Origin of the sequence: Egicoccus sp. AB-alg6-2 (assembly GCF_041821025.1) — a bacterium.
In the GTDB taxonomy this organism is placed as follows: Bacteria; Actinomycetota; Nitriliruptoria; order Nitriliruptorales; family Nitriliruptoraceae; genus Egicoccus.
Genome location: NZ_JBGUAY010000005.1, coordinates 286,729 through 344,399 on the forward strand (window position 1 = coordinate 286,729; position 57,671 = coordinate 344,399).

The window sequence follows — 57,671 nt, forward strand, 5'->3', positions numbered from 1 at the left end:
CATCAACTCCCCCGGCGGCATCATCACCGGCATGTTCGCGCTGTACGACTCGATCAACCTGCTGCAGAGCAAGGTGAACACCCGCTGTGTCGGCCTTGCGGCCTCCGCGGCGGCCTTCCTGCTGTGCACGGGGACCGGGACGCGTTCGGCGACCGAGAACTCACGGATCATGATCCACCAGCCCCTCGGTGGTGCCCGTGGTACCGCCAAGGACATCGAGATCCAGGCCAAGAACATCGTCTGGATGCGCGAGCGCATCAACGAGATCATGGCCGGACGCACCGGGAAGTCGGTCGATCAGGTCCGCATCGACACCGACCGTGACTTCTGGATGACCGGCGCCGAAGCGGTCGAGTACGGCCTCATCGACGAGGTGCTGCAGCCCGGCCACGGCAGCTGAACCACCCCTCACCGTCACGCCCCGCCCTCGACGGCGGGGCGTGCTGGCGTCAGGACCTCCATGCGGATCGGACTGCTCGAGTGTGACCACGTCGACGCGTCCCTGCGACACGTCGCGGGTGACTACGCCGACATGTTCGCGCGCCTGTTCCGTACGCATGCGCCCGAGCTGACCCTGCAGCGACACGACGTCGCCGCCGGTGACCCGCTCCCCTCGCCCGATACCGCGGATGGCTGGGTGATCACGGGCAGCCGGCACGGGGTGCACGACACCGGCGTGCCCTGGATCGGTCGCCTGGTGGACTTCGTCAGGACCGCCGACGAGGAGGCGGTGCCGGTCGTCGGCATCTGCTTCGGACACCAGCTGCTCGCCCACGCCCACGGCGGGGAGGTACGGCGTGCGGCCCACGGCTGGGGTGTCGGCGTCCACGAGGCCGAGGTGGACGCGCCGGCTCCCTGGATGGCCCCCGATCGCCCGCACTTCCGCCTGCTCGTCAGCCACCAGGACCAGGTCGAACGCCTGCCCGACGGCGCCGTGCGGCTCGCAACGAGCCGCCATGCCCCGGTCGCGGCCTTCTGCCACCGGCGCTCGCTCGGTTTCCAGGGCCACCCCGAGTTCGTACCGGCGTACGCCGAGGCGCTCATGGGTGCCCGGGTCGAACGCATCGGTGCCCCGGTCGTCGAGGCCGCCCGTGCGACGTTGGACACCCCGACCGATTCTGGCATCGTGGCGCGGTGGATCGCGAACTTCCTCCGCGACGGGGCACGCGCACCCGCGTGACGCCGTCGGCTGACCCTCGTCAGCGCGCCGCCGCAGTCCCGACGTCCATGCCGGTCGCACCCGGTCGCACCGACGGACGCGCGTGCCCCCGGCCCTGGCCGGGACCGTCCACGCCGACGCCACGTGCGAACGACAGGTGCCCGCCGAGGTAGCCGCCGACGCTCGCCGCGATGCCACCGGCGAGTCCGTACAGCACGCCGCGACGCCGGCGGCCCCGTGCCTTCGCGAGGAACGAGGTGGCGTAACACACCGTGGCCGTCGTGTTCAACGCCGCATGCACGACCCCGACGCGCTGCTGCCGTGGCGCGGCGCGGCGCCACTCGACGAGGCCGGACGCGATCGTCGGCAGCGCCAGCAGCACGCCGAGCCCGGTCAGCGTCGTGGACGCCGCCCGCCATCGGCGCGGTGCGAGCACGTCCAGGACCGAGGCGCTCATCCACATGCCGAGCGGGAGATCGGTGAGCATCGGATGCAACGCGTGGCCGAGCCAGTCGCCCTCGAGCCAGTCGCGCAACGGCGGTTGCGTCAGGCCGGCGGGTATCGCGGCACCGAAGGCCCGCACGAGCGGATCGAGCCGCTCCTCCTCCTCGACGGCGAGGGCGGCGTCGATCGGGTGTGGACGAAACACGGGCGGCAACCTGTTCGGCGACGCTCGATCCTGCCTCCACGGCGACGCGCCGCCGCGCGCCCGCTCCGTCCGAAGGGGCACCGCACGTGGGTCAGGGGCTCCAGGCGATCATCGCCGCGCTGAGCTCGCCGTTGCGTTCGACCAGCGTCGCCTGCTGTTCCGCGGTGTCCCCGCGCCCCTGCAGCGAGGCCACGTTGGCGTCGAGTTCCCGGCGCGCGGCGACGAGACAATCGCGTGAGCACAGCGAATGCTCGGCGGGCGCCGGGTCGCCACACATCACGCACGAGCCGATGCGTGTCTGCGTGCGTCGAAGAGCGCCGAGTTCCATGGAGCGTGCCTTTTGCGTGAGGTCACGCCAGGCACCCGCTGCTTGACCACCTGACCTCCCGCAGTGTACTGGCCGCGCCGGGTCGGCGGTCGCGGGCGCCTCGGCCGGTTCACATCGCGAAGTCGGTCGCGAACACCAGCCTCCGGCCCGCTGGTTTGCGTGCGGACTCGCCGACGCCGCCGACGGGGCGGTAGACGTACGTCTCGGCCTGGGAGGGATCGGTCTCGAACAGCTCGTGCTCGGTGAGGAGCACACGCGTGTCGACCCCTTCGCGGGCGACCATGGCGGGCAACGTGCCGTGCCAGGACAGGTCCGCCAGGCTGCCTGAACCCGCCCGCAGCCGCACCTCGGGGCCTGCCCGTTTCCAGTCGAGGTCGCCTGCACCCGCCGGACGGGTCTGCACCTGCGCCATCACCTCGCGGGCGGCGTCGGCGATGACCGCGTCGGGCTGACCGAAGAGGTAGCCCTCGGCGAGCGCGTTGTACCCCGCGGGCCCGCGCACCGACACCGCGAACGAGCCGTCGGCCAGCGGCGTCAGCGCGGCCGTACGGTCCGGGAGCAGTTGCACGTGTCCGGGCCGCACCACCGCCGAGGCATGGGCACCGTCGATGGCGTACGGCTGGTAGCGCACGAGCGCCAGGTCGACGAAGGGTTGGTACGCGGCACCGGCGTGCAGTTGCAGGTCGCAGTACCAGAGCTTCCGGGACGGCTCGTAGACGGGCTGGTGACCCACGACGACCGCCCGTCCCGGCACGCCGGGAACCGCGATCCCGGTGCCGACCGCCGTCCGCAACGGCAGATGGTGGATGAACGGACCGGGCGCGACCGGCCGCGAGCGCCAGACCGGATCGGTGCCCCACCTCGTCAGGTGCTCGTCGGATCCCTGCTGGCCGAGCAGCGAGCCGAGCAGACCGCTCAGCGACTCCGTCACGGCGGCCGCCTCCGCCACCTCCCGCCCCAGACCGGCGCCCGCGAGAACCGCCAGGTGCGAGTTCCACTGCGCCTCCTCCGGCGTCGCACGACCGGGTGGGCGCACCGTCTCGACCGAAGCGTGCCGACGCAGCGTCGCCAGCAGGTCATCGGTCGGGTGCCGCGGCGCCGAGCGCTGCCCGACGCGGGCGAGGTCGCCGACCAGTCCGGCCCGTACCAGTTCGCCCACCGCCAGGTCGGCGGCTGCCAGCGCCGTCGGAGGGACCTGGAAGCCGGCGTCACGGTCGATCGGCAGCGTCAGCCAGGGCTGATCACGTACCACGACGCCGAGCAGTTCGTCGTCTCCGGACGAATACCACGGCCGGTTGAGGTAGACCCGTAACCCACCACCGATCCGGCGGCGGACGCGGGTGCGGCGCAGCCCGCCGGGCAGGCGTTCCGACGTCGACGTGGTCTGCACCCCGGCCGTTTCGTGCTCCTCCCACGACCAGGTCGGCACCACAGAGGCCACGTCCGGTGGGTCCGGCCGGTGGGAGGACGGCACGTGCAGCAGCAACTCGGGGCCCCGGTGCTCGATCAGATCGCCACCGAGCACCCGGTCGGTGATCTCGGGCGGGAAGTACTCCCGGAACCGGGTGGACGCCGTCGCCCGGTAGGCAATGCGACGATGCCGGGTGTCGCCGAACTCGTGCCGAAGCAGGTGGGTCGCGCCGACGCCCGGCCGGGATGCGTAGGCGGTCCGGCCGACTCGGGCCTGGTCCTCGCCCGGATCGACGAGGAAATCGCCGACGTGGGCCTGACCGGGGACCTGCCGCGGCCCCGCCTCGTGCAGATCGTCGTGCCACTCGGTCCAGGTCGCGTCGACGTCCAGGCGACCGGTGCTGGCGGCGTGACAGGCGATGGTGCCGTTCAGCGCCGCGAACGTCTCGCCCTGGAACCGGTGGACCCCGGAGTTGTACACGGCCGGCTCGGCGACCTGGACGACCGGCGGCTGCAGCGGCTTCTCGACCGCGTGGACCAGATCGAGCACCGTCCAGGGCGTCAGCATCCAGTGCCTGCCGAGCACGGCGTCCTCCTCCTGCGCGGCGCGGACGGCCTCGCGCTCGAGCATCCACACCCCCAACAGGGGCAGGTCGCCGCGCGGGATCACCGAGCTGACGCGTACCCGCACGTGTGCGGCCTGCGGCAGGAGCACCGTGAGGCACCGCGCGTCGGCGTCCCAGACGGGCGCGCCCGTTCCCTCCTCGACCCTCAGCAGCACCGGTCGACGGTCGTACCAGTCCGGTCCTCCCGGCCAGTCCAGCACCCGGGTGTCGCCGTCCCCGGGCAGTGTGGTGAACGACAGGCCCACCGCGAGCGGGTCGGGCAGGTACGGCAGCGACAGCCGGGCGACGTCGTGCACCACGTACTCACCCGCTCCGAGCACGTTGTGGTGCACCGGGAGCGGATTGCCGGCCGCGTCCAGCGTCGGAAACGGGCGTGGCGGGTCGACGCCGTCGGTGATGGCCCCGGCGTCGGCCGGGGAAGCGAAGGTGCCCTCGGACCGCCGCGCCACCTCGAAGGCGGCGTCGCGCTGTGCGGGCGTCGAGCCCCGCCGGACCGCCTCGTCGAAACACCCGTGGAGTTCGGCGAGTTGCTGCGCACCGATCGGGGCGGCCAGGTGCCGTTCGGCGGCCGCCCGGTAGGCGAGGTCGTCCCGACGGTGGCCGGCAAGGTCCACGACGCGTGGGAGCCGGACGTAGTCCGACGCGCTGACGCCGAGGGTGGAGCGGATCACCAACCGCAGCAGCGACTCACCCTCGGTGAACGGTCGGCGCGGGACCACCGCCGGGGACGGGACCGGGTCCCAGCGCCGGAAGGTCGTGGCGTCGGTGACGTGGCTCGGCTCCAGCAGGGCGGGCTCGACCGAGTTTCCCGCCATGTCGACCAGGCGGGCACGCAATCGGTACGACCCGCCGAACCGCAGCCTCGGCAGCGTGCCGGGCGCCACCCGCGTCTCGACCTCGAGCGGCAGGTCCGTGCCCCGCTGCTCACGGGACACCGGCTCCACGGCCGTGGCGCCGATGCGGTGCCCAGGCCGCGGGGCCGCGAGGCTCCACCCTTCCCAGCCGGCCACGGCTTCGTGCAGGTAGGCCACCCCGACCTCGGCCGCGTTGTGGCTGGCGCTCGCCCGCTTGAGATAGCCCTCGTCGCGTCGCTCGGGTGGGACGATGGGCAGGGGCGCCCGCGCCCCCGAGGCGTCGTCGCGCAGCCAGTACGTGCCGATGCGCTCGTGGAGGCTGAACCACGCGTCCGGATCGGATTCCTCGGCGACGTCCAGGCGGTACCCGCGCGTGACCTCCTCGGCGAACAGCGTCACGTCGCCGTGCACGCGGTCCGCCTCGCGGCGGGCCGTGTCATCCCAGGCGTGCACGACGGCGCCGGCGCGCTGGTCGCGGTACAGCGTCAGTCCCGTACCACGCAGGGCGGGCAGGGTCACCGCGTCGGGCGTCATGGATGCGGCCACCGTGTCGTCGCCGGGCTTGGCGTTCACGGTCTGCGCGGTCGTGACCACCGTGCGGGCGGTGCCGGCCAGCTTGAGTGCCGCCCCGTCGAGGTCGATCTGTTCGACGTGGAACAGGCGGCCGTCCTCGACCCGCAGGGAACCGTCGACGAGTTCGTCCTCGCGGTTGCGTGGTTCGGCGACGAACCGGCCGGCCTGCAGCTCGAAGGCCGTCCACGGCCGTGCGGACTCGTGCTGCAGCCATTCGGGCTCGCCGACGTCGACGAAGCGCAACCGTCCGGTCCCCTCGGCCAGGTGTTCGCCCTCGACGATGGCCAGATCGAGGGCGAGTCCGAGCAGCCGGAGCAGGTCCGGGTAGTCGCCGAGCGTCGCGCACAGTGCGTGGAAATCGGGGTCCGGGCGCCCCGGCTGACCGGGGACGACGTCAGGCCCCTCGGGATCGGCGGCGCCGGGCCGGTCGTAGAACCGCAGGACCTCGTTGATCGTCTGCCGGACTCGTTCCGGTGTGCCCCGCGACGTGTGGACCCGATCGACGATCCGCCCCGGACCGTTCGGGTCGCGCGGTGACGGCGACGTGCCCCGCAGCGCACCGGTCGGGCGTTCCCAGCCCTCCCCCCGCTCACGGCCGTACAGGACCAGCTCGCCGATCGGGTGCAGGATCGAGAGCGGTCCGCCGGTTGCCGGCGGGTGGGTCGTCGGCGACTGCTCGGCGACGGCGGTGTAGGTGTCGCGCACGAGTTCCCTCACGCCAACGGAGGGGAACGAGGCGATGCGGTGGTCGCTCAGGTCCTGGAAGTCGCCCGGCCCGACGTGCACGCCGTCGAACAGGGTGCGCCACAGGTGGGGGTCGGGGCTCGGCGAGTCCGGGTCGGGTGCCAGGGTGAGCGCGCCGACGCCGTCGACCTCGAGCATCAGGGTGGTGTGCAGGATCTCGGCGACGCTGCCCCAGTCCTCGAACCCCGTGCGACCGTCCGGGTTGTCGCGGACCTGCGCGAACTCGCGGAGCGGGAGCCGGTCCCCGCCGGTGTCGAGCCGGGGCGTGACGAACGCCGTGACCCGCAGCCGGCCGTCCCGGCTCGTCCCCGGCAGCGCGGTGAGGATGCCGTCCTCGCGCATCGTTCCTCCCAACCGCTCGACCGTCAGCCGGCGAACGCGTCGCAGTACTCGTCCCACGGACGTGGCAGGTCCGGCTCGCCCGCCCAGGGCCCCATCACCTCGGCGAACGTCGGGTCGCCCGAGCTGCCGGCGAACTTCTTCTCGCAGGTGATGGACACGGAGAACGACAGCAGGGCCACCGACACCTCGACCGAGATGCTCGCCCGGCCGACCGCCTTGCCGCTCGCGGTCTCATAGGTCAGCTCGAGGTAGATCTCGATGCAGGCGCGGATCAGGCCGAGGACGTCCACCTCACCGCGTGCACGGAAGTACCCGGCGAGTTGGGCGCTGGTCTCGCCGCCCTGCGTGAGGACCCGGAAGTAGATCCCGGCCATGACCGACACCGAACCGCTCGCCACACCGAAGTTCAGCGCGACCGCGGCGCCGAACTCGAAGGCGGCCTCGAGTTCGCGAACCTCGGACGGCGTGATGACGACGGCGAAGAAGCCGCCTCCGGCGAACAGGGCGACCTGCAGCCGGAAGGGGTCCTCGCGGCTGGAGAAGGCGAAGCGGACGGCGATGGACTCGCCGATGAACGGGACGGCGAACGCCGCGGCGAAGGTGACGTTGGACAGCGCGAACACACCCATGGCGACCGTGGGGATCGCGACGTCGAAGCCGGCCTCGATGCCCGAAGGGCGCACGTCCAGGTAGGGCGGGTCACTGAAGCCGTCCAGCGGGATGATGCTGCGCAGCGTCTCGACGAAGGCCAACGGCTCGCCGAACACCACGCCGTCCGGTGCACGGAACACGACGTTGACGTCGGTCTTGCGGCCGGGCACAGCCGAGAACTCGAGCCGTTCGAACTGCAGGTGCAGGAACGCGTTCTTCTTCCCGATCAGGTGCAGGTCGAACGGCGCGACGGCGCAGCTGACCAGCGCGCTGGGCGGTGCGCCGGCCGCCGTCGGCGCCTGCACGTCGACGGCGAGTGTCAGGGAGCCATCGCCGACCGGCTCGAAGATGGGGTCGCCGGCCGACGGCCACGGCAACAGGGTCGCGTGCCAGTCGAGACGGGCCCGGACCAGCTCCGGCAACGGGGCACCCGAGGCCACCTTGGCGATCTGCCCGATCCAGTCCCCGGCGCCGGACAGGACGTCGGTGACCCGGTTCAGGACGCTCTCGAGCGCCTCGCGGTCGGCGCGGAGCAGTCCTTCGGCGGCGGCGAGTTGGGACCGGGCTGCCTGTGCGACCCCCAGCAGGTCGGTCGCCGCGGATCTGGCGGCCGTGGCGTCAGGGTCGGCCAGCAGGTCGACGATCCCGTCGAGCAGCGACGTCGCGGCATCGGCCAGCGACTGCAGCGCGGCCGCGGCGCCGTCGACACCCGGAGCGGCCGCCAGCCTGCCGGCCAGCACGCCCACGCGTTCGATGTTGCTGATCAGCATGGTCGCGGCATCGAGGCTCTCGGCGACGAACCTCGGCACCTGGTCGACGGTGCCCTCGGGCAGCAGTTGCCCCAGGCCGACGAGGCCGAACAGCTTGGCCGAGCTGTCGAAGTAGGTCCGGAGATCGAACCCACTGCCCGGGGCCAGTTCGGCGGCCGTCCGCGCCATCGGGCCGAGGCTGCGGGACAGCGACCGGACCGCGATCGACGGGGCGACGAAACCTCCGGATCGGTCGGACTGGGTCGAGAAGTCGAGTTTGGCGCCGCCGACCACGTCCAGGAAGACCTCGGCGGTGGTGCCGGCGAAGCCGTCAGCCAGGTAACGCGAGGGGTAGGCGACGGTGACCCAGGCGTCGGCGCCCGCCAGCGCGCTCATCGCCGGGACTACGACCGACGCGTCCCGCAGCACGGGCTCCAACCCGATCGCGTCACCACCGCGCTGGCGCAGCCCGGTCGAGGTGACGACGTCGAAACGCAGCTGGCGGGTCACCAGGGTCGTGTCGGCGGCAGCCACGCTGGCCGCGTAGGCGACCTTCTGCCCCCGGGCATGGATGGCGTGACCGAGGTTCGCGTACGCCTCGACCACGGCTCGCAGACGGGCATCCGTGTCGCCGTGGTCCTTCTCGACGAAGGCCAGCGGACCTTCGAGCTCGACGAGCCGGTCGTCGAGGTCCACGGCGAGCATGCGGAAGGGAAAGGGGACGCCGTCGACCGTCGGAACGAACATCCACCCCGAGATCGACGGCGTCAGGTCCGTGGGGGCGTTGATGAACGGTGTCGTCGTGGTCAGCAGCCGCACGCTGGAGAACGGGACGGCACGATCGAGCCGTGACCCACCGACGGTCCGCCCGCCAGCGCCCAGGTCGCGGACCGGCTGACGGACGACGACGTACATCCGTTGCACCAGGTAGGCGGTTCCCTGGTGCAGTTCGCGCTCGGTGACCTTCACCAGCGACGCCCGGTGCCCGAACGGCAGCAGGTACCCGGCGTACACGACCTCGACGAAGCTGTCGCGGCCGTACGTGGCGTGGTGGACCCACTTCTCGATGGTCGTGTTGCGCGGCGGGCGGGTCGTGAACCGGCTTCGCAGGGAGCCGCCCAACGCCGACAGCGCCAGGTGCTCGACGTCCACCGGGGGCGGCACGTAGGCGGCCGTGCCCGACGTCCGGGGCCGCTTGGGGTTGGCGGTCTCGTGGACCAGCATCATGCGGTCACGGCTGTTGAGCGGGGCGCGGAAACGGGGTCGGTCCTGCGACCCGTCGGCGTGTGGAAACTCCTCGCCCGAACCGGGCGGGGTGCTGCGGAAGGGGAAACCTGCGAGCTCGTCGAAGTCGCGGGCCCAGACCGCGCGCACGGTGCGGTCGTCGGTGGGGCGCTCGTCGACCCCGTCGTCGGTGCGGGTACCCAGCCGGGTGTGCCACAGCTCGACCCAGCCGGTCACCGAGGTGACCGGCTCCAGCGCGTGCGCGAAACCTGCCTCGGCATGGGGGCTCAGCAGCAGGCGCCACGGCAACTCGAGCGCGGTCTGGATGCCGGTGGGTGGTGCGGGCGTGGTCGGCAGCAGCGTCTCGATCGGCAACGGCTCCAACTCGATCCGCCGGAGCAGATCGGCGTCGAGCCGGAAGGCGCCGCCACCCTGGTGGGAGGCCAGCACGGCTTGGGCCGCCGCGGACGTGCCGAAGCGGGACCGGACGGCCGTCACCGAGCCGCGCATCGCTGCGACGGCGTGGAGCGCGCCCGAGACCGACGCCGCATGTCTCCCGGTCGTCGCGCGGTCGAGCAGCGTCGAGGCGCCGACCACGTCGAAGCGTTCGATGAGGTCGAGGAGCGGGTCTTGTGCTGGCGCCCGTGGCGTCGCCTGGCGCGGCACGCTCAGCCGCAGCCCGGTGAGCGCACGCAGGATGCCCTCGCACGTCCACGGGATCTGCTCGTCCAGCACGCGCAGCACCACCCGCGAGGCACCCGCCAGCCGTGCGCGTACGGGCGGGGTCCGAAACGCCGTCTCGGGTTCCGGCACCCGGTCGTCGGGATCAGGGGGTCGGGAGCCGTCTCCCCTGGCCTTCACGCCACCGCTGGAGGAGAAGAACGCCTCCTCGTGCAGGTGCTGCCCGGCGAGGATGACGCGCAGGAAGCCCACCCGCGCACCATCGGCACGGCGGAGCACCGGCCCGTCCGGCCCTTCCTCGCGCACCAGGTCGACGAAGGACAGGCGCAGGCTGAGCAGATCCGTGGTCCGCAACAGCGTCGCGCGGGGCAGGCTCTCACGGACGCCCTGACCATGACCGGTGATCGGACCGGGCTCGAGCGGTGCCAGCTCGGCGAGGGGGCCCCGCGCCACGAAGCGTTCTGTGGCCGACGCGGCGGTGGTCGGACCCCGGCCCGGTGGGCCGGCAACCCACGCGCGGCTCGCATGCGTAGCGGCGGCGTCGTCGTCGGACGCCTCAGCAGCCCCGTCCGCGGTACCCATCCCCGCAACCCCTGCAGCGCTCGACCGAAGCGTGCCCGTCACCCGATGCACCGGGACGAGGCGCCTGCGCGGCAGGAGCGTCGCGCGAGCCTGACTATCCCCTCGCCGTCAGGTGGTGTCGACGGCAGTGCGCGTTCGCGCGTGGGGACGTCAGTCGCTACGCACGAACGCTGCCATGCGCGGCTGGCGCCGGCGTCGCATCGGTGGAACAGCGCGGACCCGACACCGGCTCGCCCCGTATGGGCATCGGGTAACGCCCGCGGCCGCGTGACCAGAAGCGTCCCTGCACGCGTCCGCGCAGGTCAGGACGCCTTCGCGTCGTCCTCGACGTAGAGGTAGTACTCCTGGTCGGGCTCTTCCCAGTCCATCTCCACGACGTCCTTGGTGACCGCCGCCTTGCAGAACTGCAGGAACCCGGAGTAGCCGAGGTCCTTCTCGGAGAAGTCGGGCTGCCGCTTGCGCAGCTGGTCCTTGAGACCCGACAGGGGCGGATCGCCACCGAGTTCGACCATCAACTCCTTGACGGTCTCACGCAACAGCTGGAACGCCGCATCCTCGTCGCGGGGCGCCGACGGGAAATCGACCTCGGGGTCGCCCTTGGCGGTGCCCTCGGTCAGCACGATGACCTTCTGCTCCTCGAGGTGACGCAACAGTTCGCGGAAGCCGCGGAAGCCGTAGTCCTGCTCGTTGAAGGTGGGGTCCTTGCGCAGCAGCGCGCGCTTGAGATTGGACGCCTGCACCGCCCCCGCGGAGGAGGACTGGATGCCCGAGAGGGTCCGGGTCAGCACCCGCTCGAGCTTGCGGAGATCCTGCTTCTGGCTGGACGAGGCCGCCGGCTTGTCGGCGTCGCCGGCGTCCGCCGGTGTCAGGTCCTTCGCCTCCGTGGCGGCAGCCCTGGGCGCGGTGGCCTTCTTGGCCGCACCCTTCTTCTTGGAGCGGCCCGCTGGCGTGCCGCCGGGCGTACGGCGCGGCGCCCCCTCGAGTCGGTCGTAGAAGAGGAACTCGTCGCAGGCCGGCGGCAGCATCGCCGACGTCGAGCCCTTCAGACCCACGCCGATGACCCGCTTGTCCAGCTCGCGCAGCTTGCCGACGAGCGGGGTGAAGTCCGAGTCGCCCGAGACGATGACGAACGTGGACACGAAGTCGCGCGTGAAGGCCAGCTCCATCGCGTCGACCGCCATCTGGATGTCGGCGGCGTTCTTGCGGACCCCGTCGGAGCGTTGCGGGATCTCGATGAGCTCGACGTTGCTGTCGACCATCCCCCGCCGGTCCTCGGTGAACAGGTTCCAGTCGGCATACGCCTTGCGTACCAGCAGCTTGCCGCGTTCGGCCAGCGCCTCCATCAGGGGCGCGGGGTCGAAGCGGTAGCCGATGTCTCGCGCGCCGATCGCCACGTTCTCGTGGTCGATGAACAGCGCGAGTCGCTCTTCGGTGGGTTCGATGGTTGCCATGCCGCCACCCTAGCTGCCCGCGGGGGGCTCGCCGTTCCCCCGATGGGCGGGAACGACTCCTCGGGCCCCGCGATGGTGCCGGGCTCCCTACACTGCGCCCGCGCGACCGCGTGGCAGGGCTCGAGGGGCGACGACAGGGGCGCTGCATGCGCACGGGGCGACATCAAGGGCAGGCAGGCCGACACCGGGCCATCGTCGTCCTGCTGCTCGTTCACGTGCCCGTGCTGTGGGTGCTGGGCGCCCGGGCGGGCTGGACGCTCACCCATGCCGTGTCGGAAGTGGTCCTGCCGCTGCTCGGGTTCGCCGCGCTCGCGTGGTTCGCGCGACACCCACGACTGGCGGCCGGCGCCGGTGCGCTGGGGTTGATGTACGTCTCCGCGGTGGTCGTCCACGTCGCGGGAGGTGTGACCGAAGCGCACTTCTACTTCTTCGTCGCCTTCGGCCTGGTGGCGCTCTATCGCGACTGGCTGGTCTTCTTCGCGGCGGCGGCGTTCGCGGTCGGACACCATGTGCTGCTGGCGTTTGACGGGGGGCTGCTGTTCGCGCAGCCCTACCAGCTCGAGCGGCCGCTCTTCTGGGCGGCGGTCCACGTCTCGTTCGTCACGGTGGTGACGGCCGTGCAGGGCGTCGGCATGTACGACGTCGCGCGATCGGTCACCGCCCGGACGGCAGCCGAGACCGCCGTGCAGCGCTCCGAGGAGCGGCGGCGCACGGCGCTCGAACTCCATGACAACGTCGTGCAGGCGCTGGCCACCGCCAACTACGCACGGTCGCTCGGCGAGGACGAGATGAGCGGGGCCGCCGTGTCCCGGGCCCTCGCCGCATCCCAGGAGCTTGTCGCCGAACTTCTCGCCGACAGCGCGGTGGACGAGCACATGCTGCTGCGGCGTGAGCCGGCTCCCTCCGAGGTGTGAGCGTGCCCTGCGGCGTGGTGATCGTCGACGACGCGGCCGACCTGCGGCTGCTGCTCGTCTTCGCGCTCGGTCGCGATCCGCGGCTCACGGTGCTGGCCGACGTCGAAGACGGCGCGCAGGCGATCGAAGCCGTCCGCGAACACGAGCCCGACGTCGTGTTGATGGACGTCGCCATGCCGGTCATGGACGGCATCACCGCGACCCGGCTGTTGACCCGGGACCACCCGGACCTGCCGGTGGTCGTCTTCACCGGCTACGGCGACGGACGCGTCGAAGCGGAAGCGCGCGAAGCCGGTGCTGCGGCGTTCCTCGACAAGACGGTGCCGCTGACGACGGTCGCCGACACGCTCGTCGAGATCGCACGAGCCCGACCCGTCGGCGGCTGACCGCCGACGCTTACGGTCATCGACCGGCGCGGCCGGCGGCATCGGCCGCCCGCTCCCCGAGCGCCACCACCATGTCACCGAAGGCCTCGAAACTGCCGTCGGTCTCCCCGTACGCACCCGACGCGAATCGGCCGTAGACCCCCTCGAGGATGCAGGCCAACTTCCAGTAGCCGAAGGCGAGGTAGTAGTCGAGCTGCGCGACGTCACGGCCCGAGGCCTCGGCGTAGCGGGCGGCCACCTCCTCGCGGGTCCAGAACCCCTCGACGGTCGTCGGCGAGTCGAGCAGCGGCAGGACGTCGTCACCCGGTTCGGCCCAGTACACCAGCAGGAGCCCGAGGTCGGCGAGCGGGTCGCCCAGCGTGGTGAGCTCCCAGTCGAGCACGGCCCGGACCCGCCCGGTCGCGGGGTCGAGGACGAGGTTGTCCAGTCGGTAGTCGCCGTGGACGATGGTGGCCTGGCCCTGGGCCGGGATGTCGGCGACGAGCCGCGCATGGACGTCGTCGAGCACCGGGAGTCGGCGGGTCGCGCCCTGCTGCAACTGGCCGTGCCACCGCTTGAGCTGGCGGGCGAGGTAGTCCTCACGACGGGCGAGGTCCCCCAGGCCGACCGCATCGACGTCCACCTCGTGGAGCCGGACCAACACGTCGACCAGGTCGGCGCTGACGGCGCTCCGCGTCGCCACGTCGAGGTGTGTGCGCGCAGCCGCCGCGTCGCGCACGACCTCGCCCTCGGCGAACTGCATCACGTAGAACGGTGCACCCGTGACCTCGTCGTCGGCCTCGTAGCCGATCGTCACGGGCACCGGGACGTTCGTCGGCTCCAGGGCGGTGATGATGCGGTGTTCGCGTCCCATGTCGTGGGCCGACGGCAGCACCCCGTGCAGCGGAGGTCGCCGCAGGACCAGCCGGCGGCCACGGGCGTCGCTGACCGTGTAGGTCAGATTGGACCGGCCGCCCTGCACGACCTCGAACCGCAGCGGCGGCTCCACGGGCGTCCGCTCGGCGAGCCAAGCCGTGACCGCCTCCACCTCGATGCCGTCGACCTGGCCCACGCACGCCTCCCACGTTCCGATCGGGACGGCAGCCTCGCAGGTGCGTCGCGGCCCGGCCAACCCGACCAGATCAGGGGATACCGGCAGCCTGGCGTGGTGCCTCTGCGGCCGGCTCCGTCCGGCGGCGCTCCCGGACCTTCGTGTAGACGCTCAGCATGGCCGGCAGGACGACCACGCTGGCCACCAGGGCGAGTCCGATGGTCATCGCGAGCACGGCGCCGAACTGGCGGAAGGGTCGGATGTCGGAGAGCACCAGCGAGCCGAAGCCGGCGATGGTGGTCAGCGCCGAGCCGACCAGTGCCCCGCCGGTGTGCTGCAGGGTGGACCGCATCGCGTCGGCGAGGTTGTCGTAGCGGTCACGGTCCTCGAGGAACCGGTTCACGACGTGGATCCCGAACGGCACGCCGATCCCGATCGCGAGCGCCGACACCATGGCCGTCATCACGTTGAACGGGATGCCGAAGGCGGCCATCAGCCCGAACACCCAGGCGACGACGACCCCGACCGAAGCGATGGCGAGCACCCCGAGCACGGGTTCGCGCGACCGGAACCAGAACGCGATCGACAGGATCACGGCGGACGCCAGCAGGGTGAGCACCAGGCCGGTCACCTGCGAGGCGCGCAGCTCGTCCATCACGATGTCGATCAGGATCGGGTCGGAGGCAGCCACGGCGTCGAGGCCGAGATCGCGCAGCGGCACGACGCTCTCGTCGAGTTGTCGACGCATCTCGTCGACCCGGTTGCCCGCCGCCGAGGACAGCTCGATCAGCAGCGCGTCGTCAGAGACGAGGTTGGCCGCCGAGGGATCGAGCCCGGTCAACGCGTCGACCAGTGGCCGTAGCGTCACCTCGGCCGCCGGACCTTCGGGCGTGCCGACCCCGGCGTCCCGGGCGGCAGCGAGGAACGCCTCGACCGCCGCGGGGTCCGGCGGCGGCATGGCACCGGCGCCACCATCGGTCGGAACGGCTTCCTCGGCGGCCTGCTCGTCCGGGGCGGCCGCCGCCTCGTCGGGCGTCGGCGTGGACTGGATCCGCTCCAGGACCAGCTCCGAACGACGCAGGACGGAGTCGGCGGAGGCCCGCCCATCGGTGGCGCGGACGCCGACCACGCCCCCGGCCGCCTCCTCGACCTCGTGGATCGCGGCCAGCACGCCGGGTTGATCGATGTCGCCCTGGACCAGGATCCGGGTCGTCTCGGTGAGGTCGCCGCCGAAGGCCTCGTCGACGAGGTCGAGCAAGGCCAGCGCCTCGGAGTCCTCGGGGAAGAACTCGGTCTGGCTGAACTCCGTGGACAGGCCGGTGGCGCCGACGCCACCGATGACGGTCAGCACGGCCGCTGCGGTCAGCACGATGCCGGGTCGGTGCGTCGCCGTCGGCGCGAGTGCGGCCGAGATGCGTCCGAGGAGCGACGGCGGCTGTTCACCGTGGGCGTGGACCACCTGGTGGTCACGCCCACGACGGACCCGCCACCGGTCGGTCAGCAACCGGACGGCGGGGACGAACGTGACCATGATCAGGAACGCGGACGCGACCCCGACCGCCGCGAACACGCCGAAGTCGCGCAGCGGCGGCAGCGGGTTGGTGACGTTGGTCATGAAGCCGACCACGGTCGTGATCGTCGCCAGCGCCAGGGCGGCACCGACGGCGCCGATCGCGCCCGTCGCGGCGGTCGAGGGATCGGCGCCGACCGAACGCTCCTCGCGGTAGCGCATGGTGAGGTGGATGCCGTAGTCGACGCCGAGGCCCACCAGCAGGATCGGGATCGCGGTGGTCATCTCGTTCATGCCGCCGGTCCAGCCCAGCAGTTCGGGACCGAGCACGGTCGAGATGCCCTGCATCCAGACGATCGTGAACACCAGGCCGAGCAGGGAGGCGATGACGTCCATGGGGCGCCGGTAGATCGCGATCAGGATCACGACGATGAGACCGAAGGCGAGCGCGAGCAGGCGCGAGAGGTCCGCCTGGATCTCGGCGCCGATGTCGTCGCCGAGCAACTGGGAGTCGAGGGTGGACACCTGCACACCCGGCAGCTCACGGGTGGCCTCCGCGAGGGCGGTGACCGCCTGGGAGCGCTCCGCCATGTCGAGCTCGCCGTCGAGCAGCACCACCACGGCGCCGACCTCGGCGTCGGTCGAACCGCCCGCGAGCAGCCGCGTGACCTGCTCGGCCTGCTGGGCGGACAGCTGGGAGGCCGCCCCCTCGTGCAGTCCGGCCAGCGCCTCGTGCTCCAGTGTCGCCGGGTCGAGCTGTTGCGCGGCCGCCGCGCCCAGGACCAGGTCGGCGAAGCTCACGACCGCCCCGTCGGGGATCGGGGCCAACGCCTCGGACACCGTCGGGTCCCCGAGCAGGCGTTCCCGAAGGGTTCCGACGGCCTCGATGCCCTCGGCGCTGAGCACCGGACCGTCGTCGGACTCGACCACCAGCTGGATCGGGTCGAAGGCCGAGCCGAACTCCTCGGCAATCGTCTCGAGCGCCGCGGTGACCTCGTTCTCGGGCGCGAAGTTCTCGAAGCCCTGGTCCTGCACGCTGTAGCCGGCCGTCACCGCGCCGAACACGGCGGTGAGCACGACGACGCACACGATCAGCAGTGCGGGGGCCCGGCGGACGGCCGCGGCCAAGGTGTCGAGCAGACGGGTCACGGGAGCAGCCTTACGGGGACGAGGCGCCAGGGCGGGGCGAGGGGCCCGGGAGGAACCCGGCGGCGGTGATCGCCGGCGGATGCCGACCAGTATGCACCCTCGTCCACCGAATGCGGGACGCGCCCGCTGCGCGCCGGGGGCGCGTACGGGCGCCGCGCGGGCGCTACCCCACCACGTCCCAGACGTTGCCGCCCTCGAGCAGTGCCCGCAGGTCACCGTCGCCGCTGCGCTCGCGCGCCTCGCGCAGCTGGTCCCGCAGCAGGTCGTCGTAGACCGGCGCCTCGACGTCGCGGAACACGCCGATCGGCGTCGGGCCGGTCGGGTTGTGCGCCAGACGGGCCAGCGCGAACGCGGTCGTCGGCTCCTGCTTGTGCGGGTCGTGGATCACGATGCGGTCGCCGGCCTCCGCGGTCGGCTTGATCTTCATCGAGCCGTCGCCGCGCGCGACGACCGCGTGCTCGCCCTCGGGACCGAAGGTGATCGGCTCGCCGGCCCGCAGCCGGATCTGGTTGTGGACCTTGCTGTCCTTGTCCTTCAGCGCGGCGAAGGCCCCGTCGTTGAACACATTGCAGTTCTGGTAGATCTCGACGAACGACGCACCGCGGTGCGCATGCGCCGCCGCGAGCACCTCGGTCAGGTGCTGCCGGTCGGTGTCGATGCTGCGGGCCACGAAGGTCGCCTCGGCGCCGAGCGCCAGCGCCACGGGGTTCACCGGCCGGTCGATCGAGCCCATGGGCGTCGACTTCTTGACGATGCCGAGCGGCGAGGTGGGCGAGTACTGGCCCTTGGTGAGGCCATAGATCTCGTTGTTGAACAGCAGGATCGTGATGTTGACGTTGCGGCGCAGCGCGTGGATGAGGTGGTTGCCACCGATCGAGAGCGCGTCGCCGTCGCCCGTGACGACCCACACGTCGAGGTCGGGGCGACTGATCGCCAGGCCCGTCGCGATCGTGGGGGCGCGCCCGTGGATCGAGTGCATCCCGTAGGTGTCCATGTAGTACGGGAACCGCGAGGAGCAGCCGATGCCGGAGATGAACACCGTCGACTCGGGCCGGGCGCCGACTTCAGGCAGCAGACCCTGCACCGCGGCGAGGATCGCGTAGTCACCACAGCCCGGGCACCAGCGGACCTCGCGGTCGGAGGTGAAGTCCTTGCGGGTCAGACCGTTGTTCGTACCCGTCATCGTTCGACCTTTCCATTGCTGCCCTGCGGGGCCGTGGCCGCGACACCGACCCCGAACCCGAGGGAGGCGATGGCATCGACCAGTTCCGACGTGGAGAAGGGCTGGCCGCTGACGCGGTTGTAGGTCTGCACGTCGACGAGCGTCCGGGCCCGCAGCAGCATGGCGAGCTGACCGGTGTTGTTCTCGGCGCACACCACCCGCGGGTAACGCCGCAGGATGTCGTCGACGTCGTGGGGCAACGGTGCGATGTGACGCAGGTGCGCCCGTGCGACGGACCGCCCCTGGCGCCGCAGTTCGTGGCAGGCCGCCTGCAGCGGTCCGGCGGTCGATCCCCAGCCGACGACCAGCACCTCGGCGTCGCCGTCGGGGTCCTCGACCGCGGTCGGTGCCAGCGCGTCGGCGACCTTCTGCACCTTCGCGGCGCGCAGTTCGGTCATGCGCTGGTGGTTGGCCGCCTCGTAGTTGATGTGGCCGGTGACGTCCTCCTTCTCGAGGCCGCCGATGCGGTGCTGCAGCCCCGGGGTGCCCGGCACGGCCCAAGGACGGGCGAGCGTGACCGGGTCGCGCAGGTAGGGCAGGAACTCGCCGTCCTCGCCGTTGGGCTCGGTCGTGAACTCGACCCGCAGGTCGGGCAGGTCGTCGACCTCGGGCAGCCGCCACGGCTCGGCCGAGTTGGCCAGGTAGCCGTCGGAGAGCAGCACCACCGGGGTGCGGTGGGTGAGCGCGATCCGACACGCCTCGATGGTCGCGTCGAAGCAGTCGGCCGGCGAACTCGCGGCCACGACGGGCAGCGGCGCCTCGCCGTTGCGGCCGTAGAGCACCTGCAGCAGGTCGGACTGCTCGTACTTGGTGGGCAGGCCGGTCGAGGGCCCGCCACGCTGGACGTTGATGATCACCATCGGCAGCTCGGCGGTGAGGGCGAGCCCCATCGCCTCGGCCTTGAGCGCGATCCCCGGTCCGCTGGACGCGGTGACCGCGAGGGCGCCACCGAACGCTGCACCGATCACCGACCCGATCGCGGCGATCTCGTCCTCGGCCTGGAAGGTCGAGACCCCGAAGTGCTTCTGCCGGGACAGCTCGTGCAGGATGTCGGACGCGGGCGTGATCGGATAGGAGCCGTAGAACAGCGGCAGCCCGGCCCGGACGCTCGCGGCGACCAGGCCGTAGGCGACCGCCTGGTTGCCGGTGATGTTGCGGTAACGACCCGGCCGCAGCTTCGCGGCCTTGACCTCGTAGGTGTAGGTGAACGCCTCGGTGGTCTCGCCGTAGTTTCGCCCGGCCCGCAGCGCCGAGATGTTGGCTCGCGCGAGTTCGGGCGTCTTGGCGAACTTCGTCTCGAGCCAGGCCTCGGTGTCACCAAGGGGACGATGGAACATCCACGACACCAGTCCGAGCGCGAACATGTTCTTGCAGCGCTCGGCTTCCTTCTTGTTGAGCTCACCGGCCTCGATCTGGTCCTCGATGGCACGCAACGTCAGGTCCGTCAGACGCACCTCGTGGACCTGGTAGTCGGTCAGCGAGCCGTCCTCGAGTGGGTTGGTCGCATAGCCGGCCTTGGCCAGGTTCCGCTTCTCGAAGGCGTCGGCGTTGAGGATCAGCGTCCCACCCGGCTTGAGCGCCTCGAGGTGCTTGAGCAGCGCGGCCGGGTTCATCGCCACCAGGACGTCCGGACGGTCCCCCGGCGTGTGGATGTCCTGGTCGGAGAAGTGGAGCTGGAACGAGCTCACGCCGGCGACGGTCCCCGCGGGGGCGCGGATCTCGGCGGGGAAGTCCGGCAGCGTCGCCAGATCGTTGCCCGCCAGGGCCGATTGCGTCGTGAACCGGTCGCCGGTCAGCTGCATCCCGTCGCCCGAGTCGCCCGCGAACCGGACGACGGCGTTGGAGAGCTGGACCCGCTGACGCGTGGCGCTCTGACTCATGTGGAATTGTCCTCCCGGCTCGGCCTGGGCTCCCGGGGCGGCTCGAGCGTTCGGACAGCCTGCCATCCCCGGCGCAATCCTGCCGGGAGGACGTGCGCTGCGCTCAGAGGCATTGGTCCCGTGTCGGGTCGGGCGCCACGCCGGACGCTCGGTGTCGCTGGCCGGTGACCTCGTCCTCGTCGAGAGCAAGTCCGCCGGCGGCAACGGCCACGTCGACCACGTCCTGCGCCGCGAGCTCGGCGTACGACCGGTACGGATCAGCAAGCAGGCCGTGGCGGTCGCCGCCACACGCGACGACGTGCCTGGCCACCCTGGAAGCAGGTGTTGCGGCACGTCGCGAGGGGCGAAGCTAGCCGCACACCCGCTTGAGCGTCGGGTAGGGGTTGATCGCCGAACCGCCGCCGGGGTGCAGCTCGAAGTGGATGTGCGGGGTGCCGCGGGCGTTGCCCGTGTCCCCGTTGGTCGCGACCTGCTGGCCGGCCGAGACACGGGCGCCGTTGCCGACGGTGTGGCTCTGCAGGTGCATGTACCAGTACTGGTTGCCGTCGTCGCCGCGCAGGATCGCCCACAGGCCGGCGCTGGGCCCCGTCTTCTGGATCGACCAGGTGCCGCTGGTGATCGCGCGGACGGGGATGCCGTAGGGACCGAGGATGTCGGTTCCGCGGTGCGCACGGCCGCCCGAACGCGGCGCCCCCCAGGTGTCGGTGAAACGGCGGGGATGGTCGAGCGGGCAGGCCATGCCACCCGACGAGACGGCCGCACCGCCACCGGACGTGCCGGACGCGGGTGCCGAACTGCCGGACCTGGGCCGGGCGGCGGCCTCGCGCTCGCGTGCCGCGGCCGCCTCGCGCTCCCGCCTGGCGGCGGCCTCGCGTTCCTCCCGTTCCCGTCGCTCGCGTTCGAGGCGGGCCCGCTCGGCGCGCTCCTGCTCGGTGAGGTCGGCCTCGAGCTCCTTGGCGGCCTCGAGGTCCTCGATCAGTGCGGCGGTGACCTCGGCCTGGCGTTCCTGCGCCGCCTCGAGTTCGGCCGTGCGCGTGGCGAGTCGGTCACGGACGGCGTCGAGGCGTGCCTGCATCGCCCCCAGCACCTCGGTGCGTGAGCGGTCCCCCGCCACCAGGCGATGCACGGTCTGTGCCCGGGACAGGGCCGCCGTCGGTTCGGCGCTGGAGAGGAAGATCGCCAGCGGATCGAGGTTGGACCCGTGCATGAAGGTCTCGCGCACGCGCAGTGCGATCAGGTCACCGACCGCGGTGAGTTCGGCCTCGAGCTCGGCAGCTTCTGCCGCCAGTTGGTCGCGCTCGACCTCCAACTGGGCCTTGCGGACCTCGAGCTCGTCGAGTTCGACCGCGGCCGCCGTGAGCCGTTCCTCGACCGCCGCCCGCTTCTCGGCCGCCTCGCTGCGCTGTTGACGCAGTTCCTCGAGCGACTGGGCGCCCGCCTGGGTGGCGACGAGTGGCACGATCAGCAGGGCCACCACGGCCGCCATGGCATGGCGGCGAGCGAGCAGCCTGGACCTCAGAAGTGGCCGGCGACGCACAAAGACCCTTGTCGCACGACGACAGGTGGGCACGACGGTGCGCGAGGATAGTCGTGTCCGACGCCGGGCGGGCCATCGGATTGGTGGCGTCGGCGCACCGGGAACCGCCGGGCGGCCGCCCGAGCGCGGGTGACGCACGGAACCGGACGTCTTCGGCGAGGTGCTTGTCGCCACCCGCATCGCGGTTTAGTGTGGCTTCCACGTCCTTCGCGCCCAAGCGCGAGCGACCTGCGAGCCCAGCACACGACGACGCCGGAGGAGGTGCCCCGATGATGCAGCACGTAGCCACGTCGACGCTCGGCGGCAGCGCCGCCTGCCGTCCCGTCGTGCTCGCTCGCCTCGGAGTTCGTTAGCCACTCCGAATTCTCCTGAGCCAGAGCCGGCGGACTCCCGCCGGCTCTTTTCGTCGTCGCGACCGAAAGCCGGGCCCTGCCCGGTGACGGCACGGCGCCTCGAGCGGCTGCGCCGGCGGCTCGTCGTCTCGTCCGAGGCGACGGTTCGTTCCTTCCACGAGGTGAACCCCATGTTCCATCCCGACCTGATCCACCACGAAGCCAGCCTGCGCGTGCGCGAGGACCTCGACGCCGCCGCCACCCGCAGACGGCATCCTCGACGACCTCGGCCCCCATCTCGGGTGCGCGCCGCCGTGGCGTCACAGCTGGTGCGCCTGGCTGCGCGCGTGGCCGACGAACCCGTCACCACGGTGGCGCGTCGCGCCGCCTGATCACGTCCCGGCACCGTCGTCGCGCAAACACCGCGCCATCACGAAGGCCGGCCCGCTTCCCCGGGGCCGGCCTTCGTGCGGTGGTTCAGTCGACGCTGACGCCGCCCGCGCCGACCGACGCGACGCGTTCGAGTTCGGACTTCGGGGCGATGCGCCACAGCTTGCCGGCCACCTCGTCCCAGTCGTCCAGGACGCGGTGCGCCCGGCTCGAACCGGTCAGGGTCGCGTGCCGCTCGACGAGTTCGCGCACCTGCACGAGCTGCCCGCCGTTCGGGCGGTGCGCCTCGACCAGTTGCCGGTTGACGTGCGCCAGCAGGTCCCCGGTGGTGTCGACCACGTAGCACTCGCCCCCGCTCATGCCGGCTCCGACGTTCTGACCCGTCGGACCGAGGATCACGATCGTGCCGCCGGTCATGTACTCGCAGGCGTGGTCACCGGTGCCCTCGACGACCGCCGTCGCACCCGAGTTGCGGACCGCGAAGCGCTCGCCGGCGCGACCCGCGACGAACAACTCCCCCGCCGTGGCGCCGTACAGGACGGTGTTGCCGACCAGGACCGGATCGCCGGCGTCGTCCTGCGGGGGGCGGATCACGATGCGTCCACCGCCGAGGCCCTTGCCCACGTAGTCGTTCGCCTCGCCATCGAGGACGAGTTCGAGGCCGCGGCTGGCGAACGCGCCGAACGACTGCCCGGCCGCACCGGTGAACCGCAACCGCGCCAGCCCGTTGGGGGCGCCCTCCCCGAACTCCAGCCCGACCGCGCCGCCGATGCGCGCGCCGACGGTCCGGTCGGCGTTGGCGATCCGGTAGGTGTATTCGACGATGCCGCCGAGGAAGACGGTTTCGAGCGAGTCCTCGAAGACGCGGTCGCCGAGCTGGCTCCGCGGCTCCTGGATGGGCTCGCGTTCCACGAAACGGCGCTCACCACGGCCGGCGTCCTGCAGCAGTGCGGACACGTCGAGTGTGGCCGCCCGCCCCTCGAGGTCCTGCCGCGCCTCGAGCAGGTCGACCCGTCCGATCGCCTCGTCCAACGAGCGCAGTCCCATGCCGGCCAGGAGGTGGCGGACCTCCTCGGCGACCATCAGCAGGTAGCCGGCCACCATCTCGGGCGTACCCGCGAACTTGTCGCGCAACTCACGGCGCTGGGTCGCGATGCCGACCGGGCAGGTGTCGCGGTGACAGGCCCGGGCCATGATGCACCCCTCGGCGAACAGCGCGGCGGTGCCGAAGGCGTACTCGTCGGCGCCGAGCAGGGCGGCCAGGAGCACGTCGTGGCCGGTCTTGAAGCCGCCGTCGACACGCAGCTTGACGCGGCCCCGCAGCCCGTTGACACGAAGCGCCTGCTGAACCTCGGTCAGGCCGAGCTCCCACGGCATGCCGGCGTGCTGGATGGACGAGAGCGGCGACGCGCCCGTGCCCCCGTCGTTGCCCGAGATGTGGATCGAGTCGGCCAGGGCCTTCGCGACGCCCGCGGCGACGGTGCCGATGCCGGCGGCCGCCACGAGCTTGACGTCGACCTGCGCCAACGGGTTGACCTGTTTGAGGTCGAAGATCAGCTGGGCGAGATCCTCGATGGAGTAGATGTCGTGGTGCGGCGGCGGACTGATCAGCGTGACCCCGGGGGTCGTGTGGCGGAGCCGCGCGATCTCGTCGGTCACCTTGTGCCCGGGGATCTGCCCGCCTTCGCCAGGCTTGGAGCCCTGCGCCATCTTGATCTGCAGCAGCTCGGCGTTGGCGAGGTAGGCGGGCGTCACACCGAACCGTCCCGAGGCCACCTGCTTGATGCGGCAGTCGAGGTCACGGGCACTTCCGCGGGTGCGGAAGCGGGCCGGATCCTCACCACCCTCGCCGGAGTTGGCCTTACCGCCGATCATGTTCAGGGCCGCCGCCAGCGTCTCGTGCGCTTCGGCGGACAGGGCCCCGTGGGACATCGCCCCGGTCGAGAACCGTCGCGCGATGCTCCGCGCGGACTCCACCTCGTCGACCGCGATGGACGGGCCGGACCCGAGGGGACGCAGGAAGTCACGCGGATAGGCGACGGGGCGGTCGCGGACCGTCTCGGAGAAGCGCTGGTACAGGTCCCACCGCCCCTGTTCAGCCGCACTGCGCAGCAACGCGGCCGTCTGCCCGTCGACCAGGTCGCGGCTACCGTCCAGCGCCTCGGCCCCGGCACCAGCGCCCGCGAGCGTGAAGGGGTCGGTGCGTGGCTTGCGGCCGAGACCGAGCACGTCGTGCAGGGCGTCGATGACCGGCTTGTTCATGTCGTGGTACTCGCCGCCCTTGCGCCACTTGATGATGCCGGGACTGCTGAGGTCGGGCAGGTCGTCGACCGGGGCGCCGTACGCCTCGGCGTGCTGCGCGAGCACGTCCTCGGCGAGGTCGTCGAGGGTCAGGCCGCCCAACTTGGAGACCGTGCCGGTGAAACAGCGCTCGATCACCTCCGGACCGAGCCCGAGCGCCTCGAAGGTCTGGGCACTGCGGTAGCTGTCGAGCACCGAGATGCCCATCTTCGACATGATCTTGAGGACGCCGTCCTCGACGGCGTTGCGGTACCGCTCCTGCGCCACGTTCGCCGTCGGGTTGTCCCCGCCGATGCGCCCCTCGTCGGCCAGGTCGGCGATCGTCTGCAGCACCAGGCGGGGCACGATCGCGTCGGCGCCGTAGCCGAGCAGCGTGGCCGCGTCATGGGTCTCGCGGGCCTCGTCGGTCTCCGCGACGATCGAGGTCCGGGTGCGCAGCCCGACGTCGAGCAGGTGCTGGTGCACGGCGCCGACGGCGAGCAGGATCGGGATGCGGCAGCGGTCGTCGTCGGTGCCACCGTCGGAGACGACCACGATGCCCGCGCCGGCCCGCACGTGCGCCTCCGCCTCTTCGCCGAGACGGTCGAGCGCGGGGCGCAGGCCCCCAGTGCCTTGCGCGACGGGGAAGGTGGCGTCGACCGCCTGCACGCCGAACGGGATGTCGGGGTCGAGCACGATCCGTTGCAGTCCCTCGGGAAACAGGAAGAACGAGCCGAGTTCGAGCAACCGGGCCGCCTCGGGACGCTCGGTGAGGATCGGCTGTCGCGGTCCCAGGTAGGTGCGCAGGCTCATGACCTGCGACTCGCGGTAATGGTCGATGGGCGGGTTGGTGACCTGGGCGAACCGCTGCTTGAGGTAGTGGGAGACGGGCCGGCGCACGTGCGAGAGCGGCTCGATGGGGGTGTCGTCACCCATCGACGAGATGGTCTCCTTGCCCTGCGTCGCCATGGGCCGCAGGATGGAGATCACCTCCTCCTTGGTGAACCCGTACGCGAGCTGGCGTCGCCGCAGGTCGGCCGGTGCCGTCTCGACCGGCAGGCCCGCACGCACCTGACGGACGTGCTCGTGCAGCCAGACGCCGTAGGGCGCCCGACGCCCGAGCTGGAGCTTGACCTCGCGGTCCTCCTGCAGCCCGCCCTCGTCGGGGTCGACGCACAGCATCTGTCCGGGTCCGAGACGCTCGCGCCTGATCGCCCCCGCATCGCCGGTGGGTACGGCGCCGACCTCGGACGAGGCGACCACGACGCCGTCCTCGCACACGTGGTAGCGCAGGGGACGCAGGCCGTTGCGGTCGAGCGTCGCACCCACGCGCCGCCCGTCGGTGAAGATCAGCCCGGCCGGCCCGTCCCACGGCTCGACCAGGGTGGCGTGATACCGGTAGAAGTCGCGGATCTCGGGGTCGAGGTCACGGGCACCCTCCCAGACCTGCGGGACGAGCATGGCCTGCGCGTGCCGGACGTCGCGGCCGCCGTGGACCAGCAGCTCCAGCGCCTGGTCGAGCTTGGCCGAGTCGGACTGCTCGTCGTCCACGACCGGCACCAGCAGCTGAGGGTCGACCCAGTCGCTGCCGTCCACGGACAACGATCCCGCGACGAGCTGACCTTCCCGGGCACGCATCAGGTTGCCGTTGCCGGCGATCGTGTTGATCTCGCCGTTGTGACACAGCATCCGGAACGGCTGCGCCCGCTCCCAGCTCGGGGTGGTGTTGGTTGAGAACCGCGAGTGGAACACCGCCAGCGCCGAGGTGTAGCGCTCGTCACCGAGGTCGGGATAGAAGACGTCGAGTTGGTCGGCGTTTGCCATCGCCTTGTAGACGACCGTCACGAACGAGCACGAGGCGGCGTAGAAGCGTGCTCCGGCTGCTTCGCACGTCTTGCGGGCGCGTCGACGCAACCGATAGGCCAGGCGTTCGAGCTCCCGGTCGTCGCGGGCGCCACCCGGATCGGGACGCACGAACAGCGCCTGTTCCAGTGCCGGCTGGACGGCGGCCGCCAGCTCGCCGATGACCTCGGGGCGGTTGGGGACCGGCCGCCAGCCGACGAACCGCACGCCCTCGGTCGCGCAGGCCGCCTCGAACGCCGCTCGGGCCGTGGACCGGTCCGCCCGTGCCGCTTCGTCGTCCCCCGGACGCAGGAACAGAAATGCCAGTCCCAAGTCGTCGGCGGCGACGTCGTCGCTGCCCAGTTCGGCGGCCCACGTCGCGGCCAGCTGACGCGGAATCTGGGTCAGCACACCGGCACCGTCACCGGATCGACCGTCCGCGGCGACGGCACCACGATGCTCGACGCCCGTGAGTCCCTGCAACGCCATCGCGACGATGGAGCGGCGTGGCTGGCCGTCCACGTGCGCAACGAACCCGATGCCGCAGGCATCTCGCTCGGCGGTCGGGTCGAAGGCGACGGCCCTGGCGGCGCGCCGCCGGGCGACGTCGGCATCGACGGCGTTCGACAGCGCGGGGCGCGACGAGGTCTCGGACACGTGGCGGTACTCCTGCTCGACCGGCGCCGAAGGCACCGTTGGGACGTCGGGCCGACGCCGAGCAGGGCCACCGAGGTGGTCCGGGAAGTGGCGGACGCAACAGAAAACGGCGCCCCGCTGGAGGTCGGGAGCGCCGTTGCTCGGTCCGAAGCGTATCGGCGGCCCGGCCCCGCTGTCCATCAGGCGGGTCCTGAAACGGCGATCGCGCGCTGGCTGTCTAGCCTGCGCAGCAACGCGAGCACGACGAAGGGCACCGGCTGTGAGTGTGCGCACGCAACGTCGCGACGACGGCGTCGCGATCCTGACCCTGGACGAACCCGACCGTCGCAACGCCATGACCCAGGACATGGGCGACGCGCTGCGCGACGCCGCGGCAGCATTGCACGACGACGACGGACTCCGGGTGGTGGTATTGACCGGGGCCCCGCCCGCCTTCTCCGCCGGCGGCGACCTGGCGATGCTTGAGGACCTCGCCCGGCGGACCCGGGACGAGGGCCTGGACGCGACCGGGTTCATGCGTGACTTCTACGCCCGCTTCCTCAGCCTGCGCGACCTCCCGGTGCCCGTGATCGCGGCGATCAACGGGCACGCGATCGGTGCGGGCCTGTGCGTCGCCCTGGCCTGCGACCTGCGCATCGTCGCCGAGGACGCGAAGGTCGGGCTCAACTTCGCCCGGCTGGGACTGCACCCGGGCATGGGCGGATCGTGGCTGCTCGCGCGCGCGATCGGTCATCAGCGTGCCGCCGACTGGCTCTACACCGGCCGGCTGGTGACCGGACGCGAGGCGGCGGACGCCGGTCTGGCCATCGACGCGGTTGCGGCGGACGAGGTGCTGCCCCGCGCCATCGCGCTGGCCGAGGAGATCGCGGCCGCCGCGCCGGTCACCGTGCGCCAACTGAAGGAGACGCTGGCGACGACGGCCGACGCCGACCTCGACACCGCGCTGGCGCGCGAGGCGGCCTGCCAGGCCGTCAGCTACGGCACCGACGACCTGCTCGAGGGTCTCGCCGCCGGCCGCGACCGACGCACGCCCGTGTTCACCGGCCGGTGAGATCGTCAGCGGAGGGAGAGATCGGGTGGTGATCCGACTAGTCACCACGGCGCGTCCGCGCATGTAGGTCACCCGACCATGTGACGCCAGATCGAGGATGTGATCCCACATCGGGGCCAACCTCGGTCTGGCGTCACAACCGCGATCTCACGTCACATCGCCAGCCGTCATCCGTGCGGAGAAACCCCTGCGCGTCAGCGGCTCGACTATGCCCGGATCGCTACGCCGGCGACTGGTGGACACCTCGCGCGTCAGTCCTTGGCGCCCCGCCAGGCGGTGCGATACCCGACCTTGCCGCCGCTGCGCAGGATGGAGCCCTCGTAGAGGCGCGCCGCCAACAGGGTGAGCACGACCGCCGTGAGCACCACGATCGCGCTGGACAGCGCGGCCTGCCACAGCGGCAGGTCCACCAGCGCCAACCGGACGGGGACCACGAACGGGGCGGAGAACGGCACGAAGGTCGCCACCACGGCCAGCCGGCTCTCTGGCGCGTGCAACGTCGGGAACGCGAGCATGAAGGCGACGATGAGGATGGCCCACAGCGGCATGACGACGGCCTGCAGGTCCTCGAGGCGCGACGCCATGGCCGCGAGTCCGCCGGTCACGCCGGCGTAGAGCGCGAAGCCGAGGACGAAGAACACGATCACCGACGCGATGGCGGCGCCGATGCCGGGCGGGAGCAACTCCGGTTCGCGCACCAGCAGGAAGAGCAGTCCCGGAGCGATGATGACGAGCACCTGCACCGTCCCCACGATGCCGAGCCCGATCAGCTTGCCACCGAGGAGTTGGCGGGCGGGTACGGCCGGCAGCATCAGCTCGACGACGCGGGAGCCCTTCTCCTCGATGACCCCGGTGGCCACGATCTGCGCGAAGAAGATCAACGCCAGGTAGAGGAAGAACGAACCGGCGTAGGCGACGGCGAAGCGCGACTCGGCGGTCTCCGCGTCGACACCGGCACCCGTCTCGACCGTCTCGACGGGGACGGGCGGGGCAGTCAGCGCCGTCCGGACCTCCTCGGCGGCGACGCCGGCGGCGTCCAACTCGGCGGCAACGCCCAGGCCCTCGGCCAGCCCGAACGGAATCGGGGACGCAAACGGCCCGGAGGGGGGTGGCGCGAGCAGCCGCCTGCCGCCGTCGACCACGGCGAAGTCGGCACCCTCCGCCACGGCGGCGCGGGCCGCCGCCTCGTCGGCGACCTCGACGAAGCGGGGCTCGGCGCCGGCACTGGCCGCGATCGCGGCACGCGCGGCGTCCGAGAGCTCGCCGGCGACCACGATCTCGACGGGTTCGGTCGTGGCCGTCTCGTCGTCGTCCCCGGCGAAGATCTGGTCGCCCATGGCGAACACGACCGCGCCGGCCAGGGTCACCACCGCCAGCAGCAGCGTCGTACCGACGAACGCCTTGGATCGCAGGCGCTGGCGGATCTCGCGTCCGGCCACCAGCAGCATCTGTCGGGTCCGCATCAGACCGGCTCCCCGACCGCGCCCCGGAACAACTCGGACAGACGCGGCTGCTCGAGGCTCATCGCGGTCACCGTGCCGCTGCGACGGGCGTGCTGCAGTACCCCGACGGGATCGACGTCGGGGCCGAGCACCAGGGTGACCTCGCCGTCGTCGTGCCCCACGATCTCGGCCTGCGCAGGGATCGATGCGAGCCAGTCGTCGCCACCGTCGACGACCACCCGCAGGCGGGTCGGCCCCCGACGCTTGAGCTCCCGGACCTCGCCGTGGAGCACGGTGCGCCCACGATTGACGATCGCGACGGTCGTGCACAGGCCCTCGACGAGGTCGAGCTGGTGCGACGAGAACACCACGGCCGCGCCGTGTGCCGCCTGTTCGCGGAGCAGCTGCGACATCGTGTCGACGGCCAACGGGTCGAGCCCGCTGAATGGCTCGTCCAGAACCAGCAGATCCGGCTCATGGACCAGCGCGGCCGCGAACTGCACCCGCTGCTGATTGCCGAGACTCAGGGTCTCGGTGGCGTCACCCGCGCGATCGCCGAGACCGAGGCGAACGAGCAGCTCGTCCACACGGATCGCGGCTTCGGCCTTCGACCGACCGTGCAGCCGGGCGAAGTACACCAACTGCTCCCCGATGGGCATCTTGGCGTACAGGCCCCGTTCCTCGGGGAGATAGCCGGTGGCCGCCCGCATCTGGTCGGTGATGGGGGCGCCCTGCCAGCGAACCTCGCCGCCGTCGAGCCTGGTGACCCCGAGGACGGCACGCATCGCGGTCGTCTTGCCGGCCCCGTTCGGGCCGAGGAAGCCGCACAGCTGCCCCGGCTGCACCGCGAAGGACAGGCCGTCGAGGGCGACGACGGGGCCGAACGCACGCCGAAGTCCGTCGAGTTCGAGCACGGGTCCCCGCCCCTGGTGTCCGCCGGATGTTGGGCGCGCCGGACCCTACACCGGTGTCCGCGGCTGCCGCGCCTCAGGCACGCAAGGCGTCGGTGAGCAGCGTCCTGGCGATCACCCGGAGTGCCAGCACCTCGTCGGCGCCCTCGAAGATCGACAGGACGCGTGCGTCGACGAACAGCCGCGAGACGGTGTACTCCTCGGCATAGCCGTAGCCGCCGTGGATCTGTTGTGCCTCGCGCGTGACCCATTCTGCCATCCGGCACGACAGCTGCTTGAGCTGGCTCGCGCCCAGCGCGGCGTCGGCGTCACCGCGGGCGAGTCGCCGGGCCACGTCGGTCGCGAACACCCGGCACGCGGCGATGACCGCGGCCATGCGCGCGATCTTCGTGCGGTTGAGGCCGTAGTCCGCCAGCGGCGTGTCGAAGACGTGGCGCTCCTTCGCGTACCCGGTGGCGAATTCGAGCGCCGACTGCATCACCCCGAGTGCCCGGGCCGCGGTCTGCAGCCGGGCATTGGCGAACGCCTGCATCTGCAGGTAGAAGCCGCGCCCCAGACCGTCGTCCTCGCCGATCAGGTTGCGGTGCGGGACCCGCCAGCGGTCGAAGCTGATCTCGAACGAGTGCATCCCGCGGTACCCGATCGTGGGGATCGCGCGCGCGTCCATGGAGCCGCCGTCTTCCTGCTCGGCCCGCCACTCGTGTCCCTCGAACGAGGGCTTCTCCACCACGAACAGGCTCAGGCCCCGGTGCCCGAGCGAACGGTCCGGATCGGTCCGCGCCAGCACCAGCAGGTACTCGGCCCGTCCTCCGAAGGTGCACCAGGTCTTGACGCCGCTGATGATCCAGTCGTCGCCGTCGCGCGTGGCGGTGACCTTGACACCGGCGACGTCGGAGCCGTGGTCCGGCTCGGTCACGGCGACCCCGCACATCTTCTCGCCCGAGGCGATGGCCGGCAGCCACGTCTGCTTCTGCTGATCGGTGCCGCCCTTGAGGATGGCGGTGCCGATGATCTCGGGCCGGGTGATCAGCGACCCCGCGACCCCCAACGAACCCCGTGAGAGCTCCTCGGTGACCAGCACCATGTTGAGCAACTCGTCCTCGCCGCCCGCGGAGAACCCGCCGTACTCCTCGGGGATCGACAGGGCGAAGCAGCCGAGTTCCGCCAGGCCCGCGATGACGGATTCGGGGATGTCCCGATCGTGGCGGTGCACCTCCTCCGCGACAGGAACGACCTTGTCCTCGGCGAAGCGCCGGAAGGTCTGGCGCACCATCTCCAGTTCCTCGCCGAGGTGGCGCGGGCCGGCCTCGCCGTTGACCAGGACCGTCTCGGCGATGCTCGACGCCAACTGCGGGTCGCGGCCGGCGGCAAGGGCATCCGCCACCCCGGTCAACGGGTCGGCGTCGAGTCCCCACAGGGCAGTGCGTCCGGCGACGCGCGACTGCAGGTCCACCGCAACGTCTGCGGCATAGGCCAGCGCCAGCGCCGCCTCGTGGTCACCGCGCTCGCCGTAACCGAGCAGATGCCGTGCCGCGGCAACGGCGGACGCCAGCGAGGCCAGGTCATAGGCGACCGTCTGGTGCTCGTCGAGACGGGTGGTGCTGATGCGGCCGTCCTCCGCCGTCGTTCGGGCGAGCGCACCAACGGCGGCGTCGATGGCCGCCTGCATGGCCTCCACGAGTGAACGGGCGTGCTGCAGATCGGACACGGACGGCTCCTCGGGGATGACGGCCACGACGAGCGGAGCCTGCCACCGCGGCGACCTCCACTCCAACCCCGGCGAGGTGCCGAACGGTCGCGCGCCCCGGATCAGCCCTCGGTGGCCAGCAGAGCGGCCCCGATGGCGCCGCCCTCGTCACCGAGCTCGGCGGAAACGACCCGTACCCGCGGCGGCTGCAGGAACAGGTGCGGCCGCATCGCGGCGTCGACCCGCATGCGGAACCATTCCCCGAAGCGGTCCGCCAGGCCACCGCCGAGTACCACGACGTCCACGTCGAGCAGGTTGACGGCGCTGGCGATCCCGGCTCCCAGCGCGTCGATGGCCTCGTCGAGGAGGTCGGCGACGAGCGGATCCCCGCGGTCGTACGCCTCCTGGAAGATGCCCGACGTCGCCCGGGGCTTGCCCTTCTCGCGCATCACGTCGAACAGGATCGTCTGGCCGCCGCTCGCCAGTGTCCGCTCGGCGGCCAACTCCATCGCGCGGCGCCCGGCGTAGGCCTCGACGCAGCCGCGACGCCCGCACGGACAGACCGCACCACCCTGGCGGACGACGATGTGGCCGAACTCGCCGGCACCGCCGGCGCCACCCTCGAACGGCTTGCCGCCCAGGATGATCCCGCCACCGACACCGGTCCCCACGTGCACGCCGAGCAGATCGTCGGTGCCGCGTCCGGCTCCGAGCCGGTGCTCGGCGACGGCGGCGGCGGTGACGTCGTTGGCGACCCGGACGTCGCGGCCGACCTTCTGCTTGAGCAGGTCGGCCAACGAGAACCGTTCGAGGAACCCGGGCACGTTCGAGGCACCACCGACGGTGCCGGCCATGACGATGCCGGGCGAGCCGACGCCCACCCCGGTCACGTCGTCCATCCGACGCCCGGCGTCGTCGAGCGCGTCGCGGACCGCGGCGTCGATGACGTCGATGACCTCGGAGCGTTCTCCGGACGGCGGCGTCCGCAACTTGGCACGTCCGACCGCCGCATCGCCCTCGAGCACGACCGCATAGATGTTCGCGCCACCGAGATCGATCCCGATCGTGACCACTCGTCCTCCATTGCACCAGGGGCGGGCCAGCCTAGCGTTCGCCCGCGATGCGCCCACGGGCCCCGGCGGGCTCGGCGGGGCCCTGGCGGCGGCGTCCGGCGAGTCCCAGGCCGGCGGTCACGAGGGCTGCGCCGGCGACCGCGGCCGGGGTCAGCCGCTCCCCCACCGCGACCACGGCCAGCACCGTCGCGGTCAGGGGTTCGGCGAGGGTCAGCGTCGTCGCCGTCGGTGCGTCGACGGTGCGCAGACCGGCGGCGAACAAGGTGTAGGCCGCGGCGATCGTGGCGAGGGCCAGCCAGGTCAGCATGAGCATTCCCGGACCCGACCAGGCCCAACCGAGGTCGCGGGCCAGCAACGCCGGAGCCAACAGGATGCCGCTGATGGCGAAGGTCATGGCCATGGCACACGTGCCGTCGGCCCCGCGGTCGATCAGGCGCTTCGACACCACCGTGTACAGCGCGTACGCCGCGCCCGCGGCCAGGGCGGCGGCGATTCCGACGCCGTCGACGTCCACCTCCGCGCGGCCGCCGTCGACGCCACCGAGGACCAGCAGCGCCGTACCGGTCACCGTGATCGCCGTGGCGGCCACCCAGCGACGCCCTGGCCCGCGACCGGCGACCGCCTCGAGCACCCCGGCCCAGATCGGCGCGCTGCCGATCGCCAGCAGCGTGCCGACGGCGACACCGGTGAGCCGGATGCCGGTGAAGTAGGCCCATTGGAAGCCGGAGATCGCGGCTGCGGCCGCGAGCAGCAGCCCCGGGGCGACCCGGACGACCTGCGCGAGGGCACCACGACCGCGCCAGGCCAGCACGACCACGACCAGGACGGCGCCCCCGGCCAGGCTGCGGAGTCCCGCGACGGCGGGCGGCCAGGCATCGGCCGGGCCCAGTTCCTGCGCTGTTCCCGCCGTGCCCCACAGGGTGGCGGCGGCGAGTACCAGCAGCCGGCCCGGCGCCGCGGACCGGGTCACCCGGCCAGGTCCTGCGCCAGCCGGCGGACGTCGTCCGCGGACGGCACGAATGGCGTGTAGAGGCTGATGCGGTCCACGAGCGTGCCGTAGCGCGCGCGGATCACCGTCCCGAGCTGCCCGGGCGGCGCCGCCACCGCGAAGGTGTCGAGCACGTCGTCGTCGATCAGCGCCGGCATCGCCTCCCACTCGCCCCGGATCGAGCGGGCGTGCAACCGTTCGTGGAGGCCGGCCCAGCCGTGGAGGTCGAGCACGGGGCGGTAGGCCGGCGTCGAGCCGTAGAAGGCGATCTGCTGTCGGACGAACGCCTCCGCGCGGCGGGCCTGGTGGGCGTCGTGGCCGGTGACGGCGAAGACCGGCAGACACACCTCGAGGTCGCTGCGGGTCCGACCGGCTCCGATCGCCCCCTCCTCGAGCGCGGGCAGCGTCACCTCACGCAGGTAGCGGTCCGTCGTGAAGCCGTGGCACAACAGCCCGTCGGCGACCTCCCCGGCAACCGTGGTCATCTTCTGCCCCACCGCCGCCAACCACACGGGCGGTGCACCGTGGCCGTGCGGCGGCGGGGTGAAGAACGGGGTCATCAACGTGTGGCGGTAGAACTCGCCGCGGTGGGCCAGCCGCTCCCCGGTCTCCCAGGCGTCCCAGATGGCCCGGAGCGCGAGGACGTAGTCGCGCATCCGCGCTGCCGGTGCCGACCAGGTGGCACTGAACCGCTTCTCGACGTGTGCCTTCACCTGCGAGCCCAGCCCGAGCACGAACCGTCCGCCGGTCAGCGCCTGCAGGTCGTGCGCCGCCTGGGCCACGTGCATGGGCGAGCGCGGAAAGGCGACGGCGATCGCCGTGCCGACCTGGATCCGCTGCGTCGCGGCGCCGGCCGCCCCGCAGGCGAGCAGCGGCTCGTGCGCGGTCTCGCCGGTGAACCAGCCGTCGTAGCCTGCGGTCTCCGCCGCGGTGGCGGCGGCGCCCGCGTCGACGAGCGGCGTACCGAGCACCATCGCGTCGAACTTCACGCGCCGCCCATCCGGTCGGCCGGCAACGACTGCACGCGCAGCTGGCCCCGCGCCACCGGCTTGCCGTCCTCGCGGGTGACGACCACCTGCCACAACTGCTGGCTGCGTCCGACGTGGATCGGCACCCCCTCGATCTCGACCCGACCGGAGCGGTGGGGTCGAAGGAAGTCGGTACTGTTGGTGACCCCGACCGCGACCTCGCCGCGACCGGCCGCGTGCAACGCCGCACCGATCGACCCGATCGTCTCCACCAGCGTGCACCAGACGCCGCCGTGGACGATCCCGTAGGGCTGGTGGTGCCGCTCGTCGACGTCGAGGTGGGCGGTGACGCGATCCAGCGCGAGGGTGTCCCAGCGCAGGCCGACCACCCGGCTGGCGAACTGGTCCTCGCCGAGCAACTCGAGTTCGGAGGCCGGGATGGTCTCGCCGGCCTGGAGGCGTGGGACGAGGGACGTGAGCGCCGCGTGGGACATGGAACGGCTCCGAGGTGGCGGTTCGGCGGGAGCGGGCACGCTAGCGGCGGGTTTCGACGTCCATCCGTCGGTGTGGTCAGATGGGCGCGACGGTGGCCGCCGTCCCCTCGGCCGCCGAGCCCCCGCCAGGAGTTGCACGATGGCCGACCACAAGCCGCACAGCCGCGACGTCACCGACGGCTACGAACGCGCCCCCGCCCGGGCGATGCTGCGGGCCGTCGGGATGACCGACGAGGACTGGGGCAAGTCCCAGGTCGGGGTCGTCTCGTCGTGGAACGAGGTCACGCCCTGCAACCTGCCGCTGGACCGCCTGGCCAAGCAGGCGAAGCTGGGGGTCCGTGACGCCGGCGGGTTCCCGATCGAGTTCGTGACGATCGCGGTCTCCGACGGGATCTCGATGGGGCACGAGGGCATGCGTGCGTCGCTGGTGTCGCGCGAGGTCATTGCCGACTCGGTCGAGACCGTGATGCACGCCGAACGCCTCGACGGCATGGTCACCTTCGCCGGCTGCGACAAGTCGCTGCCAGGCATGGTCATGGCGGCGGCACGCCTGGACGTCGCCAGCGTCTTTGTCTACGGCGGCTCGATCCTGCCGGGTCACCACGACGGGCGCGACATCACGATCCAGAACGTCTTCGAGGCCGTGGGTGCCCGCGGCCGCGGCCAGATCGACGACCGCGAACTGGACGCCATCGAACGCGCGGCATGCCCGTCGGAGGGTTCGTGCGGCGGCATGTTCACCGCCAACACGATGGCCAGCGCGATCGAGGCCATGGGCCTGGCACTGCCCGGCAGCTCCTCCGCCGATGCCACCGACCCCCGCCGCGACGAATTCGCGCGCCGGTCGGGAGAAGCGGTGGTCCGCCTGCTCGAGCAGGGCATCACCGCACGGCGGATCATCACTCGCGAGGCGCTCGAGAACGCGATCGCCGTCGTGATGGCGGTCGGCGGTTCGACCAACGCCGTGCTGCACCTGATGGCGATCGCCCGGGAAGCCGAGGTCGACCTCGCGCTCGACGACTTCAACCGGATCGCCAAGCGGGTGCCGCACATCGCCGATCTCACGCCCGGCGGCCGCTACGTGATGAACGACGTCGACCGCATCGGCGGCATCCCGGTGGTGCTCAAGGAACTGCTCGACGCCGGTCTGCTGCACGGGGACGCGCTGACGGTGACCGGCCGCTCGATCGGCGAGGAACTCGAGGCGATGGACATCCCTGCGCCCGACGGCGAGGTCGTCCACCCTCTCGACAAGCCGATCCACGGTGAGGGCGGACTGGTGATCCTGCGCGGCTCGCTGGCACCCGACGGCGCCGTGGTCAAGATCGCCGGCATCCACCCCGACCAGCACTTCTTCGAGGGGCCGGCACGCGTCTTCGACGGCGAGCAGGGCGCGATGGAAGCGGTGCTCACCGGGCAGATCGACGACGGCGACGTGATCGTGATCCGCTACGAGGGGCCCAAGGGCGGACCCGGCATGCGCGAGATGCTGGCGGTGACCTCGGCGGTCAAGGGCGCCGGTCTCGGCAGCACCGTGGCGCTGCTCACGGACGGCCGGTTCAGCGGGGCGACGCACGGCTTCTCCATCGGACACGTGGCCCCGGAGGCGACCGACGGTGGCCCGATCGCCTTCGTCCGCGAGGGCGACCGCATCCGGATCGACCTCGGCGCGCACGCCATCGACCTGCTGGTCGACGAGGACGAGCTCGCACGCCGCCGCGTCGGCTGGCAGCCGTTGCCGCCGCGCTACACCCGTGGGGTCCTCGCCAAGTACGCGCGCACCGTCCGCTCCGCGGCCGAGGGCGCCACCACGTCGGTCTGAGAGGGCGGCATGCAGTTCGAGGAGCTCCGCTACGTCTGCCAGGAGGCGGCGATCGATGTCGTCGCACGGGGCCGGCCGGTGCCGCCGACCATCGTGCTGCCCGGCCCCGAACGGACGCAGTTGGTCGCCCTGACCGACTTCCCCGACGACGACGAGACGCGCCACGCGCTCATCGCCCAGTTCGCCGCCGACCGGGTCACCCCCGAGGCGATTCCCGCATGGGGGTTCCTCGCCGAAGCCGAGGTCGGTGGCCTCGACGCCCTGGTGGTCGCCTTCGGCGCACGCCGCCACGCGCCACACATCACCGCATCGCGGTTCGGCGTGGAGGGAGGGCTCGAGGAGTTCGCGCCCTCCGAGGAGCTCGACCCGACCGCCCTGCCGTTCCTGCATCCGCTCCAGCACGCCGTGGATGCGTTGCCGGCGCAGGCACCCGAAGGCAGCCCGCCCGGTGACGTCTTCGGCGGCACACTCCCGATCCACCCCGAGTGACGCCGCATCGTCCCGGCTGCCCCGGCGCCCCGGGCTACAGGATCCCGGCGGCCTCGGCGACCTGGCGGTACCAGTCGGCGAGGCTGTCGACGGTCTCGTGGGCGTTGAGGCCGCTCGGGTTGGGCACGACCCAGAGCTCGGCGCCCGCCAGCGGCTCCGGCTGGCGTCCCATGCGCGCCTTCGGTACCGCGAAGGCGGTCCGGTAGGCCGTCACGCCGGCGATGGCGACGACGCGGGGGCGCCATTCCGCGAGGCGGGTGACCAGTGCCTCGCCGCCGGTCCGCAGTTCCTTCCGCGTCAGCTCCGAAGCGGCTGCCGTGGCCCGCGGCACGACGTTGGTGATGGCGATCCCACGGTCGGTCAGCTGGCGCCGGTCGGCGTCGGTCAGACCCGCGACCCGGTCCAGCACCCGGTCGGTGATACCCGCCCGGTGCAGCGCCGGATAGAAGCGGTTGCCGGGGTGCGCGAAGTGGGTCTGCGTCGCGGCGGTCCACAGTCCCGGATTGATGCCGACGAACACGAGTCGAGGCGGCAGGTCACCGACCAGGTCGGGCACCACGGCGTCGCGGTGTGCCAACAACTGCTCGCGTGTGAAGCCCACGTCGCGCCTTCGTCCCGGCCGGCGCGCAGCCTGTCAGGGCGCCCGAGAGATCGCGAACCGACGTGCTTCAGAAGCGCGGCACCAGGCCGGACCACGCGTCGGGGCCCATCGGGGTCGCCGGGGGCCGGCACCGGATGGCGGCCACCTCGCCGTCGCGGTGCTCGACGTGCTGCAGCGCGGGGCAGGCCATGCACAGCGCCACGTTGACGTCCTGGCCGACCCGCGTGCAGCCGACGCGGCCGCCGTCGACGAGGTGGAGCCCGGCGTCGGAGCGGGGGCGGAGGCGCCTCATGTCGCGTTCCTCTCGTGCGGCGACCGGTAGCAGCGTCACCCGCCGCCCCCTCCTGCGGGCAGGGCCGGAAGTCACGCCGGCGGTGGCCGAGATGCCCACCGCCGGCGTGCTCCTCCCGTCGCTACCCGTTCGGCAGGTTCAACTCGCCTTCCGCGACGAGCGTGCTGGCCACCCGTGCGAGCACCGAGGCGGTCTGGCCGCGCGTGATCGAGCGTCCGGGGGCGAACCGGCCATCACCCGTCCCGGCGATCCAGCCTGCGGCCGCCGCGCGGTCGATGTTGCCCGCGTGGACGCTGCCGGCCGTGTCGCTGAAGCGTCCGCCGGTCGCGGGCGGGAGGGACGCGCCGGTGAGCGCGTAGGCACCGACCATCATCGTGACGGCCTGCGCGCGGGTGATCGGTGCACCCGCCCGGAACGTGCCGTCGGGGAAGCCGCTGACGACCCCGGCGTTGGCGAGGCGGTGGATGGCGTCGCGGTGCACGCTCGGACCGACGTCGGGGAAGGTCCGGCTCCCCGCTGGCAGCCCGGTTCCCGTGGCGTCGAGCAGACGCACGACGGCGCTGGCGAATTGGCCGCGGGTGATGTTGCCCTGCGGCCCGAATCGTCCGTCGTCGAATCCGCGGAACAACTCGTGCCAGGCCAGGCACAGGATCGCCTCGCCGTGGACGTTGTCACCGATGTCGGTGAAGCCGGCCGCGCGCACCGCATCGGGCGGACAGGCCTCCTGCAGCGCCGGGTCGCCCGCGAGCGAGGGATCGATGCGCAGCAACGTTCCCACCGGCGTCACGGCCCCCGTGCTGACGTAGAGCATGCCGTCGGGGCCGGCCGCGATGCCGTACGGCAGGATGAGCTCGGGGGCGAACAGGTCCGTGCGGGCTCCGTTCGGCCGAATTCGAGCAATCGATCCACGTGGATCGTCCTGCGCACCGAGCAGACCCCCGCGCGCGAGTTGGACGGCGAACAGATCGTCCCCGCGCGTCGCCACTCCCGTCACCGCGGTGAGCCCGGCGGCCCGGACGACCGGAGTGCCGTCGCTGTCGATCTCGAACACGTTGGCATCGCCAGCGGGAAAGGGGAACCCGGTGAGCTGCCCGACGAGCACGTTGCCGTCGGCATCGGTGGTCACCGAGGTCGGCACCGCCTGCATCGGCATGGTCGCGGTCCCGTCGCCGCCGATGAACGGCGGCACGATGGCCGGCCGCTCGGGGAACAGCGTGAGCAGGTCCACCTCGCCGGTGGCCGCATCCACCTCCAGCAGCGTGTTGCCGCCGGCGTCGACGACGTAGATGGCGTCGCCGTCGACGTGCACACCGTTGGGATTGCTGTCGGGCTCCTCCGGCGGCATGTCGTCGGGGTTGTTGTCCTGCTCCCACCGGGCGAGGTCGGCGACCACGACCAGCGAGCCGTCCGGTGCGACCCGCGACAGGGTGCCGAAATGGGCCGCCGGCGGGAAGTCCTCGACCAGTTCGTCGCGCAGGTCCGCGGACTGTCCCCAGCCGAAGGTGAGGTAGATGGTGCCGTCGGCCGCGATGGCGACGTCCGACGCACCGATGACGTCGTCCTCGCCGAGGGCGAGTGATGGCAGCCCGCCCACGTGACCCCGTTGCACGGTCCCGTCGGCCCGCACGCGCGTCACCATCGAGGTGGTGCCCATGCAGATCTCGGTCGGCTCCCCGTCGAAGTCGACGTCCATGCACAACTCGTCGCCGCCCGTCCCCGACTCGGTGACGTAGACGTTGCCGTCGGCATCGGCGGCCACCCCACGCGGCTGCTGCAGCCCGTCGACGAGCACGGTGACCCGGCCGCCGGTCTGGGCCATCGCCGGCGCCGCGGCCAGTGCCGGCAGCACCATGGACACGGCCACCAGCCCCGCTTGCAGTCTGCGTTTCATGCTCCCCGTCCTCCCCGGCGCCCCCGGCGCCACCAGCGCTCCTCGGAGCGGAGCGACCGGCTGACGCTAGACCTGAAGCGCGCCTGGAATGCGCCGTTTGCGCGGCGAATCTCGATCCGCACGACCGCCGCACAGGCTGCGCGGCAGGCGGGTCGGGCGAGCCGGACGGTCAGGTGCGCAGACGCGCCGTGTCGATGAGCACGAACGTCGCCCGTGCGGTGGCGACGACCTCGCCCTCGCCGTCAGGCGTGATGACGCGCGCCTCGGCCGAGGTCGACAGCTTCCGCCCGTCGAGCCCCTCGACGCGGGCGCGGAAACGCAGCGGCTGACCGATCGGGGTCGCGGCCAGGTAGCGCACCGTGAGCTCACCGGTGAACCCCGGCTGCTGGCGCAGGGTCAGCAGGTACCCGAGGACGTCGTCGAAGATCGCCGCGACGATGCCGCCGTGGGAGCGGCCCGGCGCCCCCTCGAAGGCGCCGCCGAGCGAGACCTCGGCCACGGCTTCCTCGCCCTCGCGGTGGACCTCGATCGCGATGCCGAGCGGGTTCCAGGGCCCGGAGACGAAGCACTCGTCGAAGTGCACGACCGTCGCACCCTCGGGCACGTCGATGTCGAACATGCGCCGCTTGAGCTCGAGCAGGTCACGTCGACGGGGTGGCTGCTCCTCGAGGTCGGCCGCCACACGGTCGGCCGTCACCGCCACCCGGTCGAGCAGTTCCTCGTCCGCCTCGTGCGTGATGAGCGCGTGCCCGAGCCGGCGCAGCGCCGCCGCAGCACGGGAGCGGACGTCGAGCTCGGTGTCGGCCACTCGGCTTCCTCGTACGGGGCGGGCCGAGGTTAGTGGTCCGCGTCGCCGTCGCCGTGATCGGGTCCGACCGCCAGTTCCGGCCCCCGCACCTCGACCTCACCGGCACGCCGACCCTCGAGGTCGAGCACGGTCAGCTCCCAGCCGTCGTCGGTCACGACCCGGTCTCCCGCTTCGAGCAGGCGGCCCAGCTGTTCGACGATGGCCCCGGACACCGTCTCGGCGTCGCCGCCGAGGTCGAGCCCGGTGAGCCGCTCCAGCTCGTCACGCCGCATCGTGCCGGGTACCACCCAACGGCGTTCGTCCTCGACGCGGGCGTGCTGCTCGGCGTCGAACTCGTCGGCGATCTCGCCCACCAGTTCCTCGATGACGTCCTCGAGCGTGAGCATCCCGGCGGTGCCGCCGAACTCGTCGACGACGAGCACGGCATGGCTGCGTTCGTCGAGCATGTCACGCAGCAGCTGCTCGAGATCGCGTGACTCGGGCACCGCCGGGATGGGGCGCAACAGATCGGCGACGGTCAACGCGGCCAGTTCGGGGTCCTCGCGGATGAGCACGTCCTTGACGTGCACGAGCCCGACGACGTGGTCGATGTCGTCGTGGTAGACGGGGATGCGGGTGTGCCCGGTCTGCGACGCGAGCGCCAGGACCTCGTGGAGCGAGGCACTGTCGGGCAGCGCGGCGAGGTCGACCCGCGGCGTCATGGCCGCCTCGGCGTCGATGGATGCCAGGCCCAGCGCGGCGTCGAGCACGCTGGCGTCCTGGTGGCTGATGGTGCCCAGCTGCCGGGATTCGGCGAGTGCCAGGGACAGCTCGTCGGGGGTGTGCACGAGCTTGTGCTCGTCGACCGGATCGACCCGCACCAGCCGCACCAGCAGGTTCGCCATGCCGTTGAGGAGCAGGATCAGCGGCCGCAGTGCCGCGACGAACCACCCGAACGGGCGCGCGAGCCGCAGCGCCACCTCCTCGGCGCGGGCGAGCGCGAGATTCTTCGGGGCCATCTCGCCGACGACCATGTGCAGGAACACCACGATCGACAGGGTGATGACCAGCGCCACCGCCGGGACCAGGCCGGTCGGCAGCGCCGTGACACCGAGCCAGCGGACCAGCAGCGCGGCGACGGCGGGTTCGGCCACCGCGCCCAGCCCCAGCGAACACATCGTGATGCCCAGCTGGGCCCCACTGAAGGTGACCGACAGCTCGCGCAGCGCCTTCAAAGCCCGCTCGGCGCGCGGGTCGCCCGCCTCGGCGGCCTCCTCGATACGGGTCCGCCTGGCGGCGAGCAGGGAGATCTCGGCGGCGACGAAGGCACCGTTGGCCAGCAGCAGCACCACGCCGAGCAGGATGGCCAACAGGTTCACCGGCCCGTCGGCGGCGGCGGTCACGTCGACCGCCAACGGTCCGACGGCCAGCATCGCGATCGGGCTCATGCGCCGACCTCCGCATCCGCGGCGCGCCGCCGCAGGGCGAGCTCGGTGATGCGCACGCCCTCGACGCGCGTGACCGTCAGCTCCCAGCCATCGAACGAGGCCCGCTCACCGGGTTCGGGGATGTGCCCCAGACGGTCGAGGACGAAACCGGCGATCGTCTCGTACTCCCCGTCCGGCACCTCGGCACCGAACAGTTCGCCGAGCCGCTCGATCCGCAGGGATCCCTTGACGAGGTGCCGTCCGGCGCCGATGCGGCGCACGTCGTGCCCGGCCCGGTCGAACTCGTCCTCGATGTCGCCGACGAGCTGTTCCAGCACGTCCTCGACCGTGACGATGCCCGCCGTCCCGCCGTACTCGTCGATGACGAGCGCGAACGTCCGCTGCTCACGTCGCAGGTCGGTCAGCAGGCGCCGCAGGAGCTCGCTCTCGGGAACCGCGAGGGCTGGCGCGAGCACCGCGGTCACCGGCGTCGAGGCATGGTCGTCGAGCGGGACGGCGAGCAGATCCTTGACGTGGACGGTGCCGAGCACGTCGTCCTCGTTCCCGGCATGCACCGGGAAGCGGCTGTGTCCGGTCCGGCGGGCCCGCAGGCGCAGGTCCGCCAGCGTGTCGGCCTCGGACAACCACACCACGTCGGGACGCGGCACCATGACCTCGCCGACGCGGATGTCGCCCAGCCCGACCGCCCGACGCAGCAGCTCGGTCTGCTCGGCGCTGAGCGATCCCTCGGCACCCGACGCCGAGATGATGCGGGCCAACTCGTCCAGCGAGTGTCCGCCCTCGAGCTCCGACGGCGTGTCGATGCGGAACACGGCCCGGGCGACCGCTTCGGCGGACCGGTCGAAGACGCGGATGACGGGCCCGAAGACGATGCCGAACGCCCTGGTCACCGGGGCGATGGTCAGCGCCACGCCCATCGGACGCGAAATGGCGAGGTTCTTCGGGAACAGCTCCCCGAGCACCATCTGCGCCATCGTGGACAGCAGGAAGGCCGCGGCGACCGAGATGGGCAGCGCCGCCGTGGCCGGCAGACCGAGCGCGTCGAGCACCGGACGCAGGATGGTCTCGCCGATGGCCCGCTCGGCGACGTAGCCCAGGATCAGCGAGGTCGCGGTGATGCCGAACTGGGCCGACGACAGCGCGAACGACAGGTGCGACAGCTCCTTGACCACCGCCCGCGCACGCCGTTCGCCGCCCTCGGCGAGTTCCTCGACGGCGGGACGACGCAACGACACGAGCGCGAACTCGATCGCCACGAACAACCCGTTGGCGGCGATCAGCGCCACCACGAGCAGGAGTGCGACGGCTCCGTTCACGAAGGGTCCGGGGCCGGGCGCAGGCGGGGGTTGGGATGGCTGGGGTCGTCCACAGCCGAAAGCCTAGCGCCGCCCGGGGTCCCCGCCGCCGGCATCGCTGCCGGCCAGCAGCCGGCGGGCATGCGCACGCATGTCGAAACCGGGGTCGAGCAGCGAGGTGATGCCGAGCCCGGTCAGGCCCGCGAGCAGGGTCTCGGCCAACGCCTGGGCGTCGCCGGGTGCGAGATCGGGGTCGGCGCGCCGGGCCGCGTCGGCGAACCGCTCCACGCGACGCCGGTGACTGCGCAGCGTCCTCGCACCGATCGCGGGGTCGGTGAGCCCACGCCCGACGGCGAGCTGGAGATAGATGCGGGCGATCGGCCCGGCGGCGGTCATGAAGGCGACGAAGGCGTCGACGAGATCGGCGAGGGAGTCGGTGCCCGCGCCCGCCGGGTCGGGGTCGACGGCCTCGATCGCCTCGCGGACCACCTCGAAGATGGCTGCTTCCTTGGACTCGAACAGGTTGTAGAAGCTGCCCGCGCCGACCCCGGCCTCGTCGGTGATGGCTTTCAGCGTCACGGCTTCGACGCCGAACTCCGACACCAGCGTGCGCGTCGCGGCCAGGATCCGCTCGCGGGTCTCGAGGCCCACCCGGTACCGCGCCACGTCCGCTCCGCTCGTTCGTTGCCTTCGGCGTCCAGACTTGCAGATCTGGAATGAACGCTCCAATATGTAGCAGACGTTCCAAAGCCGGGCAGGTGCGCCGGCGGGGCGGACGTCCATGCCGAGAGGGGAAGCGTCCGGTGAGCCACTACAAGAGCAACCTGCGCGACATCGAGTTCAACCTCTACGAGGTCTTCGGTGCCGCGGACTACTTCGGTACGGGCCCGTTCCGGGCCGTGGACGCCGACCAGGCCCGGATGCTGCTGGGCGAACTCGAGCGCTTCACGCGCGAATCGGTGTGGGCGGACTCGTTCGTGCCCGCCGACCGCACCCCCCTCGAGCTCTCGCCCGAGGGCGACATCACGATCCCGCAGGAGCTCGACGAGGCGCTGCGCGCGTTCTACGAGGCCGGCTGGCACCTGCTGCCGTTGCCCGAGCACCTCGGCGGCTTCGGCGCACCACCCAGCATCCGCTGGGCGGCCTCCGAGTTGCTCTCGGGTGGCCACGCCACCGCGATGCTGTGGCCGATCGGCGCCCTCATGGGCGCCATCATCGACCAGGTCGGCACCGAGGGGCAGAAGGCCCGCTTCGGACGCCCGATGATCGAGCGCTGCTGGGGCGGCACGATGGTGCTGACCGAGCCGGACGCCGGCTCCGACGTCGGGGCGGGCACCACGCGTGCCGTCCGGGTCGAGGACAGCGGCGACGACGACCTCGGCGCCGTCTACCACCTCGAGGGGATCAAGCGGTTCATCACGTCCGCTGATGCGCAGACCCACGAGAACACCGTCCACCTCGTGCTCGCCCGGCCCGAGGGCGCCGGCCCCGGCACCAAGGGCCTGTCGCTGTTCATCGTCCCCAAGCTCCACGTCGACGCCGATCTCGGCCTGGGTGCACGCAACGGCGTGCGGGTGTCCAACATCGAGAAGAAGATGGGCATCAAGGGCTCGGCGACCTGCGAGCTCTCGCTGGGCCAGGACGGCACCCCCTGCGTCGGCTACCTCGTCGGTGACGTCCATGACGGCATCCGACAGATGTTCCTGGTCATCGAATACGCGCGCATGATGGTGGGGACCAAGGCGATGGCGACGCTGTCGACGGGTTACCTCAACGCCCTCGAGTACGCCAAGGTCCGTCAACAGGGCGCGGACATGACCCAGATGGCCGACAAGACGGCGCCGAAGGTCGAGATCATCAAGCACCCGGACGTGCGCCGGATGCTGATGGAGCAGAAGGCCCACGCCGAGGGCATGCGCGCACTGGTGATGTTCGCCGGCTACGTGCAGGACCAGGCCGCCTTGTGCGCACCCGGTACCCGCGAAGAGGCGACCGGCGAGGTCGACCACGAGGAGCACGCGCGCTGGATCGCGCGCGAGGACCTGCTGCTCCCGCTGGTCAAGGGCTACTGCTCGGAGAAGGCCTACGAGCTGCTGGCGCTGTCGCTGCAGACCTTCGGTGGGTCGGGATTCACCCAGGACTATCCGATCGAGCAGTACATCCGCGACGCCAAGATCGACACCCTCTACGAAGGCACGACCGCAATCCAGGCGCTCGACCTGCTGTTCCGCAAGATCGTGCGTGACCAGGGCGCCACGCTGACCTGGCTCGCCGACCAGGTCCGCGAACTCGTCAAGGCCGGCCGCGACGACGACCCGTTCGCCGCCGAGCGCGAAGGGCTCGGGCAGGCGCTCGACGACGTGCAGCAGCACCTCGGCGTCCTCATCCAGCACGCGATGGCGTCGATGGATGCCTCCACCCGCAGCGAAATCTACAAGGCGGGGCTCAACTCGACCGAGTTCCTGTACTCGCTCGCCGAGGTCGTCATCGGCTGGCTGTTGCTGCGGCAGGCAGAGGTCGCCCAGGACCGCCTCGATGCCGGCGCCGTCAACGGCGATGCCGACTTCTACACCGGCAAGCTCGCCTCGGCGCGCTGGTTCCTGCGCACGGTGCCCGCCAAGGTCGCGCTGCGCCGGCAGAAGGCCCAGGCCGAGGACGGCTGGCTCATGGACGTCCCCGAGTCGGCCTTCTGAGCATGCGCCTCCAGCGGCACGACCTGCGGCCCGTCCCCTGCTCCCGGGGACGGGCCGCAACCACGTTCCGGGGCGACACCAGCACGTTGGGTAACGTCTGCGCCGACATCGTGACGCGTTCCCGTCGCGTTGCACTCCCAAGGACCTGACGACACGTGGCCTCTCGAACCACGCCGACGGGCACGCAGGGCGGCGCCGCCAAGCGTTCGACCCCGCGCGGCCGCCAGACCGCGACCAAGAAGCCCTGGTACCGACGCTGGTGGATCGGGCTGCTGGTGCTGCCCGCCATCTTCCTCGGGGCGCTGGCGCTGCTGGTGTTCTACCTCGTCTTCTCGAGCGTCCCCCTTCCCGGCGACATCGCCGCGGACGCCTCGGTGGTCTACGACAAGAACGGCGCGGAGATCGGCGGCTTCGCCGGCCCCGACCAGGCCACGCGTGAGGACATCGACCTCGCCGCCATCCCCGACCACGTCGGTCACGCCGTGCTCGGAGTCGAGGACCGCGACTTCTACGAGCACCGCGGCGTCTCGGTGACGGGCGTCGGCCGGGCGCTGTTCACCAACGTGCGTGCCGGTTCGGTCCAGCAGGGTGGCTCCACGATCACCCAGCAGTACATCAAGAACGCCGCGGTCGGCGCGGACCAGACCTACACCCGCAAGGTCCAGGAGGCCGCGCTCGCGCTGAAGCTGGAGCAGGCGTACGAGAAGGACGAGATCCTCGAGTTCTACCTCAACACGATCTACTGGGGTCGTGGGGCCTACGGCATCCAGGCGGCGGCGCGCAGCTACTTCGACGTCCCGGCCAGCGAACTGACCATCAACCAGTCCGCCACCCTGGCCGGCATCATCGCTTCGCCGGAGAACTTCGACCCGCACGAGAATCCCGAACGTGCCGAGGCGCGTCGCCGGGTGTCGCTGGCCGGCATGCTCGAGAAGGGGTGGATCGACCAGGCCACCCACGACGAGTTGCGCGCGGCGGGCCTGCCCGAGGTCATCGAGCGTCGCGGCATCGAACTCGGCCCCAACGCGTACTTCCTCGACGGCGTGCGTCGCGAGTTGTCGACCATCCCCGAGTTCGCGGCCGGCGAGCTGTTCCGCGGCTTCCGCATCCACACCGAACTCGACCCGCGGATGCAACGGCTCGCCCAGGCGACACTGACCCAGGCGGTCGGCGACGGGCCGACGGACACCGGCGCGATCGTGACCGTCGACCCGGCCACCGGTGGTGTCCGGGCCCTCGTCGGGGGACCCGACTTCGGCCAGCAGCCACGCAACGACGCGTACCGCTCGGCGCGGCAGGTCGGCTCCACCTTCAAGGCCTTCACCCTGCAGGCGTTCCTCGAGGCCGGGTTCTCGCCCGAGTCGCGTTTCCCCGCCCCCGCCGAGCTCGACGTGTCCGAGCCGGACGACGACGAACCGGTCTTCATCCGCAACTTCGGCGGCAGCGATCCGGGCGAGCAGACGGTGCTGCAGGCGACGGCGTCGTCGACCAACACCGTCTACTACCAGATGCAGGAGGAAGCCGGCCGGGAACGGACCATCGACGCGGCCCGACGGGCCGGACTGCCCGTCAGCCGTGAGGTCACGCAGGACGGCGAGGTCGTCAGGCGCGACACGATGGCGCCGGTCCGCTCGCTGACGCTCGGTGTCCACTCCTTCACGCCGCTGGAGATGGCCGGCGCGTTCGCGACCTATGCCGCCGAGGGCACCCGCATCGCGCCCCGACTGGTCTCGCGGGTCGAGACCGCGGACGGCCGGGTCGTGTACGAGGCACCCGACAACGGCCAGCCCGACGTCGACATCGAGGTCGCGCGGGCTGTGACCCAGGCCCTGCGCGGCGTCGTCGACTCGGGCTCGGGTCAGGCGGCCCAGCTCGGACGCCCCACCGCGGGCAAGACGGGCACGACCCAGAACAGTCAGGACGCCTGGTTCGTCGGCTACATCCCGCAGCTGGCGACCGCCGTGTGGCTCGGCAACGCCGACAACACGCCCATCGAGGGCGAGGCGACCGGCGGCGGGCTGGCCGCTCCGGTGTGGGGCGAGTACATGTCCCGGGCCATCGAAGGGCTCGAGGTCGTCGACTTCACGGCGCCGGACCTCGACCTCGAGTTGTTGAACGAGGAACTGCCGGAGTGCCCGGAGGGCTACGCCTTCGCCGACCCGCCGGCCGGCGACGCCGACCCGATGCCCGACGTGCTCAGCGACGTGACCAACGCCGACGGCCAACCCTGCGTCGAACAGAACCCCGAGCCCGAACCCGAGCCCGAACCGGAATGCCCACCGGGCTACGCGTTCGCGGACCCGCCGGCGGGCGACGCCGACCCGATGCCCGACGTGCTCAGCGACGTGACCAACGCCGACGGCCAGCCGTGCGTCGAGCAGAACCCCGAGCCCGAACCCGAGCCGGAACCGACCGAGGAACCCGAGCCCGAGCCCACCGAGCCCGAGCCCGAGCCGGAGCCCACCGTGACCCTGCCCGTGCCGGGGCCGACCGAGCCCGAGGAGACCGAGGGCGGTGGCGAGGGCGACGGTGGATCCGGGGACGGCGACGGCGACGAGCAACCGTGAGAGGACCGACCTGCGTGGGCGTCAGGCGCGTCCGCGCAGGTCGGTGACGGTGCCGGTCACGACGTCAGGCTCGTCCAGCAGCTGCCACAACCGGCCGGCAACGACGTCGGGCTCGAGCAGCGTCCCTTCGTCGTGCATGCGGCGGAACCGCTCGACGCCGGGAAAATCGCGGTCCGCGGTGGCCCGGATCTGTTCCTGCATCGCCGTCGCGACCACACCGGGCGCGACCGCGACCACCGTGGTGCCCCCACGTTGGGCCTGTTCCTTGCCGACGGCGCGAACCCAGTGGTCGACGGCCGCCTTCGCCGCGCCGTAGGACGACCAGCCCGCGCGCGCGTTGGTGGCCGCTCCCGACGAGATCAGCACGAGCTCCCGGCGCACTTCCAGGCCGGCGACAGCGCGGAGGAACGCGTCGCCGAGCACCTGCGGCGCGGCGCTGTTGAGCAGCACGTTGCGGGTGTAGGCGGCCGGATCGACCTCGCCGGCGAAGCCGATCGGTTCGAGCGTGCCGGCGTTGTGGACCATCGTGACGCGGTCCCAGTCCCGGTCCGCGACCAGTCGGTGGATCTGAGCATCGAACCGGGCCCAGTCGGCCGGTTCGGCCAGGTCCAGGGCGAGATGTTCGCCGCCGTCCGGCGCTGTCCCCGAACGGCTGACATCGACGCGGTAGGCGGCGTCCGGAGCGGCCGCGAGCAGGGCGGCGCCGAGACCCGCCGAGCCGCCGGTCACCACGACGAGCGTGTGCATGGTCGGTCTCCTGGAGATCGGGATGTTGGCTGCTGCGTGCGTACCGTCCGAGGGTTCGTGACCGGGTTCAGGTCGACGCCCGCCCCGGCGTCGGATGGTGCGCATCGACGAAGGCGAGGACACGGCGGGCGAACCGGGTCCGCGCCTGCTCGGGGAAGCCGTGCGCCAGTCCGGTGAACACCTCGAAGTCGGCGCCCCGGATACCGACGGCCAGTTCGCGGCCGAGATCGGGCGGGCAGACGGGGTCGTGTTCGGCGGCGAGCACGAGGGTCGGGCAGTCGATCCCGGCCAGCCGGTCGCGGGCGTCGTGGCTCGTCGCCGCGGCGGTGAGCGCGACGTGGCGTGCCACCCGGGCGTCCGGGTGTGCCGGCGGGGGTGACAGCCTCAGGAGCAGCCGCCGGCGGGAGCGCTCGACACCGGTGTAGGACGCATCGACGGCGGCGCGTGCGAAGCGGGGCCAGTCCCGCGCGGTGACGGCGTCGCACCAGCGTCCGAGGACGTCGCGCAGACGCCCGTCGGCACGGGCGCAGCTCGCCGACAGCACCATGCCCGCAACCAGGTCGGGACGTTGCGCGGCGAGGTGTTGCGCCACCATCGCGCCCATCGAGTGCGCGAACAGCCAGGCCGGTCCTTCGGTGGTGACGTCGAGGATCGTGGCGACCTGCTCGGCGAGCTCGGCCGTCGTCGGCGGCGCGGCGCCGTCCGGATCGGGATAGGACACCACGAGACCGCGGAACCGGCGCATCGGCAGCGGCGCGTCGCGCATGAGCGCCTGCGTCGCCGGCAGGTCCACGGGGGCGAGACCGTCGCTGAGCCCCGGCACGAGCACCGCCGGCGGCGCCGCCGGAGAACCGTCGACCAGCACGGGCGCACGCCGGCCCCCGCAGTCGACCCAGCGCAGTTCCACGCGTGACCTCGATCGGCCGCCGAACGGGTCGCCGACCCTACTGGTCCGGCGAGAGCGGAGCGGTACCGTCGCCGGACCGTGACGACCTCGCCCACCTCCGCACCCGAACCAGCGGCCGACGCGCCGTCGGGGCCGCGCCCGGGAGCCGTCGTCACGCTGCTCGCACTCGCGGCACTGGTCGCCGCCGGGGTCGCCGCGGTGGGCGTGACCCGTGGGTTGCCCGCCACGGCAGACACGGGCGGGATCCCCCACCACGCGGAGCCGGGCGTCGAGGCGGCCGGTGGGTACGCGGTGTGGGCCTACAACGACGACGGACGCCCCATCCGCTGGGACCCGTGCACCCCGATCGACATCGTCGTGGCTCCCGAGGGCGCGCCGCCTGGCACCGATGCCGACCTCGAGCGTGCCATCGCCGAGGTGGGCCGGCACAGTGGGCTGCACCTGCGCGTGATGGGCGAGACCGACGAGCGACCGGCCGCACGTCGGTCCGCGTACCAGCCGCGACGCTACGGGTCACGATGGGCGCCGGTCCTGCTGGCGTGGGCCGCTCCCCACGAGAACGGGCTCTCGCTGCGCGACACCGACCGGGGGCTGGCGATTCCGGTGGCCGTCGGCCATCCCGGCGCGCGGGTCTACGTGACCGGCCAGGTGGTCCTCAACGCCGAACGCGACGACCTCGAGGCGGGCTTCGGTGACCGTGCCGACGCCTGGGGCGCCACGTTGTTGCACGAGCTGAGCCATCTCGTCGGACTCGCGCACGTCGAGGACCGCGACCAGCTCATGTCGGTCCATCCCGGCGAAGGGCCGGTGACACTCGGTTCCGGCGATCGCGCGGGACTCGCGGCGATCGGCGCCGAGCACGGATGCCTCGATGTGCCGCCGCCACGTGACGTCGAGGTAGCGCCGCCTCCGCAGCGGTGACGCCAACGACGGACCCGCTGCGTCCGGTCAGCCCGGGAGGCCCGCCGACGCGCCGGTCGTGCCCCCGTCCACCGGCAGCACGACGCCGGTGATCCACGCTGCAGCATCGGACAGCAGGAAGACCACCGCCCGGGCGACGTCCTCCGGCGTGCCCAACCGCTGCAGGGGGTGGGCACGTGCCGCCGCTTCCTCGTCGTCGGACCACAACATCTGGGACAGGCGGGTCTTGACGACTGCCGCGGCGACGGCGTTGACCCTGACAGCCGGCGCCAACTCGTGTGCCAACTGCAGCGTGAGGTGGTGCACGGCGGCCTTGGAGATGTTGTACGCGCCGATCAGCGGGCTGGGTCGGAGGCCGCCGACCGAGCCGATGTTCACGATCGCACCGCCGCGGGTGTGCATCGATCCGCGCCAGGCCGCCCGTGCCCAGACCAACGGCGCGCGCTGGTTGATCTCCCAGGTCTTGTCCACGGCCGCGAGGTCGACCTCGGTCAGCGGACCGGCGCCGGGATTGGTGCCGGCGTTGTTGACCAGCAGGTCGCAGCTGCCGAACCGGTCGACGGCCGTCGCGACGGCGGACGTGGCATGGCGCTCGTCGGCCACGTTTCCCACGACGGCGACCACGCGGTCGCCGAGGTCGGCGGCCAACGGCTCGAGCGTCTCCGCCTTCCGGCCCGTGATCACCACGCCCGTCGCGCCGGCATCCAGCAACTCGCGGACGATGGCCTCGCCGATCCCCCGGCTCGCGCCCGTCACCAGGCCCACCTTGCCATCGACCCGCACCTGCACGTTCGCCGCTCCTCGTCGCTCGTGAGCCGGCGACGCTAGCGCTCGCGCGACGGCCGTAGGCTGGCGTCGCAGTCGCGCATGCACCGCTATCCGACAGCGGTGCCCCGGCGAGCCGGACCGGCTCCGGCGACGAACCACCCCGCAACCACGATCAGGACGCCCTGTGGCCCCGCTGCCCATGTTCCCCCTCGGGACGGTGCTGCTGCCGCACATGCTCCTGCCTCTGCACGTGTTCGAGCCGCGCTACCGAACCCTGATGCAGCACGTCCTGGGTGGACACCGCGAGTTCGGGGTGACGCTCATCAGCCGCGGGCACGAGGTCGGCGGCGGTGACCAGCGCTACGACGTCGGCACGGTCGCCCGCGTCCTGCAGGCCGAGGAGCTCGACGACGGGCGGTGGCTCACGGTCGCCCTCGGCACGCGGAGGGTGCGCGTACGGCGCTGGCTGCAGGACGATCCCTACCCCCGCGCCGACGTCGACGCGCTCCCCGACGGGCCGTTGGCGCCGCCGGAGGTGGCGCTGCGCGACGTCCTGGCGGACCGGCTGCGTCGCATCCTGGCGCTGCAGGTGGAGTTGGGGCACGACGACGTCGACACCGAGCTCGAACTGGCGGACGATCCGGCCGTGGCCTGCTGGCAGCTCGCCGTGCTCGCCCCCCTGAGCGCCCACGACGCGCAGCGCGTCCTGCAGGCCGACGGGTGGGGGCACCGACTCGGCGTGCTGGACGGTCTGCTCGACGACCTGGAGCAGACGCTGATCCTGCAACGACGGCACGGCGGCTGACCACGGCCGACTGCGGCTGACAGCAGCCTACGACGGCCCGTGCCGACAACCGGATGCCGGCCGGTAGGTTGCGCGGCTCCCCCGCCGCAGCCAGGAACGCCCCGCCCGTGTCCATCCTCCCCTTCTACGGCGCCACCGACCCCGAGTCGTTCGCGATCGAGCGCGCCGCCATGGACCGCGCCGGTCGGGTCGTGGAACGCCTCGACCAGGTGCTGCCCCGCAATGCGATGGTCCTGGACGTCGGCGCCGGCGATGGGTTCGTCGCCGGACGCCTCGCGCGGCCGGACCGGCACGTCCTCGCGCTCGAGCCGTCGGAAGGCATGCTCGCCCAGCGGCGCCCCGCGGACGGCGTGAGCTGGGTCCGCGCCGAGGCGGGAGCGCTGCCCTTCGCCGACGCCAGCGTGAACGCCGCGTACGCGACCTGGGCCTACTTCTTCCCCTCCTCCATGGACCCCACGCGGGGGCTTGCGGAACTGCACCGCGTCGTCGAACCGGGCGGCCCGATCGTGCTGGTGGCCAACGCCGGCGACGACGAGCTGACCGGGCTGGGGACCGCCAGCGGAGGCGAGCCGGCCACCTGGTTCACCGACCGCGGATTCACCACCGAGATCGTCGACACCGAGTTCGTCTTCGCCGACGTCGACGAGGCCCGGCGACTGCTGTCCCGCTATCTCGGTGGCGCGCAGCACGTCCCCGACCCGGTGCCGTTGACGTTGTCGCACCGGGTCCTGGTGGCCGTGGCACGCGCACAGGGACCCGCCGACATCCGGGTCCGAGGGATGCGTCTGGACGAGGCAGAGCGGGTCGGCCGGCTCACCCTGGAGGCCTACGACCGGTTCGGACGGATCGAAGGTGACTACCGCGACTTCCTCGCCGACCCGCTTCGTCGTCTCGACACCTCGACCGCCGTGCTGGTCGCCGAACACGCGGGTGAGGTCGTTGGCACGGTGACCTACGTCCTGCCTGGCGACGGGGAGTGGGAGGGACCGGCGGAACGGCCCGGAGACTGCGCGTTCCGCGTCCTGGCGGTGGACCCGGATGCGCAGGGACGCGGAGTCGGCCCACGACTGGTCGCGGCCTGCCGCGAGCGTGCCGGCGAGGAGGGCCGTCAGCGCATGTTCATCTCGTCGATGGGCTGGATGGAGCGGGCACATCGGATGTACGAGGCAGCCGGCTTCGTCCGCCGGCCCGACCTCGACGTCATGTTCCCCGGTGGCGTCGGCGTCATCTTCACGCTCGACCTCAGCGACACCGCAGCCGAGCACTTCCCGCCACCCGGGCCGGTCCCGTCCGAGCCGCCCTGGTACGCCGAGGCGTGGGCACCCTGAAGCCATCAGCGGGCGACGTCGCCAGCCTCAGGACAGGGCGACCAGCTCGCGCAGCGCCTCGATCGCCATCGGCAACAGCACGACCAGGGCCGCGATGCCCAGGATCGTCGCGATCAGCCACCGGCCGGTGCGACGCGGCTCGCGGGCGGCGGGAATCGCCAACGTCGGCTCGCCCGCAACAGGATCGGCGGAATGGGCGACGACCGGGTCGGCCTCGACCGGGGCCGCCGGCGCCTGCGAACGCTCCAGCGTCGCGACCGGCACGCGCATGGTCGCGTCCGGATCCTCGTCCTCCTGGGGCGGCAGGACCGCGGTCGTCTCCGGTGTTCCGACGTCGTCGGGGAGGTCGTTCGCGCCGGTCTCCGGCGTGAGCGCGACCGTGGTCTGCGGCTCGGGTTCTGGCGCGAGCTCGGACTCGGGCGCGAGTTCGGGCTCTGACGCGAGTTCTGGCTCTGACGCGAGCTCGGACTCTGACGCGAGCTCAGGCTCTGACGCGAACTCGGGCTCCGACGCGAGCTCAGGCTCGGGCGGGAGTTCGGGCTCGGCCTCGGTCGCGACCTCGGGCGACACCAGCTCCGGCTCGGCCGCGACCGGCTCCGGCTCGGGCGTGGGCGGCTCGAGCACCCGCGAGCCGTGAACGACGACCGGGTCGACGTCGTCGAGCTTCTGCGAGCCGTGAACGACGACCGGGTCGACGTCGTCGAGCGTCTGCGAGCCGTGAACGACGGCCGGGTCGACGTCCGCGTCGTCGGCCGTCTCGTCGAGGACCGCCGAACCGTGTGCCACCAGCGGTGCTGCCTCCGGGGAAGCGGGTGGCTCGGCCACCGCCGGGGGTGCCGGGTCGTCGCTGGCCGGGACCGGGCGACGGAGTGCGGCGGGCAGCGGAGGCGGACCGTCCTCGGCATGTTGCGACAGCACCGAGGCGACGATCCGGCGCGCGATCGCGACCGCGTCCTCGGCGACGCCCTCGGCGGGGTCGACGCTCGGCGCGTGGGGGACGGCGGGGACGGCCGCCGGTCGGCCTGCGACCGGCTGCAGCACCGGTGAGGCAGAGGCCGGTCCGGGTTCCTCGGCTTCGGCAACGACCGGGAGGTCCTCGGTGCGCGACCGGCTGGCCTCGGCGTGGGCCGCGAGCACTTCCGCCACGATACGCCGAGCGGCCTGTCGCGCCGGACTGTCGTCCAGGACGTCGGCGACGACGTCGGCGGCAGCGGGGCCGCCCTGGGGGTGCAACGCATGTTGCGACGTGGCGTCCGGGAACGAGTGCTCCGCGTTCGGCGTGTCGCCCGCCGCCCGCGACGCGGCATGTGCGTCGAGTACCTCGCGGACGATGCGCTGCGCGATGACCCGCGCGTCCTCGGCCACGAACGTCTCTCCTGGTCGGTGGCAGGCTGATGGTCCGGCCGACCTATCAGGCTAGTACGCCCGGGTGTGGCCGAGAAGCGCGGTGACTGGCCGGTAGCCTGGGACCCGTGTGTGGTCGCTTCCTGTCGCTGTCCCAGCCTGAACAGCTCGCCGAGCGGTTCGAGGTCGACGAGTTGCGCACCGAGGCCCTCCCCCGCCGGTACAACGTGGCGCCGACCCAGGACGTCTACGCCGTCATCGAGAAGGACGGCGCGCGTCGACTCGGGTCACTTCGGTGGGGCTTCGTGCCGTACTGGACCCGACAGCTCAAGGGCGCCCGCCAGCCGATCAATGCCCGCATCGAGTCGGTCGCCACGTCCAAGATGTTCGCCGACGCCTTCCAACGGCGGCGCTGTCTGGTGCCGGCCGACGGGTTCTACGAGTGGCAGTCCCTGCCCGAGGAGGACCGCAAGCAGCCGTTCCACCTCGCCGATCCCGACGGCGAGCCGCTGGCGTTCGCCGGCATCTGGACGGTGTGGCGCGATCCACAGGTCGACGACGCCGAACCCCTCTTCAGCACCGCCATCGTGACCACCGCCGCGTCCGGTGAGATGGAGCGCCTCCACGAGCGGATGCCCGTGATGCTGCCCCGGAACCTGTGGCGCGACTGGCTCACCGCCACCGAGGACGAGGCGCCCCACCTGCTCGAGGCCGTCACCGCACTCGGCCCGCCGCGGTTGACCGCGACCCCCATCGTCGATCGGGTCAACAACGTCCGCAACGAGGGTCCCGAACTGCTCGAACGCGCGACCGACGACTGACGGTGGCGGCCCGTCAGCGGCGTCGGACGGCCGCTGCCAGCCGTTCGGCATCCTTGGCGCGCGCCGCGATGCCGAGCCCGTCCAGTGCCGCACCACCCAGGTGCAGCCCGTCGACGGAGGTCAGCGCGTGGCGGATCCGGTCGACGCGCGCCCGGTGACCGACCTCGTACTGCGGCAGCGCGTCCGGCCACCGTTGGACGAACCACGCACGGGCCGGACCACGCATGCCGGTCGCCTCGCGTACCTCGCGGTCGACGCGGTCGACCAGCTCCGCGTCGTCGAGCTCGAGGGCAGACGTGTCGTCGACGCGACCGACGCTGGCGCGGAGCAGGAACTGCGGCCGATCCGCGTGGTGGGGCCACTTGCGGGAGCTGAAGGT

Annotated in this window: 44 protein-coding genes (2 of these 44 only partly in view); 14 read left to right on the forward strand and 30 right to left on the reverse strand. The window is 72.1% G+C overall.

Going from position 1 to position 57,671, the window contains the following annotated elements:
* Positions 1 to 400 carry the 3' portion of a ClpP family protease gene (locus ACERMF_RS10800; protein ID WP_373669089.1) on the forward strand. 182 nt of this gene lie to the left of the window's left edge, so only the last 400 of its 582 coding nucleotides appear in the window; its start codon lies off the left edge, out of view; its stop codon occupies positions 398 to 400.
* 60 nt (positions 401 to 460) lie between these two features.
* Positions 461 to 1,180: a type 1 glutamine amidotransferase gene (locus ACERMF_RS10805; RefSeq protein WP_373669090.1), complete on the forward strand. Its 720-nt coding sequence runs from the start codon at positions 461 to 463 to the stop codon at positions 1,178 to 1,180.
* Between the two features lie 19 nt (positions 1,181 to 1,199).
* Here ACERMF_RS10805 and ACERMF_RS10810 read toward each other — a convergent pair whose 3' ends face one another.
* The 5 genes from ACERMF_RS10810 to ACERMF_RS10830 form a co-directional block, all read right to left on the reverse strand.
* Entirely contained in the window at positions 1,200 to 1,808 is a 609-nt protein-coding gene (locus ACERMF_RS10810) for a DUF2231 domain-containing protein (RefSeq protein ID WP_373669091.1), read from the reverse strand.
* Between the two features lie 91 nt (positions 1,809 to 1,899).
* Positions 1,900 to 2,136 (reverse strand): hypothetical protein, encoded by a 237-nt coding sequence (locus tag ACERMF_RS10815; protein ID WP_373669092.1) that lies wholly within the window; start codon positions 2,134 to 2,136, stop codon positions 1,900 to 1,902.
* A gap of 109 nt (positions 2,137 to 2,245) precedes the next feature.
* On the reverse strand, positions 2,246 to 6,685 hold the full coding sequence (locus ACERMF_RS10820) for a hypothetical protein (protein ID WP_373669093.1): 4,440 nt from the start codon (positions 6,683 to 6,685) through the stop codon (positions 2,246 to 2,248).
* A 23-nt stretch (positions 6,686 to 6,708) separates the two neighbouring features.
* A complete protein-coding gene (locus ACERMF_RS10825; protein WP_373669094.1) occupies positions 6,709 to 10,443 on the reverse strand; it encodes a hypothetical protein in 3,735 nt (1,244 codons plus the stop codon).
* A 431-nt stretch (positions 10,444 to 10,874) separates the two neighbouring features.
* Positions 10,875 to 12,023, reverse strand: coding sequence for an NYN domain-containing protein (locus tag ACERMF_RS10830; RefSeq protein ID WP_373669095.1), 1,149 nt, complete (start codon positions 12,021 to 12,023; stop codon positions 10,875 to 10,877).
* Between the two features lie 146 nt (positions 12,024 to 12,169).
* On the opposite strand from ACERMF_RS10830, the gene ACERMF_RS10835 reads away from it, so the two are divergent.
* Both ACERMF_RS10835 and ACERMF_RS10840 read left to right on the forward strand, forming a co-directional pair.
* The gene (locus ACERMF_RS10835) at positions 12,170 to 12,937 is read left to right on the forward strand and encodes a hypothetical protein (protein WP_373669096.1); all 768 of its coding nucleotides are present in this window, start codon (positions 12,170 to 12,172) and stop codon (positions 12,935 to 12,937) included.
* A 2-nt stretch (positions 12,938 to 12,939) separates the two neighbouring features.
* Positions 12,940 to 13,323, forward strand: coding sequence for a response regulator transcription factor (locus ACERMF_RS10840; protein WP_373669097.1), 384 nt, complete (start codon positions 12,940 to 12,942; stop codon positions 13,321 to 13,323).
* A 16-nt stretch (positions 13,324 to 13,339) separates the two neighbouring features.
* Here the strand turns inward: ACERMF_RS10840 and ACERMF_RS10845 are convergent, their stop codons facing one another.
* From ACERMF_RS10845 to ACERMF_RS10865, 5 genes are all read right to left on the reverse strand, one after another.
* Positions 13,340 to 14,374 carry a phosphotransferase family protein gene (locus tag ACERMF_RS10845; protein WP_373669098.1) on the reverse strand — a complete coding sequence of 345 codons (1,035 nt, stop codon included), beginning with the start codon at positions 14,372 to 14,374 and terminating at the stop codon, positions 13,340 to 13,342.
* 70 nt (positions 14,375 to 14,444) lie between these two features.
* Positions 14,445 to 17,012, reverse strand: a complete 2,568-nt coding sequence (locus ACERMF_RS10850) for an RND family transporter (RefSeq protein ID WP_373669099.1) — start codon at positions 17,010 to 17,012, stop codon at positions 14,445 to 14,447.
* Between the two features lie 163 nt (positions 17,013 to 17,175).
* On the reverse strand, positions 17,176 to 18,195 hold the full coding sequence (locus ACERMF_RS10855; protein WP_373669100.1) for a 2-oxoacid:ferredoxin oxidoreductase subunit beta: 1,020 nt from the start codon (positions 18,193 to 18,195) through the stop codon (positions 17,176 to 17,178).
* Positions 18,192 to 20,114: a 2-oxoacid:acceptor oxidoreductase subunit alpha gene (locus ACERMF_RS10860; RefSeq protein ID WP_373669101.1), complete on the reverse strand. Its 1,923-nt coding sequence runs from the start codon at positions 20,112 to 20,114 to the stop codon at positions 18,192 to 18,194. Before ACERMF_RS10860 ends, ACERMF_RS10855 begins: the two co-directional genes overlap by 4 nt.
* A 349-nt stretch (positions 20,115 to 20,463) precedes the next feature.
* Positions 20,464 to 21,600, reverse strand: coding sequence for a murein hydrolase activator EnvC (locus ACERMF_RS10865; protein ID WP_373669102.1), 1,137 nt, complete (start codon positions 21,598 to 21,600; stop codon positions 20,464 to 20,466).
* Positions 21,601 to 22,174: 574 nt separating this feature from the next.
* On the opposite strand from ACERMF_RS10865, the gene ACERMF_RS10870 reads away from it, so the two are divergent.
* Positions 22,175 to 22,375 carry a hypothetical protein gene (locus ACERMF_RS10870; RefSeq protein ID WP_373669103.1) on the forward strand — a complete coding sequence of 67 codons (201 nt, stop codon included), beginning with the start codon at positions 22,175 to 22,177 and terminating at the stop codon, positions 22,373 to 22,375.
* A gap of 85 nt (positions 22,376 to 22,460) precedes the next feature.
* Here ACERMF_RS10870 and ACERMF_RS10875 read toward each other — a convergent pair whose 3' ends face one another.
* Positions 22,461 to 27,152: a glutamate synthase-related protein gene (locus tag ACERMF_RS10875; protein ID WP_373669104.1), complete on the reverse strand. Its 4,692-nt coding sequence runs from the start codon at positions 27,150 to 27,152 to the stop codon at positions 22,461 to 22,463.
* Between the two features lie 259 nt (positions 27,153 to 27,411).
* Between ACERMF_RS10875 and ACERMF_RS10880 the strand changes: the two genes are divergently transcribed.
* Entirely contained in the window at positions 27,412 to 28,203 is a 792-nt protein-coding gene (locus tag ACERMF_RS10880) for an enoyl-CoA hydratase/isomerase family protein (RefSeq protein ID WP_373669105.1), read from the forward strand.
* 251 nt (positions 28,204 to 28,454) lie between these two features.
* Here ACERMF_RS10880 and ACERMF_RS10885 read toward each other — a convergent pair whose 3' ends face one another.
* The 7 genes from ACERMF_RS10885 to ACERMF_RS10915 form a co-directional block, all read right to left on the reverse strand.
* A complete protein-coding gene (locus ACERMF_RS10885; protein WP_373669106.1) occupies positions 28,455 to 29,666 on the reverse strand; it encodes an ABC transporter permease in 1,212 nt (403 codons plus the stop codon).
* Positions 29,666 to 30,559, reverse strand: a complete 894-nt coding sequence (locus tag ACERMF_RS10890) for an ABC transporter ATP-binding protein (protein ID WP_373669107.1) — start codon at positions 30,557 to 30,559, stop codon at positions 29,666 to 29,668. The genes ACERMF_RS10885 and ACERMF_RS10890 overlap by 1 nt, the downstream gene beginning before the upstream one ends.
* Positions 30,560 to 30,632: 73 nt before the next feature.
* The gene (locus ACERMF_RS10895; protein WP_373669258.1) at positions 30,633 to 32,225 is read right to left on the reverse strand and encodes an acyl-CoA dehydrogenase family protein; all 1,593 of its coding nucleotides are present in this window, start codon (positions 32,223 to 32,225) and stop codon (positions 30,633 to 30,635) included.
* A 140-nt stretch (positions 32,226 to 32,365) separates the two neighbouring features.
* Positions 32,366 to 33,316, reverse strand: a complete 951-nt coding sequence (locus ACERMF_RS10900; RefSeq protein ID WP_373669108.1) for an ROK family protein — start codon at positions 33,314 to 33,316, stop codon at positions 32,366 to 32,368.
* 31 nt (positions 33,317 to 33,347) lie between these two features.
* Positions 33,348 to 34,286, reverse strand: a complete 939-nt coding sequence (locus ACERMF_RS10905; RefSeq protein WP_373669109.1) for a DMT family transporter — start codon at positions 34,284 to 34,286, stop codon at positions 33,348 to 33,350.
* Positions 34,283 to 35,293, reverse strand: a complete 1,011-nt coding sequence (locus tag ACERMF_RS10910; protein WP_373669110.1) for a TIGR03617 family F420-dependent LLM class oxidoreductase — start codon at positions 35,291 to 35,293, stop codon at positions 34,283 to 34,285. Before ACERMF_RS10910 ends, ACERMF_RS10905 begins: the two co-directional genes overlap by 4 nt.
* Positions 35,290 to 35,766: a PaaI family thioesterase gene (locus ACERMF_RS10915; protein WP_373669111.1), complete on the reverse strand. Its 477-nt coding sequence runs from the start codon at positions 35,764 to 35,766 to the stop codon at positions 35,290 to 35,292. Before ACERMF_RS10915 ends, ACERMF_RS10910 begins: the two co-directional genes overlap by 4 nt.
* A 139-nt stretch (positions 35,767 to 35,905) precedes the next feature.
* Between ACERMF_RS10915 and ilvD the strand changes: the two genes are divergently transcribed.
* Together ilvD and ACERMF_RS10925 are read left to right on the forward strand one after the other, a co-directional pair.
* Complete coding sequence (gene ilvD, locus ACERMF_RS10920) at positions 35,906 to 37,588, forward strand: dihydroxy-acid dehydratase (protein WP_373669112.1); 1,683 nt, start codon at positions 35,906 to 35,908, stop codon at positions 37,586 to 37,588.
* 9 nt (positions 37,589 to 37,597) lie between these two features.
* The gene (locus ACERMF_RS10925; RefSeq protein ID WP_373669113.1) at positions 37,598 to 38,077 is read left to right on the forward strand and encodes a hypothetical protein; all 480 of its coding nucleotides are present in this window, start codon (positions 37,598 to 37,600) and stop codon (positions 38,075 to 38,077) included.
* A gap of 34 nt (positions 38,078 to 38,111) precedes the next feature.
* Here ACERMF_RS10925 and ACERMF_RS10930 read toward each other — a convergent pair whose 3' ends face one another.
* The 7 genes from ACERMF_RS10930 to ACERMF_RS10960 form a co-directional block, all read right to left on the reverse strand.
* Positions 38,112 to 38,678 carry a mismatch-specific DNA-glycosylase gene (locus ACERMF_RS10930; RefSeq protein ID WP_373669114.1) on the reverse strand — a complete coding sequence of 189 codons (567 nt, stop codon included), beginning with the start codon at positions 38,676 to 38,678 and terminating at the stop codon, positions 38,112 to 38,114.
* 67 nt (positions 38,679 to 38,745) lie between these two features.
* Positions 38,746 to 38,970, reverse strand: a complete 225-nt coding sequence (locus tag ACERMF_RS10935) for a hypothetical protein (protein WP_373669115.1) — start codon at positions 38,968 to 38,970, stop codon at positions 38,746 to 38,748.
* A 121-nt stretch (positions 38,971 to 39,091) separates the two neighbouring features.
* A complete protein-coding gene (locus ACERMF_RS10940) occupies positions 39,092 to 40,861 on the reverse strand; it encodes a ScyD/ScyE family protein (protein ID WP_373669116.1) in 1,770 nt (589 codons plus the stop codon).
* A 169-nt stretch (positions 40,862 to 41,030) separates the two neighbouring features.
* On the reverse strand, positions 41,031 to 41,669 hold the full coding sequence (locus tag ACERMF_RS10945; protein ID WP_373669117.1) for a PaaI family thioesterase: 639 nt from the start codon (positions 41,667 to 41,669) through the stop codon (positions 41,031 to 41,033).
* A gap of 29 nt (positions 41,670 to 41,698) precedes the next feature.
* On the reverse strand, positions 41,699 to 43,096 hold the full coding sequence (locus ACERMF_RS10950; protein WP_373669118.1) for a hemolysin family protein: 1,398 nt from the start codon (positions 43,094 to 43,096) through the stop codon (positions 41,699 to 41,701).
* Positions 43,093 to 44,412, reverse strand: coding sequence for a hemolysin family protein (locus ACERMF_RS10955; RefSeq protein ID WP_373669119.1), 1,320 nt, complete (start codon positions 44,410 to 44,412; stop codon positions 43,093 to 43,095). The genes ACERMF_RS10950 and ACERMF_RS10955 overlap by 4 nt, the downstream gene beginning before the upstream one ends.
* 63 nt (positions 44,413 to 44,475) lie before the next feature.
* Positions 44,476 to 45,057, reverse strand: coding sequence for a TetR/AcrR family transcriptional regulator (locus ACERMF_RS10960; protein WP_373669120.1), 582 nt, complete (start codon positions 45,055 to 45,057; stop codon positions 44,476 to 44,478).
* A 137-nt stretch (positions 45,058 to 45,194) separates the two neighbouring features.
* Between ACERMF_RS10960 and ACERMF_RS10965 the strand changes: the two genes are divergently transcribed.
* Positions 45,195 to 47,084: an acyl-CoA dehydrogenase gene (locus ACERMF_RS10965; protein WP_373669121.1), complete on the forward strand. Its 1,890-nt coding sequence runs from the start codon at positions 45,195 to 45,197 to the stop codon at positions 47,082 to 47,084.
* Between the two features lie 155 nt (positions 47,085 to 47,239).
* Complete coding sequence (locus ACERMF_RS10970) at positions 47,240 to 49,651, forward strand: transglycosylase domain-containing protein (protein WP_373669122.1); 2,412 nt, start codon at positions 47,240 to 47,242, stop codon at positions 49,649 to 49,651.
* A 21-nt stretch (positions 49,652 to 49,672) separates the two neighbouring features.
* On the opposite strand, the gene ACERMF_RS10975 is transcribed toward ACERMF_RS10970, so the two are convergent.
* Complete coding sequence (locus tag ACERMF_RS10975) at positions 49,673 to 50,398, reverse strand: SDR family NAD(P)-dependent oxidoreductase (RefSeq protein ID WP_373669123.1); 726 nt, start codon at positions 50,396 to 50,398, stop codon at positions 49,673 to 49,675.
* Positions 50,399 to 50,465: 67 nt separating this feature from the next.
* Complete coding sequence (locus tag ACERMF_RS10980) at positions 50,466 to 51,305, reverse strand: alpha/beta fold hydrolase (RefSeq protein ID WP_373669124.1); 840 nt, start codon at positions 51,303 to 51,305, stop codon at positions 50,466 to 50,468.
* Positions 51,306 to 51,383: 78 nt separating this feature from the next.
* Here ACERMF_RS10980 and ACERMF_RS10985 point away from each other — a divergent pair, with 78 nt between their 5' ends.
* Entirely contained in the window at positions 51,384 to 52,226 is an 843-nt protein-coding gene (locus tag ACERMF_RS10985; RefSeq protein WP_373669125.1) for a peptidase, read from the forward strand.
* A 27-nt stretch (positions 52,227 to 52,253) separates the two neighbouring features.
* On the opposite strand, the gene ACERMF_RS10990 is transcribed toward ACERMF_RS10985, so the two are convergent.
* Positions 52,254 to 53,015 carry an SDR family oxidoreductase gene (locus tag ACERMF_RS10990; RefSeq protein WP_373669126.1) on the reverse strand — a complete coding sequence of 254 codons (762 nt, stop codon included), beginning with the start codon at positions 53,013 to 53,015 and terminating at the stop codon, positions 52,254 to 52,256.
* Between the two features lie 163 nt (positions 53,016 to 53,178).
* On the opposite strand from ACERMF_RS10990, the gene ACERMF_RS10995 reads away from it, so the two are divergent.
* Together ACERMF_RS10995 and ACERMF_RS11000 are read left to right on the forward strand one after the other, a co-directional pair.
* Entirely contained in the window at positions 53,179 to 53,799 is a 621-nt protein-coding gene (locus ACERMF_RS10995; protein WP_373669127.1) for an LON peptidase substrate-binding domain-containing protein, read from the forward strand.
* A 107-nt stretch (positions 53,800 to 53,906) separates the two neighbouring features.
* On the forward strand, positions 53,907 to 55,127 hold the full coding sequence (locus ACERMF_RS11000; RefSeq protein ID WP_373669128.1) for a GNAT family N-acetyltransferase: 1,221 nt from the start codon (positions 53,907 to 53,909) through the stop codon (positions 55,125 to 55,127).
* Between the two features lie 27 nt (positions 55,128 to 55,154).
* Here ACERMF_RS11000 and ACERMF_RS11005 read toward each other — a convergent pair whose 3' ends face one another.
* A complete protein-coding gene (locus ACERMF_RS11005) occupies positions 55,155 to 56,492 on the reverse strand; it encodes a hypothetical protein (protein WP_373669129.1) in 1,338 nt (445 codons plus the stop codon).
* Positions 56,493 to 56,599: 107 nt separating this feature from the next.
* Here ACERMF_RS11005 and ACERMF_RS11010 point away from each other — a divergent pair, with 107 nt between their 5' ends.
* Complete coding sequence (locus ACERMF_RS11010; RefSeq protein WP_373669130.1) at positions 56,600 to 57,292, forward strand: SOS response-associated peptidase; 693 nt, start codon at positions 56,600 to 56,602, stop codon at positions 57,290 to 57,292.
* A 13-nt stretch (positions 57,293 to 57,305) separates the two neighbouring features.
* Here the strand turns inward: ACERMF_RS11010 and hemG are convergent, their stop codons facing one another.
* Positions 57,306 to 57,671: the final stretch of a protoporphyrinogen oxidase gene (gene hemG, locus ACERMF_RS11015; RefSeq protein WP_373669131.1), read on the reverse strand. 1,023 nt of this gene lie beyond the right edge of the window; 366 of the gene's 1,389 nt are visible here — the last part of the coding sequence; its start codon lies off the right edge, out of view; its stop codon occupies positions 57,306 to 57,308.

Bases quoted from the DNA above. Each gene is read 5' to 3' on its own strand.
- ACERMF_RS10805 (WP_373669090.1), top strand. From the start codon at position 461: ATGCGGATCGGACTGCTCGAGTGTGACCACGTCGACGCGTCCCTGCGA.
- ACERMF_RS10815 (WP_373669092.1), bottom strand. From the start codon at position 2,136: ATGGAACTCGGCGCTCTTCGACGCACGCAGACACGCATCGGCTCGTGC.
- ACERMF_RS10820 (WP_373669093.1), bottom strand. From the start codon at position 6,685: ATGCGCGAGGACGGCATCCTCACCGCGCTGCCGGGGACGAGCCGGGAC.
- ACERMF_RS10830 (WP_373669095.1), bottom strand. From the start codon at position 12,023: ATGGCAACCATCGAACCCACCGAAGAGCGACTCGCGCTGTTCATCGAC.
- ACERMF_RS10835 (WP_373669096.1), top strand. From the start codon at position 12,170: ATGCGCACGGGGCGACATCAAGGGCAGGCAGGCCGACACCGGGCCATC.
- ACERMF_RS10855 (WP_373669100.1), bottom strand. From the start codon at position 18,195: ATGACGGGTACGAACAACGGTCTGACCCGCAAGGACTTCACCTCCGAC.
- ACERMF_RS10860 (WP_373669101.1), bottom strand. From the start codon at position 20,114: ATGAGTCAGAGCGCCACGCGTCAGCGGGTCCAGCTCTCCAACGCCGTC.
- ACERMF_RS10865 (WP_373669102.1), bottom strand. From the start codon at position 21,600: ATGGCGGCCGTGGTGGCCCTGCTGATCGTGCCACTCGTCGCCACCCAG.
- ACERMF_RS10870 (WP_373669103.1), top strand. From the start codon at position 22,175: ATGTTCCATCCCGACCTGATCCACCACGAAGCCAGCCTGCGCGTGCGC.
- ACERMF_RS10885 (WP_373669106.1), bottom strand. From the start codon at position 29,666: ATGCGGACCCGACAGATGCTGCTGGTGGCCGGACGCGAGATCCGCCAG.
- ACERMF_RS10895 (WP_373669258.1), bottom strand. From the start codon at position 32,225: ATGCAGGCGGCCATCGACGCCGCCGTTGGTGCGCTCGCCCGAACGACG.
- ACERMF_RS10915 (WP_373669111.1), bottom strand. From the start codon at position 35,766: ATGTCCCACGCGGCGCTCACGTCCCTCGTCCCACGCCTCCAGGCCGGC.
- ilvD (WP_373669112.1), top strand. From the start codon at position 35,906: ATGGCCGACCACAAGCCGCACAGCCGCGACGTCACCGACGGCTACGAA.
- ACERMF_RS10925 (WP_373669113.1), top strand. From the start codon at position 37,598: ATGCAGTTCGAGGAGCTCCGCTACGTCTGCCAGGAGGCGGCGATCGAT.
- ACERMF_RS10935 (WP_373669115.1), bottom strand. From the start codon at position 38,970: ATGAGGCGCCTCCGCCCCCGCTCCGACGCCGGGCTCCACCTCGTCGAC.
- ACERMF_RS10940 (WP_373669116.1), bottom strand. From the start codon at position 40,861: ATGAAACGCAGACTGCAAGCGGGGCTGGTGGCCGTGTCCATGGTGCTG.
- ACERMF_RS10950 (WP_373669118.1), bottom strand. From the start codon at position 43,096: ATGAGCCCGATCGCGATGCTGGCCGTCGGACCGTTGGCGGTCGACGTG.
- ACERMF_RS10975 (WP_373669123.1), bottom strand. From the start codon at position 50,398: ATGCACACGCTCGTCGTGGTGACCGGCGGCTCGGCGGGTCTCGGCGCC.